At 35.4% G+C, this 57,671-nt stretch carries 59 protein-coding genes and 1 tRNA gene (2 of these 60 running past the window's edge); 18 read left to right on the forward strand and 42 right to left on the reverse strand.

All coding sequences use genetic code 11. The annotated features are described in order from the left end of the window. The 4 genes from AC27VX_RS08540 to AC27VX_RS08555 all read left to right on the forward strand — a co-directional run. Positions 1 to 558, forward strand: the 3' portion of a protein-coding gene (locus AC27VX_RS08540; protein ID WP_488695053.1) for a glycoside hydrolase family 3 protein. 1,743 nt of this gene lie to the left of the window's left edge; 558 of the gene's 2,301 nt are visible here — the last part of the coding sequence; the start codon falls outside the window, past its left edge; its stop codon occupies positions 556 to 558. A gap of 24 nt (positions 559 to 582) precedes the next feature. Then, on the forward strand, positions 583 to 1,461 hold the full coding sequence (locus tag AC27VX_RS08545) for an alpha/beta hydrolase (protein ID WP_488695055.1): 879 nt from the start codon (positions 583 to 585) through the stop codon (positions 1,459 to 1,461). A gap of 395 nt (positions 1,462 to 1,856) precedes the next feature. Next, the gene (locus tag AC27VX_RS08550; protein ID WP_236857972.1) at positions 1,857 to 3,281 is read left to right on the forward strand and encodes a sugar MFS transporter; all 1,425 of its coding nucleotides are present in this window, start codon (positions 1,857 to 1,859) and stop codon (positions 3,279 to 3,281) included. A gap of 129 nt (positions 3,282 to 3,410) precedes the next feature. Continuing rightward, a complete protein-coding gene (locus tag AC27VX_RS08555) occupies positions 3,411 to 3,770 on the forward strand; it encodes a DUF4260 domain-containing protein (protein ID WP_488695058.1) in 360 nt (119 codons plus the stop codon). Positions 3,771 to 3,954: 184 nt separating this feature from the next. Here the strand turns inward: AC27VX_RS08555 and rpsO are convergent, their stop codons facing one another. Next, positions 3,955 to 4,224 carry a 30S ribosomal protein S15 gene (rpsO, locus tag AC27VX_RS08560; protein ID WP_034692246.1) on the reverse strand — a complete coding sequence of 90 codons (270 nt, stop codon included), beginning with the start codon at positions 4,222 to 4,224 and terminating at the stop codon, positions 3,955 to 3,957. Between the two features lie 173 nt (positions 4,225 to 4,397). Here rpsO and AC27VX_RS08565 point away from each other — a divergent pair, with 173 nt between their 5' ends. From AC27VX_RS08565 to AC27VX_RS08585, 5 genes are all read left to right on the forward strand, one after another. After that, a complete protein-coding gene (locus AC27VX_RS08565; protein WP_488695062.1) occupies positions 4,398 to 4,946 on the forward strand; it encodes a pyruvate decarboxylase in 549 nt (182 codons plus the stop codon). A 426-nt stretch (positions 4,947 to 5,372) separates the two neighbouring features. After that, complete coding sequence (locus tag AC27VX_RS08570) at positions 5,373 to 5,513, forward strand: bacteriocin-like protein (RefSeq protein WP_236857969.1); 141 nt, start codon at positions 5,373 to 5,375, stop codon at positions 5,511 to 5,513. Between the two features lie 341 nt (positions 5,514 to 5,854). After that, a complete protein-coding gene (locus AC27VX_RS08575; RefSeq protein WP_236857968.1) occupies positions 5,855 to 6,004 on the forward strand; it encodes a hypothetical protein in 150 nt (49 codons plus the stop codon). A gap of 343 nt (positions 6,005 to 6,347) precedes the next feature. Beyond that, the gene (gene mgtE / locus AC27VX_RS08580; RefSeq protein WP_236857967.1) at positions 6,348 to 7,670 is read left to right on the forward strand and encodes a magnesium transporter; all 1,323 of its coding nucleotides are present in this window, start codon (positions 6,348 to 6,350) and stop codon (positions 7,668 to 7,670) included. 26 nt (positions 7,671 to 7,696) lie between these two features. Then, positions 7,697 to 8,434 carry an ABC transporter substrate-binding protein gene (locus AC27VX_RS08585; RefSeq protein WP_488695065.1) on the forward strand — a complete coding sequence of 246 codons (738 nt, stop codon included), beginning with the start codon at positions 7,697 to 7,699 and terminating at the stop codon, positions 8,432 to 8,434. Positions 8,435 to 8,664: 230 nt separating this feature from the next. On the opposite strand, the gene AC27VX_RS08590 is transcribed toward AC27VX_RS08585, so the two are convergent. Continuing rightward, a complete protein-coding gene (locus AC27VX_RS08590; RefSeq protein ID WP_236857965.1) occupies positions 8,665 to 9,114 on the reverse strand; it encodes a GAF domain-containing protein in 450 nt (149 codons plus the stop codon). A 12-nt stretch (positions 9,115 to 9,126) separates the two neighbouring features. Then, entirely contained in the window at positions 9,127 to 10,554 is a 1,428-nt protein-coding gene (locus tag AC27VX_RS08595) for a TonB-dependent receptor (protein ID WP_236857964.1), read from the reverse strand. Positions 10,555 to 10,608: 54 nt separating this feature from the next. Here AC27VX_RS08595 and AC27VX_RS08600 point away from each other — a divergent pair, with 54 nt between their 5' ends. Then, complete coding sequence (locus AC27VX_RS08600) at positions 10,609 to 11,376, forward strand: MBL fold metallo-hydrolase (RefSeq protein ID WP_236857963.1); 768 nt, start codon at positions 10,609 to 10,611, stop codon at positions 11,374 to 11,376. A gap of 93 nt (positions 11,377 to 11,469) precedes the next feature. Then, positions 11,470 to 11,549 (forward strand) — tRNA-Leu (locus tag AC27VX_RS08605). Positions 11,550 to 11,644: 95 nt separating this feature from the next. On the opposite strand, the gene AC27VX_RS08610 is transcribed toward AC27VX_RS08605, so the two are convergent. The 8 genes from AC27VX_RS08610 to AC27VX_RS08645 all read right to left on the reverse strand — a co-directional run bounded on the left by AC27VX_RS08610 (position 11,645) and on the right by AC27VX_RS08645 (position 17,969). Next, complete coding sequence (locus AC27VX_RS08610; protein WP_488695068.1) at positions 11,645 to 12,178, reverse strand: transposase; 534 nt, start codon at positions 12,176 to 12,178, stop codon at positions 11,645 to 11,647. A 214-nt stretch (positions 12,179 to 12,392) separates the two neighbouring features. Further along, positions 12,393 to 13,376 (reverse strand): hypothetical protein, encoded by a 984-nt coding sequence (locus AC27VX_RS08615; protein ID WP_488695070.1) that lies wholly within the window; start codon positions 13,374 to 13,376, stop codon positions 12,393 to 12,395. 184 nt (positions 13,377 to 13,560) lie between these two features. Next, entirely contained in the window at positions 13,561 to 14,031 is a 471-nt protein-coding gene (locus AC27VX_RS08620; protein WP_488695072.1) for a hypothetical protein, read from the reverse strand. A 341-nt stretch (positions 14,032 to 14,372) separates the two neighbouring features. Then, positions 14,373 to 14,591: a hypothetical protein gene (locus tag AC27VX_RS08625; RefSeq protein WP_488695074.1), complete on the reverse strand. Its 219-nt coding sequence runs from the start codon at positions 14,589 to 14,591 to the stop codon at positions 14,373 to 14,375. 177 nt (positions 14,592 to 14,768) lie between these two features. Next, positions 14,769 to 15,536, reverse strand: coding sequence for a GLPGLI family protein (locus tag AC27VX_RS08630; RefSeq protein ID WP_488695076.1), 768 nt, complete (start codon positions 15,534 to 15,536; stop codon positions 14,769 to 14,771). Between the two features lie 6 nt (positions 15,537 to 15,542). Continuing rightward, the gene (locus tag AC27VX_RS08635; protein WP_236857958.1) at positions 15,543 to 15,821 is read right to left on the reverse strand and encodes a hypothetical protein; all 279 of its coding nucleotides are present in this window, start codon (positions 15,819 to 15,821) and stop codon (positions 15,543 to 15,545) included. Positions 15,822 to 16,964: 1,143 nt separating this feature from the next. Further along, the gene (locus AC27VX_RS08640; RefSeq protein WP_236857957.1) at positions 16,965 to 17,564 is read right to left on the reverse strand and encodes an HAD family hydrolase; all 600 of its coding nucleotides are present in this window, start codon (positions 17,562 to 17,564) and stop codon (positions 16,965 to 16,967) included. 15 nt (positions 17,565 to 17,579) lie between these two features. Then, positions 17,580 to 17,969 (reverse strand): VOC family protein, encoded by a 390-nt coding sequence (locus AC27VX_RS08645; RefSeq protein ID WP_236857956.1) that lies wholly within the window; start codon positions 17,967 to 17,969, stop codon positions 17,580 to 17,582. A 116-nt stretch (positions 17,970 to 18,085) separates the two neighbouring features. Here AC27VX_RS08645 and AC27VX_RS08650 point away from each other — a divergent pair, with 116 nt between their 5' ends. Together AC27VX_RS08650 and AC27VX_RS08655 are read left to right on the forward strand one after the other, a co-directional pair. Beyond that, positions 18,086 to 19,255: an MFS transporter gene (locus AC27VX_RS08650; protein ID WP_488695079.1), complete on the forward strand. Its 1,170-nt coding sequence runs from the start codon at positions 18,086 to 18,088 to the stop codon at positions 19,253 to 19,255. Between the two features lie 3 nt (positions 19,256 to 19,258). Continuing rightward, a complete protein-coding gene (locus AC27VX_RS08655; protein ID WP_488695081.1) occupies positions 19,259 to 20,008 on the forward strand; it encodes a DeoR/GlpR family DNA-binding transcription regulator in 750 nt (249 codons plus the stop codon). 164 nt (positions 20,009 to 20,172) lie between these two features. On the opposite strand, the gene AC27VX_RS08660 is transcribed toward AC27VX_RS08655, so the two are convergent. The 13 genes from AC27VX_RS08660 to AC27VX_RS08720 all read right to left on the reverse strand — a co-directional run bounded on the left by AC27VX_RS08660 (position 20,173) and on the right by AC27VX_RS08720 (position 33,150). Further along, positions 20,173 to 21,117 (reverse strand): hypothetical protein, encoded by a 945-nt coding sequence (locus AC27VX_RS08660; protein ID WP_488695083.1) that lies wholly within the window; start codon positions 21,115 to 21,117, stop codon positions 20,173 to 20,175. Next, the gene (locus AC27VX_RS08665; RefSeq protein WP_300689023.1) at positions 21,117 to 21,881 is read right to left on the reverse strand and encodes a tetratricopeptide repeat protein; all 765 of its coding nucleotides are present in this window, start codon (positions 21,879 to 21,881) and stop codon (positions 21,117 to 21,119) included. Before AC27VX_RS08665 ends, AC27VX_RS08660 begins: the two co-directional genes overlap by 1 nt. A gap of 122 nt (positions 21,882 to 22,003) precedes the next feature. Continuing rightward, positions 22,004 to 22,360: a hypothetical protein gene (locus tag AC27VX_RS08670; protein WP_236857951.1), complete on the reverse strand. Its 357-nt coding sequence runs from the start codon at positions 22,358 to 22,360 to the stop codon at positions 22,004 to 22,006. 193 nt (positions 22,361 to 22,553) lie between these two features. After that, the gene (locus AC27VX_RS08675) at positions 22,554 to 23,240 is read right to left on the reverse strand and encodes a hypothetical protein (RefSeq protein WP_488695086.1); all 687 of its coding nucleotides are present in this window, start codon (positions 23,238 to 23,240) and stop codon (positions 22,554 to 22,556) included. Continuing rightward, a complete protein-coding gene (locus AC27VX_RS08680) occupies positions 23,237 to 24,598 on the reverse strand; it encodes a hypothetical protein (protein ID WP_488695088.1) in 1,362 nt (453 codons plus the stop codon). The genes AC27VX_RS08675 and AC27VX_RS08680 overlap by 4 nt, the downstream gene beginning before the upstream one ends. 185 nt (positions 24,599 to 24,783) lie before the next feature. Further along, positions 24,784 to 25,488 (reverse strand): cupredoxin domain-containing protein, encoded by a 705-nt coding sequence (locus tag AC27VX_RS08685; protein WP_488695090.1) that lies wholly within the window; start codon positions 25,486 to 25,488, stop codon positions 24,784 to 24,786. Positions 25,489 to 25,490: 2 nt separating this feature from the next. Further along, positions 25,491 to 27,290: a phospholipase effector Tle1 domain-containing protein gene (locus AC27VX_RS08690; protein ID WP_488695091.1), complete on the reverse strand. Its 1,800-nt coding sequence runs from the start codon at positions 27,288 to 27,290 to the stop codon at positions 25,491 to 25,493. Positions 27,291 to 27,300: 10 nt separating this feature from the next. After that, on the reverse strand, positions 27,301 to 28,383 hold the full coding sequence (locus AC27VX_RS08695; protein ID WP_488695093.1) for a DUF2931 family protein: 1,083 nt from the start codon (positions 28,381 to 28,383) through the stop codon (positions 27,301 to 27,303). Positions 28,384 to 28,461: 78 nt separating this feature from the next. Beyond that, positions 28,462 to 28,827 carry a hypothetical protein gene (locus tag AC27VX_RS08700; RefSeq protein ID WP_236857943.1) on the reverse strand — a complete coding sequence of 122 codons (366 nt, stop codon included), beginning with the start codon at positions 28,825 to 28,827 and terminating at the stop codon, positions 28,462 to 28,464. Between the two features lie 74 nt (positions 28,828 to 28,901). After that, complete coding sequence (locus AC27VX_RS08705) at positions 28,902 to 30,761, reverse strand: type VI secretion system Vgr family protein (protein ID WP_488695096.1); 1,860 nt, start codon at positions 30,759 to 30,761, stop codon at positions 28,902 to 28,904. A 253-nt stretch (positions 30,762 to 31,014) separates the two neighbouring features. After that, positions 31,015 to 31,422: a type VI secretion system tube protein TssD gene (gene tssD, locus AC27VX_RS08710; RefSeq protein ID WP_236857941.1), complete on the reverse strand. Its 408-nt coding sequence runs from the start codon at positions 31,420 to 31,422 to the stop codon at positions 31,015 to 31,017. Between the two features lie 202 nt (positions 31,423 to 31,624). Next, a complete protein-coding gene (locus AC27VX_RS08715; protein WP_300689045.1) occupies positions 31,625 to 32,320 on the reverse strand; it encodes a VIT1/CCC1 transporter family protein in 696 nt (231 codons plus the stop codon). 83 nt (positions 32,321 to 32,403) lie between these two features. Further along, the gene (locus AC27VX_RS08720; RefSeq protein WP_488695098.1) at positions 32,404 to 33,150 is read right to left on the reverse strand and encodes a polysaccharide deacetylase family protein; all 747 of its coding nucleotides are present in this window, start codon (positions 33,148 to 33,150) and stop codon (positions 32,404 to 32,406) included. A gap of 239 nt (positions 33,151 to 33,389) precedes the next feature. On the opposite strand from AC27VX_RS08720, the gene lgt reads away from it, so the two are divergent. Continuing rightward, a complete protein-coding gene (gene lgt, locus AC27VX_RS08725) occupies positions 33,390 to 34,226 on the forward strand; it encodes a prolipoprotein diacylglyceryl transferase (RefSeq protein WP_236857938.1) in 837 nt (278 codons plus the stop codon). A gap of 79 nt (positions 34,227 to 34,305) precedes the next feature. On the opposite strand, the gene AC27VX_RS08730 is transcribed toward lgt, so the two are convergent. Next, entirely contained in the window at positions 34,306 to 35,061 is a 756-nt protein-coding gene (locus AC27VX_RS08730; protein WP_236857937.1) for an SDR family oxidoreductase, read from the reverse strand. Between the two features lie 726 nt (positions 35,062 to 35,787). On the opposite strand from AC27VX_RS08730, the gene AC27VX_RS08735 reads away from it, so the two are divergent. After that, entirely contained in the window at positions 35,788 to 36,210 is a 423-nt protein-coding gene (locus tag AC27VX_RS08735) for a cold shock domain-containing protein (RefSeq protein ID WP_236857936.1), read from the forward strand. Between the two features lie 100 nt (positions 36,211 to 36,310). Here the strand turns inward: AC27VX_RS08735 and AC27VX_RS08740 are convergent, their stop codons facing one another. The 7 genes from AC27VX_RS08740 to queG form a co-directional block, all read right to left on the reverse strand. Then, positions 36,311 to 37,753 carry a TolC family protein gene (locus tag AC27VX_RS08740; RefSeq protein WP_300689052.1) on the reverse strand — a complete coding sequence of 481 codons (1,443 nt, stop codon included), beginning with the start codon at positions 37,751 to 37,753 and terminating at the stop codon, positions 36,311 to 36,313. Then, complete coding sequence (locus AC27VX_RS08745; RefSeq protein ID WP_488695102.1) at positions 37,734 to 40,856, reverse strand: efflux RND transporter permease subunit; 3,123 nt, start codon at positions 40,854 to 40,856, stop codon at positions 37,734 to 37,736. Before AC27VX_RS08745 ends, AC27VX_RS08740 begins: the two co-directional genes overlap by 20 nt. A gap of 28 nt (positions 40,857 to 40,884) precedes the next feature. Further along, complete coding sequence (locus AC27VX_RS08750; RefSeq protein WP_236857930.1) at positions 40,885 to 41,973, reverse strand: efflux RND transporter periplasmic adaptor subunit; 1,089 nt, start codon at positions 41,971 to 41,973, stop codon at positions 40,885 to 40,887. A 60-nt stretch (positions 41,974 to 42,033) separates the two neighbouring features. Then, the gene (locus tag AC27VX_RS08755) at positions 42,034 to 42,366 is read right to left on the reverse strand and encodes a hypothetical protein (protein WP_236857928.1); all 333 of its coding nucleotides are present in this window, start codon (positions 42,364 to 42,366) and stop codon (positions 42,034 to 42,036) included. Positions 42,367 to 42,477: 111 nt separating this feature from the next. Beyond that, positions 42,478 to 42,930 (reverse strand): SRPBCC family protein, encoded by a 453-nt coding sequence (locus AC27VX_RS08760; protein ID WP_488695105.1) that lies wholly within the window; start codon positions 42,928 to 42,930, stop codon positions 42,478 to 42,480. 256 nt (positions 42,931 to 43,186) lie between these two features. Beyond that, positions 43,187 to 43,870, reverse strand: coding sequence for a TIGR02117 family protein (locus AC27VX_RS08765; protein WP_488695107.1), 684 nt, complete (start codon positions 43,868 to 43,870; stop codon positions 43,187 to 43,189). Positions 43,871 to 44,229: 359 nt separating this feature from the next. Beyond that, a complete protein-coding gene (gene queG, locus AC27VX_RS08770; protein WP_300689061.1) occupies positions 44,230 to 45,168 on the reverse strand; it encodes a tRNA epoxyqueuosine(34) reductase QueG in 939 nt (312 codons plus the stop codon). A gap of 159 nt (positions 45,169 to 45,327) precedes the next feature. Here queG and AC27VX_RS08775 point away from each other — a divergent pair, with 159 nt between their 5' ends. Together AC27VX_RS08775 and AC27VX_RS08780 are read left to right on the forward strand one after the other, a co-directional pair. After that, a complete protein-coding gene (locus AC27VX_RS08775; protein WP_300689063.1) occupies positions 45,328 to 45,627 on the forward strand; it encodes a rhodanese-like domain-containing protein in 300 nt (99 codons plus the stop codon). 24 nt (positions 45,628 to 45,651) lie between these two features. Continuing rightward, positions 45,652 to 46,272, forward strand: a complete 621-nt coding sequence (locus AC27VX_RS08780) for an HD domain-containing protein (protein WP_236857918.1) — start codon at positions 45,652 to 45,654, stop codon at positions 46,270 to 46,272. Positions 46,273 to 46,392: 120 nt separating this feature from the next. On the opposite strand, the gene AC27VX_RS08785 is transcribed toward AC27VX_RS08780, so the two are convergent. From AC27VX_RS08785 to AC27VX_RS08825, 9 genes are all read right to left on the reverse strand, one after another. Further along, the gene (locus tag AC27VX_RS08785) at positions 46,393 to 47,163 is read right to left on the reverse strand and encodes an alpha/beta fold hydrolase (RefSeq protein WP_488695110.1); all 771 of its coding nucleotides are present in this window, start codon (positions 47,161 to 47,163) and stop codon (positions 46,393 to 46,395) included. A 14-nt stretch (positions 47,164 to 47,177) separates the two neighbouring features. Next, on the reverse strand, positions 47,178 to 48,167 hold the full coding sequence (locus AC27VX_RS08790) for an NAD(P)H-dependent flavin oxidoreductase (protein ID WP_236857916.1): 990 nt from the start codon (positions 48,165 to 48,167) through the stop codon (positions 47,178 to 47,180). Positions 48,168 to 48,421: 254 nt separating this feature from the next. Next, positions 48,422 to 49,789, reverse strand: coding sequence for a peptidylprolyl isomerase (locus AC27VX_RS08795; RefSeq protein ID WP_236857915.1), 1,368 nt, complete (start codon positions 49,787 to 49,789; stop codon positions 48,422 to 48,424). Positions 49,790 to 49,875: 86 nt separating this feature from the next. After that, the gene (locus AC27VX_RS08800; RefSeq protein WP_236857914.1) at positions 49,876 to 50,799 is read right to left on the reverse strand and encodes a PfkB family carbohydrate kinase; all 924 of its coding nucleotides are present in this window, start codon (positions 50,797 to 50,799) and stop codon (positions 49,876 to 49,878) included. Between the two features lie 28 nt (positions 50,800 to 50,827). Next, the gene (gene gldD, locus AC27VX_RS08805) at positions 50,828 to 51,385 is read right to left on the reverse strand and encodes a gliding motility lipoprotein GldD (RefSeq protein ID WP_236857913.1); all 558 of its coding nucleotides are present in this window, start codon (positions 51,383 to 51,385) and stop codon (positions 50,828 to 50,830) included. 44 nt (positions 51,386 to 51,429) lie between these two features. Further along, on the reverse strand, positions 51,430 to 52,464 hold the full coding sequence (mutY, locus tag AC27VX_RS08810) for an A/G-specific adenine glycosylase (protein WP_236857912.1): 1,035 nt from the start codon (positions 52,462 to 52,464) through the stop codon (positions 51,430 to 51,432). An 84-nt stretch (positions 52,465 to 52,548) separates the two neighbouring features. Continuing rightward, positions 52,549 to 53,007, reverse strand: a complete 459-nt coding sequence (locus AC27VX_RS08815) for a hypothetical protein (protein ID WP_236857911.1) — start codon at positions 53,005 to 53,007, stop codon at positions 52,549 to 52,551. A 77-nt stretch (positions 53,008 to 53,084) separates the two neighbouring features. Next, on the reverse strand, positions 53,085 to 54,446 hold the full coding sequence (locus AC27VX_RS08820) for a DUF5458 family protein (protein ID WP_236857910.1): 1,362 nt from the start codon (positions 54,444 to 54,446) through the stop codon (positions 53,085 to 53,087). Between the two features lie 22 nt (positions 54,447 to 54,468). Continuing rightward, on the reverse strand, positions 54,469 to 54,915 hold the full coding sequence (locus tag AC27VX_RS08825; RefSeq protein ID WP_236857909.1) for a type VI secretion system contractile sheath small subunit: 447 nt from the start codon (positions 54,913 to 54,915) through the stop codon (positions 54,469 to 54,471). Positions 54,916 to 55,269: 354 nt separating this feature from the next. Here AC27VX_RS08825 and AC27VX_RS08830 point away from each other — a divergent pair, with 354 nt between their 5' ends. After that, positions 55,270 to 56,316 carry a hypothetical protein gene (locus AC27VX_RS08830; protein ID WP_488695115.1) on the forward strand — a complete coding sequence of 349 codons (1,047 nt, stop codon included), beginning with the start codon at positions 55,270 to 55,272 and terminating at the stop codon, positions 56,314 to 56,316. 61 nt (positions 56,317 to 56,377) lie between these two features. On the opposite strand, the gene AC27VX_RS08835 is transcribed toward AC27VX_RS08830, so the two are convergent. After that, positions 56,378 to 57,671 carry the 3' portion of a M13 family metallopeptidase gene (locus tag AC27VX_RS08835; protein ID WP_300689142.1) on the reverse strand. Its footprint extends 803 nt past the window's final position, so 1,294 of the gene's 2,097 nt are visible here — the last part of the coding sequence; its start codon lies off the right edge, out of view; the stop codon is at positions 56,378 to 56,380.

Raw genomic sequence — 57,671 nt, forward strand, 5'->3', positions numbered from 1 at the left:
TATAGTGAAGAAGCGGGTTACAGCGATGTGGATGTTAAAGACGGAGGAAACGGATATCTGCCAATTTCACTTCAATATGAAACGTATACCGCTACAGATGCCCGGGAGAAAAGTATTGCTGCCGGAGATCCGGTTGTTGCTCCTAATATAAAGGATAGAAGCTATAAAAATAAAACGACAACAGCGAGTAACTTTACGGATCTTCAAACTATCCAGAATACTCAAAAAGCAATGAATGGCAAACCTGTAATCGTTTCTGTGACTGCATCAAAGCCTATGATTTTCTCTGAGTTTGAAAAACATTCGGATGCTATTTTAGTCAATTTTAATGTATCTAATCAGGCTGTAGTAGATATTATAGCAGGAAAATATGAGCCTTCGGGATTATTGCCGCTTCAGATGCCAAAAGATATGAAAACCGTAGAAACTCAAAAAGAAGATGTTCCTTTTGACATGGTTCCTTATACAGATTCTGAAGGGCATGCTTATGATTTCGGATATGGCCTGAACTGGTCAGGCGTGATCAAAGATGCGAGAACTATGAAGTATACCCGATAATTTATTAAAACAATACTATATAGCATGAAAAACCTAATTACAGCTGGATTATTCCTTATAGGAATCACTACTATGCAGGCACAAAAAAGCATTCCATTATACAATGAAAAAGCACCGGGAACGGAAAAATGGAAACAGAAAGAAGCCCATACGTATTCAGATCTGTTTAAAACCGAAGTGGTATATAATGTAACCAGCCCTTCTATGCTGGTATTTGAAGCTCCAAAAGACAAAGCGAACGGAACAGTAATCGTTATTGCTCCGGGAGGTGGCTTTCAAAGCCTTTCTATCAATAGAGAAGGGATTGATTTAGCAAAAAAGCTTGCTGAAAAAGGAATCACCGCAGTTGTTTTAAAATATCGGCTTCTGGAAACAAAATCTAATGATCCTGCCCGTGAAATGATGGAAAACATTAAAAACCCCACTGCATTTGAGACTAAAACAGCTCCTATAAAAATGATGGCCGGAGAAGATGTGAAAACAGCTATTACGTACCTTCGATCTCATGCAAAGGAACTGAATATCAGAACAGATCATTTAGGAGTTATTGGATTTTCTGCAGGGGCAAATGTTGTTTTAGAGAGTATTTTACACAGCACCAATGCTTCTACTGTTCCTAATTTTGCAGCCGCTATTTACGGAGCACCTGATGAAAACCTTTTAAATGCACTAATTCCCGAAGGATCATTGCCTATGTTTATCTGCGCTGCCAGTGACGACCAGCTCAAATTAGCACCGAAAAGTATTTTATTGTATACTAAATGGCTGGAAGCAGGCCAGCCCGCTGAGCTCCATATGTATGAAAAAGGCGGCCATGGTTTTGGAATGGGAGTTCAAAATTTACCTGTAGACCACTGGATAGACGTGTACATCCAGTGGCTGAAATATCATCGATATCTGTAGAATTTAAACAAAGAAAATATAAAAAAGAGTCATCCGGTTATTATACGATTTGTCCGGAAGAATAAATATTCAGGAATAATTTTATTTTCATGACTACTCTGAAAAATATAAATATCAATAGAAAGTAAAATTCATGAGATGAACCTTTTTTTAACAAAAGAAGAAAATGACATTTTTTTAATGATATTGTATTGAAAAATCCTGTTCTTTTTGTATTATTGTCTCAAAAAATGAAAATAATATTTTAAGTCAATAAAAAGTATACATTTCGCTGTAAAAAACGTTAAAATAATTGCAAAAATATGGGTTCATCCCTATATTTGCCCTACTTCACAAAATATAATGCTGTAGGCAAAATCTAAGGACCTTTCCTTACCACAGATAAATAAATGTTTATGAATAATAAAGAAGTACAACCGCAAAGCAGGAATTATACCATTCCGCTGATTACCATTACCCTCTTGTTTTTTATGTGGGGATTCATCACTTGTATGAATGACATTCTTATCCCCTATCTGAAACAGCTTTTCAAACTTACTTTTTTTGAATCTATGCTTGTACAGTTCTGCTTTTTCGGAGCTTACTTTATAGGTTCATTGATTTATTTCTTCATCTCAATCTCTAAAGGAGATCCCATTAATAAAGTAGGCTATAAAAAGGGAATTCTCTTTGGAATTTTCCTTGCTTCTTTAGGCTGTATTCTATTCTATCCGGCCGCCACATTTTCCTATTATCCTTTATTTCTAGGTGCGTTGTTTATTCTTGGTTTAGGATTTACAGTACTTCAGATTACAGCTAATGCTTATGTATCCTTATTAGGATCGGAAGACTCAGCTTCCAGCCGCTTAAACATGACTCAGGCTTTCAATGCGCTGGGAACTACTATTGCACCGGTTTTAGGGGGACATTTGATTTTTGAATTATTTTCCTCAGAAGACGGTTCTTTCAGTGCTGTAGCAACAAGAATCCCTTATCTGATCTTTGCAGCCATCCTTTTATTGGTAGCTTTACTGATTTCCAGAGTTAAACTTCCTTCTTTTCAAACCAATGATACAGAAGAAATTGTAAAAGGCTGGGGTGCTTTAAAGTTTAATCACTTAAAATTCGGAGTCTTTGCTATGTTTTGTTATGTAGGCGGTGAAGTTGCAGTGGGAAGTTTTATTATAAGTTTTCTGGAGCAGCCTCAGATCATGGGCTTTGATGAAATAATCAGTAAAAATTATCTTTCTTTATATTGGGGAGGTGCTATGATTGGGAGGTTCTTAGGTGCTATTTCTCTAAACCACTCTATCAGTCAGGGTAAAAAAGCGATTTATATGCTAGGTGCAGCAGCCCTTGTATTTTTAGTCATTTTCAGTATTGTTAATCTGACCTTTGCCCAAATCAGTTTCTTCCTTGTATTTATTGCACTTAATTTTGTTGCTTTCTTTATTGGTAAAGCAGCTCCGGCAAGAACATTATCTATTTTTGCCGCTGTCAATGTAGTATTATTGATTTCTGCGATGGTAAATAGTGGTGAACTGGCGATGTACAGTATTCTGGGAATCGGAATTTTCAATTCTATTATGTTCTCTAATATTTATACGCTTGCCATCTCAGGATTAGGGAAATATACCAGTCAGGGATCCTCTTTGGTCGTAATGGCAATTTTAGGAGGTGCCATTGTACCCATTTTCCAGGGCTATCTTGCAGATCAGTTTGGGGTACAGCATTCATTTATTATTCCTGTATTCTGCTATCTGGTGATCCTGATCTTTGGTGCTTATTGTACAAAATATCTTGGCCACGTGGAAAGTACGGAAGCCAAGTCAGGCCATTAAAATTATTTAAATCTAAATGTATAGAAGCGGAATATTAAAATATTCCGCTTTATTTTTTTCTTATCTTAAAGGTGTAACTTTCTATTAAAATAAAGGACTTATTCATAGATAATTTAAAGCCGGATTACAATGAAATTACAGTTACAATTCGAATATGCAGCTTTTCTTCTTTTAGGAATATATGCGTTTGCACAAACAGGATATTCCTGGTGGTGGTTCGCCGGACTGTTTTTTGCTCCAGACATTTCGATGTTGGGATATACGGTGAACAGTAAAGCGGGTGCCTTTTCCTATAATCTTTTCCATCATCTGGGACTAGCTATTCTTGTTTATCTGGCCGGAACATTCCTCTCTTTACCTTATCTGCAGGCGGCTGGGGCCCTATTATTTTCGCATTCTTCCTTTGACAGAATATTAGGTTATGGATTAAAATATCCGGACAGCTTTCAGAACACGCATTTGGGGAAAATTGGAAAAAAACCGAACTAATATACTCCGTTAAACCTTAAATTCAGCATTCAGGGATTCTCTCCTTCAACTGTACTATTTATTATGGTACTTATTTTATTCAAAATAAAAATTGTTGCGCCGTCTATGATTACATTTCACAGTCATACAAAACAAAAAAGCAACCTCTTTCGAAGTTGCTTTTTATTTTGAAAATCTTTATAGATTATTTTCTTAAACCTAGTTCAGCAATAATTGCTCTATATCTTGCGATATCCTTATTTTTAAGGTAATCTAATAAACTTTTTCTCTTACCTACCAATTTCACTAGAGATCTCTCTGTGTTGAAATCGTGACGGTTAGCCTTTAGGTGTTGAGATAAGTGGTTGATTCTGAAAGTGAAAAGAGCGATTTGTCCTTCAGCACTCCCTGTGTCTTGTGCAGATTTCCCGTGTTTTGCGAAAATTTCCTGCTTTTTGTCTGTTGTTAAGTACATTCCAATATTGTTTAATGATTATTATGTAACGGGTGCAAAATTACAACTATTTTTTGATCCTGCAAACATTATTGATTTCATAAATCAATTTTAATAGAAAAAAATGTTAAAAAAATCATAATAAATTTCATGTAATCCAACGAAAAGGCAGTAATTTTGCATTCGAATTACAAATGAAAAAAATTATATCCTTTACAGCAGTTATTATTTTTTTAGCCATTGGTTTTACTTCTGTAAAAGCACAGAAAAATACTGATGACAAAATAAGAAAAGTCCTGTACTTCAATCCCGAAGTAGAGCCTGATATTGATGAAATAAAGGATCCTACGAATAATGCTTTTTTTGATGCTGTGTCTGATAATTTCAGTGGAAAAAGAAATAAAATGCTTCGCGCAGAAGTTCAGATTTCCTACGATAGTATAGACCGACAGACCATTATGGATTACTGTGTGAATAATGATGCTGATTTTGCCATTGTTTCCAAAGTAAGGTATTTCAAAGTAGGTTTTGGAAAATATGTGTTCTCGAATCAGGTTGTGGTAAGCATGAAACTTTTTGACGCTGACGGAAACTTTGTTACAGAAAGTGATCATGACACCTACCGCAAAAATATGCGTTTGCTTGGTTCTACCGTAAATTCTGTTAAGATGGGAACAGAAGGGGCAATAAAAGGGATTATAAAAAAACTGAGAAAACTGAAACCAACAGAAACAGAACTCTGAGCTGGAAGTTTATCGTTTTAAACTTCTCGCAGGTAACAGATTTTCTATCGTAAGCTCTCCCCTATCTCTTTATTTAAATCTAATAATTATCGATTTTTTACCGGCTGATTCACAATGGGCAGATACTTTTCAGCCTATATATCCGAACTTATAAAAATTTCAGATTTCTTCTGATTTTAGTTTCTCCAATACCATTTTCTTTTGAAAGTCGGGATGGATCATACTGCAATTGGAATATTCATGAATGATCTCTATCCTTATTTATAAAAATATAAGCCTGAAATACAAAGCATTTATACCCATTAAAAAATACACATTTTATTCAAAAACATCACAAGATACTGATTAACAGTTTAATATTTTCACCAAATGATGAATAATTAAAAAATATTTACTATTTTAGTGATACATTAAAACCTTAATCATATGAAAAATTTAAAGAAACTCAGCAGAGAGAAAGCCAAGCAGATTAAAGGCGGAGCATCAGCAAGATGCAGTAAAATGAATCCATGCACTATTGGATGGTGTTGCAATGGTATTTGCAGTCCGTTCATTTGTATGGAATAAAAAACAAGGTAAACTAAACTTTAAAATCAAATCCTATGAAAAATCCAAATCTTAAAAGACTTAGCAGACAAGAGCAAAAAGAAATTAAAGGAAACGGAATTATTAAAGGATGTACAGAACATTCTCAATGCCAAGGTGGATCATGCTGCCACAACACATGCGTTTTATACCCATGCCCCTTGGAATAATGATAATAATATGATCATTACGCACACCTGCAAATGCAGGTGTTTTTATTTAAAATATTAAACAAAACATTTATTCATTGTAAAATATTTTCACCAACAAATGAATAATATAGAAATATTTACTATTTTAGTACTACATTAAATCTAAATTATATGAAAAATCTAAAGAAACTTACCAGACAGGCTTCAAAAGAGATTAACGGAGGTATCGGACCATTCAGATGCAGTATAAACAGACCTTGTTCCGTTGGATATTGCTGCAATGGAGAGTGTCTTGATCATGACTGTATGATAGAGCCTTAATTTTAAATTATTAATAATCATGAGTAATTTAAATCTTAAGAAGCTCAACAGGCTGGAGCAAAAAAACATTAAAGGAAGTGGAATAAAAAAGTGTGGCAGCAACTCAGATTGCGGGCCATACCAATGCTGTACAAACGCTGTCTGTACTTACATTCCTACTTCAGAATGCGAACCAATTTAAAGAATATTGGAATTTAAAATTTAATTTTTCAACATCCGTCCCGGCGGATGTTTTTTGTTCTTATTATGAAGCACTAAACTTTAATTAATCCTTAATTTTCCCAGTTTATTACGCAGTCTTAAAAATTTGAATTATTTTTGCATATCCAAAAAATTTCAGCCTTTGAATTCTAGAGACGAACTTATCTTCAATCCTGCCGACATTGCCGAAACACTCAGCGAACTTCCTGCTGATGAAAGGCTGCTCGCATTCCTGAAGGTACCGAAAGAATACAAAGCAGAAGTGTTTTCCCACCTCGACCCTGACTTCCAGGAAGATACCATCAGAAGTATCGGAAGCGATGAAGTATCCGAGATCCTGAATGCGATGACTCCGGATGACAGAACCTCTCTTTTTGAGGACTTCCCGGATGAGCTTATCAAGTACTCTATCAATCATCTTAATCCGCAGGAAAGGAGAATTGCTTTAAAACTTTTAGGGTACAATTCTGACTCTATCGCCCGTCTGATGACCCCTTATTATATCCAGATCCGTAAGGAATGGACGGTAAAAAGATGTCTTCAGCAGATCAAAAAGGTAGGGCGAAGAGTGGAAACTATGAATTATCTTTATGTGGTGGATGAAAGAAACCGCCTGATTGATGACCTTGCCATCGGGACCTTGCTTCTTGAGGAAGAAGATACACTGGTTTCTGATATTACAGATAATCATTTCGTCGCGATCACCACTACTACTTCAAAAGAAGATGCGGTAACTTATTTCGAAAAATACGACCGTGGTGCTCTTCCTATTATTACAGAAGCGGGTGTTTTGGTAGGTATTGTAACAATTGATGATATCCTCGACCAAATTGAACAGCAGAACACGGAAGACATCCAGAAATTCGGGGGATTGGAAGCGTTAGACCTTCCGTATACCCAAACATCATGGAATGAGATGATCAAGAAAAGAGCTACCTGGCTTATTATTCTTTTTGTTTCAGAAATGCTGACTGCTTCTGCAATGGGATATTTTGATAAGGAAATTGAAAAAGCAGTTGTTCTTGCTTTATTTGTTCCTCTTATTATTTCCAGTGGAGGAAATTCAGGATCACAGGCCGCCACTTTGATCATCCGTGCTATGGCACTTCAGGAGATCAATCTTAAAGACTGGTGGTACGTCATGAAGAAGGAAATTATCTCCGGAATATGTCTGGGAGCTATTCTAGGAGCCATCGGGTTTATCAGAATTATGCTTTGGCAGCAGATTGGCTTTTTCAACTATGGTCCATATTGGGTGTATGTAGGACTGAGTGTCTCCGTTTCTCTTATTGCTATCGTATTATGGGGAACTTTATCTGGTTCTATGATTCCTTTTGTTTTAAAGAAATTAAAACTTGACCCTGCTACTTCTTCTGCTCCGTTTGTGGCAACATTGGTGGATGTAACGGGACTTATCATTTATTTTACAGTCGCGGGACTTTTCTTAACCGGAAAACTTTTGTAATTTTAGGCATCATCTAATATGCCAATATGAAAATCGTTTCACTTGTACCCTCTATTACTGAGGCTTTATTTGACCTGGGACTGACCGAACATGAGGTTATCGGCCGGACAAAGTTCTGTATTCATCCTCATGATAAAGTAAAAAACGTAGCCATTATAGGAGGCACAAAAAACATTAATATTCAGAAAATAAAAGACTTACATCCGGATCTCATCATCGCCAATAAAGAAGAAAATGTCAAAGATCAGGTAGAAGTTTTAATGAGTGACTTTAAAGTAATGGTAACCAATGTAGAAACGATTGAAGACAATTATTATCTTCTTAAAAACCTTGGAAACCTTTTCAAAAAAGAAGAAAAAGCACAGCTTTTCAACCTTAAAATTTACGATATTCTTAATCTGTCAAAACTTGAAACACCGGTAAAAGCAGCATATCTGATCTGGAAAAATCCTTATATGACTATTGGTTCAGACACTTTTATTCATAAAATTCTGGCAGAAATAGGATTTGAAAATATTTTTAAAGACAAAACCCGCTACCCTGTGATTACCACAGAAGATCTTTCGGATGCTGATGTAATCATGCTTTCCTCTGAGCCTTTTCCTTTTAAAGAGAAACATATTGAAGAACTGCAGGTCTTTTATCCTGACAAAAAAATCATGATTGTAGATGGTGAAGCATTCTCCTGGTACGGAACTCATATTGCCAAATGTGAGCATTATTTTAAAGGATTACTCACAGAAATAAATTTAATGCGGATCTGACCTTTCAAAGATCTCAAAATTTCAGATGCTTAAAATGTAGAAGTGAAAATATTGCCTGCATCCAATCTAAAAGCTATTAATATTTACCTGAAAGGCTTTTCAATGCTATTTTTAAGAAACTACTATTTCTTATTTTTCACTAAAAATCAGCTCCTCTGTTCAGCAAATCAACATAAAAAAACTCCAGCCTAATAAGCTGGAGTTTCTATTATATTCTTATTGAAATTCAATTACAATACTTTGGAAACTTCATTACAAAGCCATTCCAATAATTCACGGTCTTCTGCTGTGAATGGATCTACGGTGTGAGAATCAATATCAATCTGACCAATATTTTGTCCGTCTTTGAAAATAGGAACCACAATTTCAGCCTTGGTATCAATTGAACAGCTCAAATAGTTACTTTCTTCATGTACATCCGGCACAACAAATGTTTCATTGGAAACGGCAACCTGACCGCAAATTCCTTTTCCGTACGGAATAATAGTATGATCGGTAGGTGCTCCTACGTAAGGGCCTAAGATCAGTTCTTCTTTATCTCCATTTTTGAAATAGAAACCTGTCCAGTTGAAATAAGAAATCTCCTGATCCAACAAGTGACATACTTTTTCAAGTTTTTCTTCTGTATTATGTTTAGGACTTTCAAGAATTGAGGAAAGTCTTTTCTTTAATTCTGACATTGTATTTATTTTTTAAGAGAATTGTTTTAAGGATAGTTCTTCTTTATAACCGAACATTCCACGCTCTTTAATCATTTCTGCCACGCCATCCGGAACCTGGGTTTCCCAGCCCTTGGCACAACAAGCAATTTTTCTCAATATTTCTCTTGAGTAAATTTCTAAAAATTCCGGATTATAATTGGTAATATCTACAATACGGTTATTGCGTTTGAAATATTTGTATAATTCTTTAAGGTTTTCTTCTACTTTAAGGTTTGAAGAATCCAGTAACTGATGTGTTTCCGGATCTTTGTAAGGATACAGATACACTCGCATTCCATTTCTGAAAAACTTACCGAATGCTTCCAGAATTCCTCCGGACATATCTTTGTAGTATTTCTCGTCAAATACCATCAACAGGTTATTTACCCCCATTGCAACTCCAATATTCCCGCTAGTATAAGAAGCAAAATAATCGATCAGCCTATAATATTCCGAGAAGTTTGAAATAATAACAGTATACCCCAGTTTACCTAAAATATCTACTCTATCCAGGAAATCCCTCTCATCAATGTCACCATCCGCTCTAAGATTGGAAATGGTAATTTCAATAAGGACCTCTGTGTCTTCGTGGCTGCAGATAGCATCTTTAACGAACATATCCAGTCCATTTTGAAGCATATCAATATTTACTTTCGTAACTGGTCTGAAGCTTCCTCTTACTGCAAAGATATTTTTCTTGTACAAGACATCTGCCGGAAGCATATTGCTCCCCTGAGAATTGAAAATTACAGCATCCGTCATTCCGTTTTTCACAAGCTGTAAAGACATCAGCCTGTTATCAACATATGAAAAAGCAGGTCCGCTGAAATCGATCATGTCAATTTCCAGATTGTCTTTTGCGATATCATCGTATAAAGATTCAACAAGTGTTCTTGGGTTATCAAAGTAATTGAAGGCTCCGAAGATCAGGTTCACGCCAAGGTTACCCAGTGTTTCCTGCTGTAAGGTAGCATCATTTTCTTTGAATTTTACGTGGATAACGATCTCATTGTAGTCTTCGTTTTCTTTGGTCTGAAAACGGATTCCTACCCATCCGTGACCTTTAACGGTCTTATCGAAATTAATAGTTGTTACAGTATTCGCGTATGAGAAGAATTTTCTGTCAGGATTATTATCCCTGGAAATTCTTTCTTCAATCAATGCAACCTCATAGCGGAGCATCTTGCGAAGTCTGTTTTGGGTTACATATCTATTTTTTACTTCTTTTCCGTAGATGGCATCACTAAAATCTTTGTCGTAAGCAGACATTGCCTTAGCAATTGTACCGGAAGCTCCCCCTGCTCTAAAAAAGTGGCGAACAGTCTCCTGCCCGGCTCCAATTTCTGCGAAAGTACCATAAATAGTAGGATCTAGATTAATTGTTAATGCTTTTTGCTTAGGAGTTAGTTTCTGATACATTAGGACGTGAAATTTTTTGTAAATTTACCAAAATTAAACCAACCTCAAAACAAAATGAAGTTGAAATTTTTAGGAACTGGTACTTCCCAGGGTGTACCCGTTATAGGCTGTACATGTGAAGTGTGTACCTCCGAAAATCCGAAAGACAAACGTTTACGCTCTTCCGCTATGGTAACTACGGAGGAAAATAAGAAAATACTCATTGACTGCGGTCCGGATTTCAGGCAGCAAATGCTTACAAACCATGAGCACAACGTAGATATTGCGCTGATTACGCATGAGCATAATGATCATGTGATTGGTCTGGATGATATGCGCCCATTAATTTTCAAAAGCGGAAAAGATGTTCCCTTATACTGTTACTCACGGGTAGCATATGAGATTAAAAACCGTTTTCCATATGCATTTGCTGACGTACGATATCCGGGAGCTCCGGCTTTTGAACTTCATGAAATTGAAAATAAACCGTTTCACGTTCTGGATACGGAAATTACCCCTGTTGAAGTAATTCACTATAAAATTTCAGTTTTCGGATATAAGTTCAAAAATCTTGCATACATCACTGATGCCGGTTTTATTTCTGAGAAAGAAAAAGAAAAATTAAAGGATCTGGATGTCCTGATATTAAACTGTATCAGAAAATTTGATCCCCATCCTGCCCATTTTATACTGCCGGATGTTATCAAACTGTTTGAAGAGTTAAAACCTAAAAAATTATTTTTAACTCATATCAGTCATCATTTAGGTCTGCATGATATTGAAGATAAACAACTTCCGGACGGAATGCACCTTGCCTACGATGGTTTGGAAATATTTTTTTAATTTTTTTTCTTCAAAAAGCTTTTGAACATTGAAAAAAGTTCTTATATTTGCACACCAATTTGAAACAAACAACATGTTTGGACTCAACATCAAGCCCAGGTGGCGGAATTGGTAGACGCGCTGGTCTCAAACACCAGTTCTTAGGAGTACCGGTTCGATCCCGGTCCTGGGTACAAAAAACCTCTGAAATCATTTGATTTTCAGAGGTTTTTACTTTTTAGGGTGGTCAAAAGGGGGACTATTTTGGATCAGGTGCAAAAGTTGGGGGCTACGCAAAAAGTTTGGTTAATCTGAATAAAAAAAACGATCTGTCCTTCACCCCTCTGAGCTGCATCCTGAAGTTTTTGATTTTAGCATTGAAAGATTCAGCCGCTGCGTTAGTTCTCCTTTCAGATAAAATTCTTTTCTTTGCTTGTTTTATAATGTCAAGTATATCTTTGAATTCAATTTCCAATTCAGGAAAATCATTCCTAATTTTCTTGTGTGTTGGATTTAGCTTATCTAAAGCTATTTTAGTCTTATAAATGACTAATAGACCTCTTTTCGTAATGTGTTTTTCTTCCCATTCATTTTCTGCGAAGTATAAGGATTTTAAAACTAAAGATATCTCTAATTGTGCCAAAGTAATTATACAATGAAGATTTTCTATCTCAGTCTCAAAATGCTTAGCGATTTCTGGTTTTTCCTTGAAAAGATCTTTTAGATCATCATAAGAATTAATAACACTTTGCATAAAACTCAAATGTTCAGTCGATTCTCTAATATATTTTTCTATCATTTCGATTTTAGTAATTGTTTTCATAAATTATCTAAAGGGGTTACAATATTCAAAATTATATTTTTACTACGCTATCTATTTGCGTATGCTATTATTTTCTATTTGACATCGTTTTTTGAGATTTAATTTATTTATCTAATATCAACGTTTTTGAGGTTTGTGATGGTGGGAAAATCGAAGAACTAACGTTTAACTTTGCTATTTCTCCCACTATTGCAGAACCTTTGCTGTACGTCCATTATTTTAATCGTTCTATATTTGCTAAATATTTTTTACAAAGTCTTTTTTCTCTTGTATCAAAAAGAGCTCTTTTTACAGCGTAAGTTCCACCAAGTCCAATACCTAATGCTCCCAAGATTTCTTTTGAATATTCAGCAGATAAAGCTTGAGGATTATTTATAAGCATATATGTTGCAAATGGTATTGAAGCAAGTCCAATTCCCATTAGTACGATTTCTCTTGTTAACTCAGAATAAATACCATTAAAGCTATTGACAAATTGCCTTTCAGTAACGCCATTTCCAATTGAATCTTCTAAGAGGTTAATTTGATTATTAAAAGCTTTAATTCTTTCTCTGTTTCTATTTCTAAATTCAATTAATGTGTCAAGGCTAATTTCAGAAATATTAGCAGGAACAAGTAAACTTATAATTCCTTTCATAAACTTATTTTTGTTAACCGTACCAAGATTATGAACTCTTGAAAAATTTGAATAATTGTCAAATTCTACGTTATCGGTTATAATTGATCCATTTCTTTCATATGAAATTTCCTGTGCTAAATGGGTCATAAATAGAAAAGCTAATTCTTTCGGTAAAATTAATCCATCGCCATTTCTACGTCCAATATTTTCTCTTTCACAAAACTCGCCAAATTGGTATGAAAATTTTTCTGAATAAATTTGATATGTCCAATTTCGGTCATCTCGCCAGCTTCTTTCAATATTTATTTGATTCATTAGCGGTGCTCTCCTATAAGGATTTTGTAAGAATCTTTCAGCTTCTTCGATTGATTTAATTGAAGCACGTTCTCCTTGAAGGTATTCAGGTGAATACATTTCAACTAAATCAGTTTCATTTAATAATTTTCTATAATCGTCAGAAATCAAATGTTGTCTACCATCTGGAACAATACTTTCAAATTTTTCTAGATAAAGGACAGAAAATTTCAACCATTCTGTATTTGGTGGTTCTAAATTTGGATAGTATATAAATTTTTTCATAGTACTTTTTTATAATAACGCAAAACATTCAAATTTACGATCTACGTCTTGATTCATGCGTTTTGTGAGATTTATGTTACCATTTTAAAGTTCTAAAGCTTCCCTTTCGAGAGGAAGTTTTAATTATTAAACTCAACCCAGCTGTTGCAAACCTATTTTTAGACATTATGATATACCAGGGTTTTTACTGTTTAGACAACTCAGTTTTACTACTCAATAAGTTGTAAATTTTTTTTGTATTTTCTGATACTTTATCCCATTCACCAACAGAATAATATTTACAACTCAACGTAGTGTTTCTGTTAATGTAATTTAATTCTACATTTCCTACATAATCAGTAGCAGCTAAAGTTGTAAATTTGGGTTTAAGAATTGAAGATTTAATCCAACTTTTTAAGCTGTCTTTTTCACTTTTGTCAAGATAAATTTTTGTTTTTACAGTGTCTTCAATAATGTATTTAGGGGGAATATTATAAATCTGTTTATTCCAGACAATATTTTCAACTTCTGAACTGTCAGAGTGATTTTCAATTGTAATTTTCTGAAAAAGGGTGATAACCTCTAATTTTTCCCAAGTGTCATTATCTATTTTATTTTCAGGTTGTTTTGCACAAGAAAACAAAAGACCTAGAATAAATATTGATTGTATTCGCATCGTTTTTTTGAGATTTATTATTAATTTTTAGTCTTTAAAATTATGTCTTAAAAATTAAACTTTACAATAAACTATATTTATTTTATCGTTTTTTGAGGCTATTTCGAATAGGTTAATTTCAGATCCATTTGTATACTATAAATTTTTATAGTTTATCTATATAGTTCTTCATTACGTTTCTCCCAATATTCATGCAACTCATGCCGGGTTGTAATAATTGAAGACTTCCCGTTTTTCAAATAGTTAATAAATATAAAATATACTCTAATTTGACCTTACCGCAAGATGATTTTAGCGAAAAAAAAGCCCCTACAATAATCTGTAGGAGCTAAAATATAAAGTTAGTTATTTTTACTTTTTTGAAGTGAGTGATAATGATTTGCTATATTAACCGCTAAAGAAATTACAAGACCTCTTATAAATGACCAAAGTATTATTTCATTTAATTCAGCTTTAGTAAAGTTAATATTGTCATGGTGTATATTAACTTCAATAACAAGTATAATTGATGTTAATGCTAAAGCTGCTAAGAATATATATCCTATCCTTTTTAAATTCATTTTATTTTAATTATTTTCAAATTCAACTTAATATATTAAGATTACAAAAATTAAATTATCTATTAAAAATCTGTTTTTTGACTAGTCCTGAATAGACATGCCTTAAAAAAGCTTCCCAGAAAAGGCTGGGAATATGACAAAGGTAAACTTCCCTGTTTTGTTTAAAAGGTGCTTTTTTTAGTGAGCATACATTTGTTCAAACTCAAATTTTTTTTCCAAGCCTGCTCTGCCTTTTGAGTCGCTTTGGACTTTTGTGCCGGCTGGCATCCTGCTTAATAGATCCTTCATTTCATTGTTTTGAGTTCCATCCTTCAAATCAATAAACTCTTTCATTGTTATTTTAGGATAGCTGCTTAATTTGGGGGTAAAATTTATATTGGGATCAACACTTAATTCCACTTTTTCAGCTTTCCAGATGTTAAAATTTTTATTATCTTCTCTTATATCTAATATTATTCCCGGCAAGCCAAAGAATTTAAAAGGTCCGGCGGAATATGGCAATTCTTTTGTAAAATAGGCAGTGACCTCCGAGCCTCTAAAATTAGTAGTTGCTTTTATACAATTATAACCCAGAATTTTTTTTGTTTTCGTCTCGTCAATTTTCCAAACCGGTTTAGTTAAATTATCGTGAATAAAATATTTTGTATTTCTGTCAAGTCCAGTAAAGAAAAAATCTTTTGTTTTTCCTTTGTCCTGAAGCTTTGAAATAAAATAATTCTTGCTTAAAAGTCTGCCACTTGGTTTTACTGCAGACATTGTACCATTACTATTGAAGTTAACTATTGAATCCTGAATTGATATGACATCATTATCTTTTATGTATAGGTCTTCATATAGGGTCGCAATAGGAGATCTTACATGATAATATTTTACATGAATCTGTGCAAGTCCACGCAAGAAAAACATTACGAAAAATATCGTAAAATATTTTTTTTTGAAATTCATAATAATTTAGTTTGCAGAAAGACTAAATCCGGCTTTAGCAAGATTCCATTTTACCATAGCCTGAAAAGCCTGACAAGATGAAAGCGTAGGAGCATCGGTAACGTACCATTGAGAACCAGTTACATTTCCTTCACTGTCATAAAATGTAACATTCACGCCACAGAGGTCAAAAGCTTTCTTGATTTCTGTCTTCTCAGTTTTAATTGAGGAAATTTTAAAATCTTCGGATTTCGCGCTTACAAGTCCAGCAACTCCAAAAGCTGCTAATAAAATTAGTTTTTTCATAAATGTTTATTTTTTTAATTAATAATATAATTGTGATTGCAATCTGAGATAATTATAACAATTATTTTATTAATCCACATTACGGAAATCCGGATTTACTAAAACTTTATTATTATGCAGAATACATGTAAGGTGAAAAGGGTTTTAGCGTCATAAAATTCTTTAATTTTATTTAAATGCTTTTCAACTGAGCTTAAACTGTTTGGCTTAATACCTTCATTTTTTAATCGTTCGGGTATTTCATTCTGACCAAAACCTTCTTGAAGATACTTAATAATCAATTTTTCTATTTCATATATGTAGTAAAATTACAATCTATGCTATTTTTCACCTTACAGAATCCCGTATGGATAGATCTGTATTGTATAGTAGTTTTACAATAAAAATAAAAGAATTTATCAATGGCTGTTTACTCTTAAAAAGTAAGGATAAACCAACTAAAGGATGATATTCTTCATAATTTGAAACAAACAGAAAAAAGGAACGCAGGTAAACAAAGTGAAGGAAGACTTATTGATGAACTAACTTTACTTCCTGCCTTTCAATATATATTTCCTATACCTGAATAGACACGCCTTAAAAAAGCTTCCCAGAAAAGGCTGGGAATATGACAAACAGGACAGAACGTTAGCTAACCGGGATGCTGAACTGGAAGCAAAAGTCTCAATAAGATACTCTCCATCTTGATAAGATCTCTTTCTTTATTTTAGATAGTTTTAATTCAATTTCTACTGCAATTCAATCTGCTTTTTCCTGATCGGTAAGCATTGTATAAGTCTCCAACTCATCTATCTGATGATTCAGTTCGGAATTTTCTTCTATTCCAATGTCTATTTTTCACGGATGGCTTCCCCTCGCTGCTGTACGATTGCATCGTGTGCTGAAGTAATAATAAACAACCACTGCTATTTTTGCAGTGGTTTTGTGTTTACTACTGAATACTACAATATTGCATTTTTTGTATTTATGGTAGAATATAAAATCATGATGGAAATATTAAGTAGTTTAATAAATCCTGACAACTCATCGCCCGTTGGGAAATTCAATGGGAATATTACAGAAATAGACTTGAATAAACAAAATAGGAGGTGTTCAAAAGCAGGAAAAGTTTACCTACCGACTTGGTATGGTTTCAATCACAATCTACAATACCCCTTTCAGTTTTAAAACTGAACTTAGCTGATTTGCACTGCTAAAATGTATACTTTCAAAGCCAAGTTCTGAAGCAGATTGAATGTTATCCTTATTATCATCAATAAAAAGGCAATCTTCAGCTTTAAGATTGTAGCGGTCTAATAATACCCGGAATATTTCTTTATCCGGTTTTATCATTTTCTCTGTTCCTGAAACGACAATACCATCCAATAATTTAAAAAAATCAAATCTATTATAAGCGATGGGAAATGTTTCCTCTGACCAATTGGTCAGCCCATATATAGCATATTTTTTCTTCAGCTCTTTCAAAACATGTACGGTTCCCGGTATTTCTCCGATGAGCATCTTCTCCCATTGTGAAAAATAGAATTGAATATTTACAGAATGCTGGGGATATTTTCTTTTCAAAATTGAAATACCTTCTTCAAAAGTTCTCCCCCTATCCTGCTCTAAATTCCAGTCGTCTGTACAGATGTTGCTGAGAAACCACTCCATCTCAGCGGGATCTTTAAATATATTTCTATAAAAATATCTGGGATTCCAGTCTAGCAGAACACCGCCAAGGTCAAATATTATTGTTTTAGTCATAAAAGATTTTATTGATTACGCTGATATTTCGACATAATTTCCTTCAGGATCAAGCACTACGCTTTCATAGTAACCGTCTCCTGTTGTTCTTGGTTCACTTTCAATAGTGTAATGATCTGCACGTAGCCTTTCTGTGAGCTTGTTTACAGCATTTTTTCCTCCTACAGAAATGGCAAAGTGAGCAATTCCCTTACTGAATCCTCTTTTTTCAGGCTCTTCATGAATATCCAACCTATTCATGATTTCTAAACGGGTATTACTTTCTCCAAATGTCAGAAAATAGGAAGTAAAACCTTTCCTTTCGTTGGTATATTTCTCTCCACTCACTGTATCAAAATACTTTAAATAAAATTCACGCATCTTTTCCAGGTCATCTGCCCAGATTGCTAAGTGTTCAATTTTCATAATGAAAAATTTTTAGGTGTTTGTCATTTTAAATAATCTATCAATTAAAATAATTAATTGTTTTTTTTTTGCAAATTTATACAAATTTGCATAATATTGCAAAATATAAATTTAATATGTTAGACAAAAAAATAAGTGAAGCTAAAAGAGCCACCCAATTTATATTTTTAGTTTGCGGACTTGCATTGTCAAGCTGGGCACCTATGGTGCCTTTAGCCAAAGACAGACTTCTCCTGAACGAAGCTGAACTAGGATTTTTACTTCTTTTACTCGGAGGCGGAGCTTTAGTAATGATGCCGCTATCCGGATTTTTTATCAGTAAAAAAGGTACCAGAAAAGTTATTTTAACTTCTGTTTTATCAGCTGCCTTACTCCTTCCTTTTCTGCTCATTGTTTCAGATATCTATCTGATGGGAATAGTCCTTTTTGCATTTGGCTGTTGTATCGGGACCATTGATGTCGCCATGAATTCACACGGTGTACAGGTCCAGAATGCCTTTGGAAGGCCTATCATGTCATCATTACATGGACTGTTCAGTGTAGGAGGATTATTAGGGGCAATGGGATTAGGATTTTTAATTAAATTTGGGCTTAATCCCATCTATGCAGCCATCACAATTTCTGCTTTATTGATTGGATTATTGGTTTTCCAGTTTCGTCACTTATTAAACTATCCGGAAGAAAAAGAGATCATTCAAAAATTTTCTCACGTTGATGAAGCCCAAGTAGTGACCAGCCGTTTTCAGTGGCTAAATGGAACAGTATTTATATTAGGCTTCATGTGCTTTATCGTTTTTCTTTCTGAAGGCGCTATGCTAGATTGGAGTGCTATTTTCTTAAGAGATAATAAGGGAGTAGAATCTGAATTTTCAGGAATTGGATATGCTGCATTTTCTGTAGCCATGGCAGTAATGAGATTAACAGGCGATTCTTTAATCAGCAAATTGAACAGCAAAATTGTTGTCATTGGTGGAAGTGTTTTAGCTGCTTTAGGAGTCTTAATCCTGATATTCAGTCCGTGGCTGGCATTATCACTCGCAGGCTTTGTTCTGCTGGGAGTAGGTGCAGCTAATATTGTTCCCGTATTTTTCAGTGAAGGCGGAAAAATTCCGGGCTTATCGCCAACTGTTACTATACCTGTTATTTCCACTATGGGATATGCCGGCCAGCTGGCGGGTCCTGCACTACTGGGGTTCATTGCACATCATTTTTCTTTGATGGTTGCTTTTGAAAGCATAGCTTTGTTGTTTATAATCGTTGGTGTAATCTATAAATTCAGAAAGTAATATATGTTAAAGGAAGAACGCTTTGAAATAATTCTTAATGAACTTCAAAACAAGAAAAAGGTTAAGTTCGAAGATTTAGCGGTACAGATTAATGTCTCTGAAGATACTATAAGAAGAGATATTGATCTTCTTCATCGTAACGGCCTTCTCTCAAAAGCAAGAGGTGGTGCCATTGTAAGGGAAAAAGATCCGCTTACTTTTCATGACAGACAATCTTTCCTGACCAAAGAGAAAGATATTATCGCTCTAAAGACACAGCAATTCCTCAAAAACGGAATGACCGTTTTCATGGATGGAGGTACAACGATATGGGCTGTCGTAAATTATATGCCTTTAGATATTAAAATCCGGATTATCACCAATAATCTTTCTATAGTTCCAATCATTGAAAAGTTTAAAAATGTAGAATTAATACTTCTTGGCGGAAACTATGAGCAAGATCTGGCTGTCACCTCGGGAATGACCACTTGTTATGAAGTTTCAAAATATATTGCTGATCTTTTTATTATGGGAACATGTGCCGTTGATTCTTCGTTTGGAGTTTCTTCTGTTTCAATCTCTGATGGGGAAACAAAAAAAATGATGGTACAGTCTTCCAAAAAGACAATAGCCCTTGCCAGTCAGAATAAGCTTAATCAAAGCGAATCTTTCAAAGTATGTGATTTACGCCAGGTCAGCACCTTGATAACTGATCTTGATTCTGATGATTCTGTACTGAATGCTTACAGAAAACCGGAACTTCAGATCGTATAATCCATCATGTTTTGGTTGATTGTCAAATAGCGCATGTTAAGACATTTGATATCTCATAGTCACCATCAATCCTCTACCTTTACTTGAGGAGACTCCTTTTTTTAGATTCTTATCGAATGATAAGCACAGTATGAAGGTTGTTATTGATGATTTCTTGTGCTGCTTTATTTTAATAATGTCATTTTTGAAATATTGCCTGCTGTTAAGATAAATTCTCTGGAAGGAATAATTGTATTGGAAATCTGTTTAGTTTCATATCTGGTTTCTTTTCCTAATCCCACCTGAAGTGATATTACCTTTTCATCATAACTTTTCTTGTTACTGTCTATCAGAATTTCCCGATCAGTAATAAGTCTGCTTTCAGCATTGGTATGCGTTGTATATTTAAACACTCCTTTATTGGAAGATATCAGCTTCTTCTCTATTTGCTGATCTCCTTCTGTAGAGTCTTTTAAAATATATTTGGGTATACCTGCTTCATTATATGAAAACTTCACATTCCATTTATCCAGATAGTCACTTGCCTGGGTTCTGTAAGATTCCATATAGCCTTTTAATATTTTAAAATCTTTATGTTTATATTTTTCATATGATGAAATATATTTTAAATCATCAAGATTATAATCTGCTAAAAAATCCTCCAGGAAATCAATCAGATCAGTAATATTTAAATGATCTCCAATACTTTTACGGAGATATTTATAATAAGAATCATTTAAGTAAAAAATGTCTTTATCACCAATCGAAACTGTTTTTTGCTTATCGTCGAATGCGATAATAAGTTTTGTGCTATAGCTTTCATTTTTATAATTTAATAAAAGGCTACTTTGATTTTTTGTTAAAGTACATAGATTAGGAACTTTATTTTCCGATATTGGAGAGTCGTTAAATTCATAAAAAGCGACACTATCTTTTTTTGAATTGAATATATAAATCAAGTTATTGATACTTATTCTGTCTTTTTTATCCATTCTCCGATCCTCTACATACTCTCCTTTATCAATAGTTTTGTTAATGATATGAGTTAAAATATATGATTTTGGTGCCTGTGCAAACGCGTTTATATGAAAGGCCAGCAGAAGAAATAATATATATGTTATCTTTTTCATTACTTCGCCCTTTTTTCTGCATACTTAGGAATTTTTTTCAAATCTTTTTTTTGATACTTCATCAAAGAAAGATACTTCTTATAATTTACTTTTGCTTTTTCCTTTTCCCCTATATTCCAATAACTATCTGCGATATTTAAATAGGCAACCGCTCTAGTAGGAAATTTATTAATGATTTGCTGTAAGAGTTCAATTGCTCCTTTTTGATTTCCATTTTCAGCAAGCCTGTATGCTACATTATTATAATCATCTAAATTAGAAAGAGATAACGCAAATTTTTTCTTGAAATCAGATATTACTGATTCATTAAAACTATTTGCCAATAAAGGATAGCTCGACACATCCGCATATAATTTTTTGAGATCTTTATAGGGTTTTACAACACCCTGTTGATCAAAAAATGTAAGTGATTTAAATCCTTTTGAATCGATGTCAAGCATTTCAGAATCAATGTTTTTGACAGGAATATTCATGCTTTTGGTTAATATTTTAAAATTCTGTTCTTGACATTCCTGACAAGGGTTATAAAAATTAACGTTTCTTATATACCAACCTTTCTTATAAAAAATAGTAATTGTGCTATACAATCCCCTGTCTCCAATATAATACACAGTTATCTCATAAGGATTAGAATATCCAATTTTTGTATTAATGAGTGCCGTTATTTCCGGTAGTTCAAAATTATCCGAAGTTTTATTCCCAAAATGAATATTTAAGAGACCTTTTTTCAGTACAACAGCATCCTGAAGATTATCACGATCCAAATCATAATAATTTGACTGGGCTGAAATAAAATTCACACAAAATAAACAGAACGCCAGTGTTAATTTCGATATGTTATTTTTTAATTTTATCACTATCCATAGTATATTGTATATAGATCATCTTATCTAGGATTTCTTTTCTTAGCCAGATGAATATACATTTCTTTACATTCTTTAAAACTAGTATATGGATTGATCGAATTCCCTGAATTCTGAATATAAATAGTATCATTGTCAAAAATCGCATTGATATTATTATTAAAATCCAGATAAGTCGTTTTGCCTTCTCTAAGTAACTTGACAACTCCCTCAATTCTTTTTCGTTTGTCTAATTCAAAAGCAAAATAAAAATTATTCTTAATTTTCAATTGAATTTTGCATTTAGAATCAAAGGATAGATAATTCCCGGAAATACTTTGGGAATATGAAAAATGTGGAATCAATAAAATAATGAGACTTGTGATTATATCTTTTTTCATTTATTTAAAATATTACTTTTCCCATCATTAACCCAACTGTTCTCTCTATTCCGGTTTCTTCCACAGTTTGTTTATAACTCTTTCATTACTCTAATTTTTTATACATCAACAATTACACCCTGTTTATTATACATTCTGACTCACCTTAAAATATAAATTCATCCTATTTCCTATAATATATTGCATTGATCCATTATTGAGATAATCTCCGTCTATACTGCGGTACAATAAAGTTCTCAATTTCCTTCCACGTAAAAAAAATTGGATATTTTAGATAACCACTATTTGTTCTATTTTTCTCATCATAAAAAATAAAACTAATACCTTCTACCTTGCCCACATTGTTCGTCTTTATTTTATATTGAGTCAGATTATTTATAAAAAAAGAACCCCCTTCTTCAACCTTTAATTTTATAAGACACAGTTTTAAAAGCTGTTCCTTATTTAGAAACAATTTTTCTCCAACTTCTATATTATTTTTATTATCAAAGAGATAATATTTTGCATCTTCCCAAGGCGAACCATAGGACTGAATATTTACGGACAAATTCAGCAAACCGTTTTTATCAAAAAATATTTTATATTTTTCAAATCCAAATTGAGAATCTCGTAAAGAATTTGTTGAAATTAACCTTTTTAAAGTATCTTTCTTTGCATTTAATCTTTTTTCGGGATCATCAAATAAAATACCATCAAAAATATCATAACTCTTTTGGATTTTTTTATAAACATTAATATTTATGGGGCTCATTTTCATTTCCTGCAGCTCAAGACATTCATTGGAAGTACATATAGAATCTTTTATAATAGAGATATTTTGGGCATAAGCAAAATAGCTAAGCAAAAAAACAAATAATATATTTAATACTGATTTCGTCATTTTTTTTCTTTTTTTATAAATTCATAATGTTCTTTAATTTCGAAAGCGATCTTAGCTCTTTCGTAATTTTTTGCTCTTTTAGGTAATGCCTTTGTATCATATCTATTAATAGCTTTTGAAACAGAATCCACATCATCATTATCAGCATGTTGTTTTGCCGACTTTTTATTATACTTTGTACCTTCATTCCAAAACCATATTGCAGATTGAGTAGCATACATTGGGTCTTCGGATAATTTTAAATATTTTCCTTTTAAAGAATCTCCCTGTTTTTCTTCTGTAAAATCTATTGCTCCAGTAGTATCATCAATAAAATTATTTTTCTTTCTATATTTTGAAAAACTTTCATAATTTGCCCGTCCTGTTACTTGTTTTAGCCCTCTACCCTTAAATTTCCACCCATCTCTAGTCAACTCATTCCCATTTCCAAGTCCTCTGGTATCACCTTGATAAGGAGCATAAGCTCTTGACATTAATGGAACGCCAAAATAAGTATGAGGTTTTAATATTATTCCGTAATCTAAAGACTTATCTGGCTTAAAAACTTGTTTAATTACTTTCCCTATCCTTTTTTTAGGGCTTTTAGGGTCCTTTACCCCTTGATATTTACCATACAATTCTCCATCTACAATAAGCGGATTTTCACTTAATAGTAATGATTTAAGTTCATCATTTGTTTTTGAAACTTCATTTCCTTTAGCATCCACTATACTGAAAATCGAAGTTAAATTATCTTTCAGAGATTCAACAATAGTAATATTAATCGGAATACTAGAAGAACTAAAAACGCCTAAGCTTATACTGGATGAATATTCTTCTCCTTCTTCAAAAGTTGTAAACCCAGCAGACTCAAGGGCTATTTGTGCTATAAAGTGAGCTTTTCTTAAACATGTGTCTAAACCAAAATCCTTTCTGTATTTATTTAAATAAGGTAATATTGAATTTATAATTCGCTGTTGTTTTGCACTTAAATTTTTTACACCAATCGTTTCTTTAATCAATTCAGAGGTCAGTTCTGCTGAACAATTTGGACACTTATCATCTTTCTGCTCCGGTACAGGAGCCCCTTTTGAATCAACACTCTCCGGTACGTTGATCTGTCCGGAAGTTACAAACTCTATCTTTCCGGTTTCAGGTGGTATATTACCCGGCATTTTGCCCGTCCCCGGTAATGTTGATTTTTTTAATAACACATAATGATCCTGTACTTTAGCGGTCCCAAAATCCTGCCATTCTGTGAGGGATAGCATCTGAAAACCATCATAAAAGATAAAGTTGGGAATCTGTTTTTCTACAATGGTTCCGGTAAGTTTACCCTGTGTTGTGGGTACATCATTTAAAACTTTAAATTCACCCAAATGAGCATTGAATTTTATTTTTGCCCCATGTATTGCTAATAGCAACCCATCTTCAACTTTATCTTTTTCCTCATTTTCTGCACGTTTCTCCTCCATTTTTTGACTATTGGCAGCCTTTATCTGATCACTATCCTGCGCAGTAACCTGACTTTGAGTTTCTGGAATGGGAGCTTTCGTATCTTTATCTAACCTATCCATAATAATGAATGTTTTAAATGCATATTATCTTTTTTGATTTCCATAAATCCTTCCTCATAATGATCTCCTTTGAATACAAATAATCCTCTGAAGTGATCAATCTGTGTTGGGTCCGTATTTTCAGGAGTAATTGTTAAAGTCATTGTATCTCCGTCTTTTACAGGAGTCATTATTTCCGTAAATCCATCAGGAGATTCTCTCTTTCTCTTAGTATCAAATGACTGTAATAAGCCATTAAAAAGCAATCCGAACATATTATAACCTCCCAGAAAATCGATAAGCCTGTTTTCATCTTCAAGTACATTACTGATTTGACTGAAATAGTTATCTATGACCTCTCCTTTATGGGTTTCTGAAAGTCTTGCAGCGATCTTCATCCATCTTAAGCGAAGGAACTGAAGATTATTAACGTCAAGAATATTTCCATCTTTATCAACGGTTAATTCCAGCTCATCAAACAAATAACTGATCTGTTTTAAAAATTTCCCCATTGCATTATCATCGTTTGAAAAATTGAAATCAACGACTAAAACATGATATTTAAAATGTCCTTTTTCATTTCCTAAATAATAGATCTCAGCTATTCTTACATATTTTTTTTCGGTAAGATAAAACAGATTTTTCTGTTCTGTAACAATCGTTTCCAGCCTATATGTTTTCTGATGAAGGTTCTTTAATATCTCCGGTACCATTCTTAATATATTCTTCTCTGATAATCATCGTTGGGGTCCATTCCCATCCAGTCTCTATTGGCAGACCAATGAAGATATTCATTTCTTATCGTTCTTAATAAACTTTGCCATCTATTGCCGTATATATTGACAGCGGGAATATTCATCACCTGATTGCCATCTTTATCAGCTGTCACACTAGGATATTCAACGGGAGCTTCCGCCCTCATTTTATCATATTCCTTTTCTAAATCTTCATCACTTCTGAATGCCCATGAGTCTTTACTGTCAAAAACATATTCGTGTAACCTTCTTTTAGCAGCCGGCAGGTGCTCATCATGCTCTATAGAATAGGTAGCTTCTGTTTTTGTTATAATCTTATGATCATAAAGCCTCAGCCCTTGTTCTTCCATAAAATGCAGTGGAATATAGCTGTACTCTTTTCGCAAAAATCGGGTTCCGGTAATTTTACGATATACATTTCCGAACGTTAAAATATTGAGAACTGTATTGTTGATTTCAATCTGATCATCATTAAACCAATGTTGATCAATTAAATCCTTCATTCGTTTTTTTAAAGCCCACAGTGGCTTGTGGTTGGAAGTTTCAATTTCATCTACTATTTCCATTCCATTTTCATAAGCTCCTCCGATGTCACAGTGAACCCCCGGAAATTCTTTTTCAATACTTCCCGGAAATCTGGTCAGCGAAAAGTTTTCACGATGTTCATCTGTTGCAGTAAAATGAACCGCTTTAAAATAAGAACCAGGATTTTTTAACTGCAGTTGTTCCACATCATCACCAAAATTGTGCTTAGGTCCTAATGCAGAATGCACCATCCCTCTATATCCTACTCTTTCCAGGGTTCCCATATCTCCGAATTCTTCATAAGATGAAACAGTTTCATAAACTCCTATAAAACGGACATCCAGCATCAGGTTTTCAAGTTGTTCCGGAGATAAGATTTTCTTACTTAAAAGATAATATCCCAAAAAGCCGAATTTTGGCAGCTTACCATTTATAAGATATTTGGGGTCTACTTCAATTTTGTCTTTATCTATCCAGATATCTCCATATTCAGGAACCATAACCGGGCCTTCATGAGCGTAGGATCCTACTTCTTTATACCCTACAATTTTCCTTGTTTTTTTTATTTCAACATCTTGGGCTCTCTTGTTGCCATTGATTTCATACACAAAATTTCTGGCAGCCGCCGCACCACGGCTGAACCCAAAAGCATCTATGGTGATTTTTGTTAATTTCTTTTTTGAACCAGCCTGCTTTATAAGTACCTTAATTCTATCTGCTATTTTTTCGCAACCTTTTCTCACTTTCCCACGTACTCCTGATTCACCGGACCCATACTGAAAACCATCATCAACATCCCTGCTGTTATTTAATGTACCAATCCCCTCTATATAAACTCCGTAATTGATCTGTTCACAACATTGATACATCCTTGCTACGTTGGTATAATCATTACTGAAACTATTATCAACTCCCTGACTATCTAACCACCCTCTATGGCTTCCTTTGAGATAACGGTCATATTCTGAATCTTTTTCAGAGATGTCACTGCTTTTCAAATCATCAAACTCTTCTTCCTGCTTTTCTCTTGTTTTTTTTATCGCTTCTTCTTTTGCCAGTATCTGATCTTTGGTATCCGTACTTTTTATTTTATTTTTGCCATCCCTGTATTTTTCTCTCAACGCTGTGTTTGTGAGATTATTTAAGGTACCATCGAAAAAAACGCCTATTTCCAGATTCAGTTCATCTATAGGAGGAACAGCATTACCTGTATTATACACCAATGTTTTTCCCATAATTTCCGTTTTAGAAAATTTCTACTTTATCTGCTTTTATAAAAGCTGTTTTACCATTCTCACCTTTCAGCTGTACCGTAAAATAACTGTTTGCTTCGTTTACCTTAATCACAATATAAGCTTTAGCTGAATCAGTATTTTCTCCAAATACAGTTTTAAAGGCATCAAAACTTGACTTTTCATTGAGATCAAAATTGGCTCCATATTCTTTATTATCACTGCCAATAAAATCAAAAACTATTCTTGTAGGCATTGCTCTTTCTGCATTTTGAGCCACAGAAATTTCTGAAGCATCAAGTTGTTCTATTTCTCCATTAATCATATTGATCCCAACATCTGTTAAAGGGTTGAGCTTTGCTTTTTCCGGAAGTTCAAAAACAGGCTTCCAGCTATACCGTATTCTATAGGTATCCCAAATCCCAAATGGAATAGGTTTTCCTTTATTTTCTTCCCGTATTTTTTCAGGAATCACTTTGCCATTGTTAAATACCTCATCGAGATAATCTTTTCGCCAAAAACGGTTTTCATGGCTGTCCAGTTTGGCAATTTCTGATTCCGGAATCGTTATTTTCTTTCCCTGATACCTCCCTACTTCTTTCTGAACGCCAACACCGGCGACCCAGATCACAACAACTCCACCGGGAGCCATTCCTACGCCAATTTTATCATAATTTAAATGTTCAGTTTCCCCACTTCCGTTAGTAACTTTTACATCATATCCTTTGCTGAAATATGCTCTTAATTTATTGGTATCCACAGGGGTATCAATCAAATAAAACTGGTTTTCGATGTAAGACATCCAGATAAAATCCAAACGGCTAGGAAGGCTTTTAAAACCATTACCCATTCCATTATTTATAGCTCCCCAGGTATTTCCGCCGGGAATGATCCCAAAAGCCAGTCCAACCCACTCTCCTCCTTCACATTCCATTCCTCCCTTATATACTTCCATCGGATATCCTGAAGGAGCAGAAGTTCCCTCAGTCCATTCATATTTTGTCATTGTTTTTATTTTTTGATGGTCTTTCTTTTCCTGACACGAGATCTGAACAAAGAATAATAAGCTTAATAAATATTGTATTGATCGGTTCATTGTTTAAAAAAATTATTCTTTAATATCTTACTATAGCTGAGCTTGTTTTTTAATTTATTTTCCTTTTTCTTACAAGTACTAAGCGTCTGATTGCTTATGCCGCCTTTTAATTAGATTAACCGCAATTAAAATGATCAGAAAGGACAAAATCAATGAAATCAGCAGATATAAATCATTGTTTATACCGGATTTTTCTTTTCCTGAGACATTCAAACCCATAGTTAACAAAGCAAAAAAATAGACCATATTATAAATGTATATTGACGTTCTAACTTTAAGCTTTTTAAATTTATCTATTACTAAAAACACTACCAAGGACACTATTATCGATGCCACAGACGGTATTAAAATTTCTATTGGGATCATTCCAAAATCTGCTCCGTCCTCATTTAAAACTTTTGCCATCAGCATCATGATCAATACATTCAAAATTGTATTACTCATAAAAATACCTAAACATATTATATACTTCATTGGCAGCGAAGGTTAATTTTAATTTCTGAATTCATACTACCATTTTACCCTTTGTTCACTTTAGCATCTATTTTACCAAGCATTTTGGCAACGCCGGAACTCTGTAATAAAATATCACCATTTTTTGCCTTATGGGTTGTTGTAGAAGTTGTCTCTTTAAGATCTCCTGTAATATTGATCGTTTTATTTTCATTCACTGTCTGCGTATAGTTCTTTGAATTAAACCGATGATTATTGATAATATCAATGGAATTATCATTCCCTACACTGGTCTTCATATCCTTACCTACGTTAATTGAAAGATTTTCTCCCGCATTAAAGGTCATATTTTTAGGGGCTGTAACTATAATATTACCCGATCCATCCATAAAATAGTTATTACCGCTTGGGTCTATAATATTGACACTGCCTTCTGTATCATTCATTAAGATACGGATTCCGCTGCGGGTCTGTATGGATTTCAGGTGATTATCCACTCCACCGCCCAGGCCGGTTCCTCCATGAAACATTCCGCCCATTACAAAGGGACGGTCGGGATGGTTGTGTACAAAACCTACCATCACCTGATCTCCCACTTCGGGTATTGCTACATATCCTCTGTTTTGAGTGATCTGATCTGTTCCTCCTGCATCAGGAGACATCATCCGGATGAAATTTGTGGTATCATGTAACTGCCAGTCAAATCTTACAGTCACTCTTCCCTGCCCCAGCGGATCGGTATTGGATATTACGGTTGCAATTTGGGGCTGTGCAATAGGCAAGGTAAAATCCGGGGTCGGAATGTATCCTGTATCCGAAGCAATAGCTTCAAATCTTCCCGAATAACGTCCCAGAGCATCTACCTCGTGAATAACTTCCGTCATCATCAGTTTGGTAAAATAAGACGTTTTATTGGTATCTGTTTTCCGCATATTGATGTCAGCAACGCATCCTGGATATAAAAAAGGAATCGTAGTTCCTCCCGAAACGGTAAAAACCTCCACAGCTTTACTTCCCGCTGTACTCGTCTGAGAAATGACCACGTCCATATCAGTGGCAGCTTTTATTGGAGCTACCTGCAGTGATGGGGTTTTAAATATTCCGTCATTATTTTTATAAGCAGTTTGTGCAAGGTTTCCTACATGTTTTATAGGGGTTTCTCCGGAAGTAAGTTTAGCATTAGAACTGCTGTTATATCCATAGAACTGAGGTTTTATGTGTACAGCTTTTAATTCGACAGTGATATCAGTAACATTACTTCCGTAGACCAGTTCCAGTGATTTATTCTGAGGAGGCATATTCCCGAAGTGAAGCACTTCCCCATCATAATAAAACTGTTCACCATAAGCTTCTGCCATTCTGCAGAGATAGTTGTAATGGGTTTCGTTATACTGTGCACTGTAAAGGATCTGAGAGGAAGCTTTCGCGTTGATTTTAACATCAAACTTACTGTTTTCTATTCCTTGCTTAATAACATTGGTGGCAATAATCCCCATATTCACGGGCTGATCTCCACCAAAACTTTGTGTATGCGGGGCTGCATCCAATAAAATGGTAGGGCTGTATCCCTTTAAAACAATATTTCCAAGGCTGTGATTTTCCTGGCTGAATCCTACTTTTGTAATGACTCCAACAAAAGTTCTTTCCGGGCTACCTTCTACATCTTTATATTTAAATACTACTGTTAAACGTTTTCCCAAAAACTGCTGAGCCTCTTCCAGGTCATGATTTTGTACACCGTCGAGGGTATCATGTGCCAATGTAAGTTCAAAATCATGATGTTTTTTTACACTCTGATGCAGGCGGAAGTATTTGAAGTGCTTTATCATTTTGCCCTCAATCACGATATCCATCTTCACCACACGGTTAATTCCCGGAATATGATTCTCCGAAATCTTTTCGGAATTCGAGATATTTTTATTCATATTATGCAAGGTGTTTGGTAAGATCTTTATTTTCCTTAAAAAACTAAAAATAACAGACCTTTCTATAAAGTTATAAATTTTTCACAACATATAATTCACTTTCATTAGCTTTATTTCAAAAATAACATTGATTTAATAAAGAGAATTATTCTACCTGGAACGGTATGATCAGAGACAAAAAAACAGAACAGCATCCCAATACCGGATGTACCATTCTGTTTTGATGTTATTTGATTTTCTAAGGAATCAGATCTTATACTGAAGGCCATCCTCCGTCGTAAGCAGAGTTTCCAAGATCAATTTGTTCCGCACTTACAACAAAACTGATGTACATACTGTTTTCATCTACGGCATCGAAATCTACTTCGTGCTGGATGACATAACCGTTTTGCCATTTTAATGTTGTTAAAGTTCCTTCTTCGTGAGACTTGTTGAAGGTAACCTCACCTACTGTTGGTTTGTATTTTCCATTTAGAAGGCTTTCCAGAATATCTGATTTTTCTGTAGCTTCTACGGTTATTTTGATAAGAGCATTGGAAGGATCTGATGCTACACGTCCTGAAACATCTGTAGATCTTGCTACGCTATAATTCAGCTTTAATAATTTCTGCCCTTCACCGTTGTTGAATTTTAAGATTCCTCTTGAATTTCTTTCTGCCATGATCGTAAATTTTAATCGTTAATATCTTGTGATTTGTTGTTGGTTATGTCACCAAATTTAGAAGTATTTACGATACTAAAATGATAATCAGGCATAAAAATGAAAAAGTGTAGTAATTCTACTACTAACACCTGTTAGGATAATTATTATTTGTAAATCAAAAACTTAGCATAAAAAAAAGAATATATAACCAATAAAAAAGTCACCCGACATTTACTCCAAAAACATGTCCTACAAAGGCAGTAATTCCCATAGCCACGGTTCCCCAGAAACATATCCTTAATACTGCAATCTTAATGCTGGACCCTCCGGTTTTTGCTGAAATGGCTCCCAGAAGCATTAGGAAAATGATAGAAAAACCATACTGAAAGTAAACCATCTGTTGGATAGGCGCCAAAAGTGAAACGGTAAACGGCAGCAAAGCTCCGACTGCAAATGAGCCAAATGAAGCTATAGCAGCCTGTAAGGGTTTTGCCTGTGTTATTTCATTAATGCCTAGTTCGTCCCGTGCATGGGCTCCCAATGCATCATGTTCTGTAAGTTCAACAGCAACCTGCATTGCGGTTTCTTTGCTGCATCCTCTTTTCTCATAAATTTTGGCAAGTTCTCTGAGCTCTATTTCAGGCATCTCTTCAAGTTCACGTTTTTCACGTGACAAATCTGCCTTTTCTGTATCTTCCTGTGAACTTACAGAAACGTATTCCCCTGCTGCCATAGACATGGCCCCGGCAATCATTCCGGCTAAGGCAGCAAGAATAATAATATCACGTTCCGGCTGTGCAGCGGCTACTCCTATTACAATGCTTGTTGTGGATAATAAGCCGTCGTTCGCTCCCAATACCGCTGCCCGAAGCCATCCTACTCTGTTTACATAATGTTTTTCCAGCTTATGATGCATAATGAGAATTGTATTTTGATTCCTAAACTCATGTTAAAGTTATCAAATCTTTTTTCAAGAATCATTTTAAATTACCCTCAGTCTTATTGCGGATAAAACCTCATCTGTTCAAAAATATAGTTGAGATTTGCTCTCAGCAGATCAATCAGCTGCTTAAGTTCAGATTCTTCCCAGGCTTTCTGAAACATTTCATCATGGATGAGCATCACCACATTATTTTTGGTAAATGTTTTATCAGAAGTACACAGTTTCTGCACTGCGGTATACATCTCATTGACAGTTTGTACAGGAGTTCCATCTGAAGGACGGTGCTGCCATTCCACATCCCAGCCTATCACTTTAAAACCAAGATCTGCCAACTGATCTGCGGTCTTGATCCCATTGGTAACATCATTTTTTGATCTTCCTCCCAGACGCCATATATTTCGTCCCGGAAGACGTACAATTTTATAGGGTAATTTTAATATCGTCTGATTATACAGAATATCTTTTACCGATTTATCTGCATCATTATAAAAGGCTTCATAATGGTCATTAGCGTGGGTAAAACTATGGTTATATTCATCTATATAAGGATTCTGATCATAGTATTTAGCATAAGTATCCATCTGTTTATCTTTTACAACATGCTCGCCTACCATAAAAACACTGATCTTGATTTTTTCTTTTAAAATGATATCATTGATATTCTCGCTTCCATTAAGCGGGCCATCATCAAAAGTAAGATAGATATAGCATTTATCTGATGGTATTGCATTCACTTTCTGTGAATACAAAGCATTATTCATTATTAAAAAAATTCCGGTAATGGTTCTAATAAACTTATTCATAATGTGTGATCTACTTACAAATATAATAAGGATTTCAGAATCTGGAATGTTAAACATCTGTTTCCCCTGTCACTTTTTCTGATAATGACTTTAAGATAAATTGCAGAGTATATTTCATGCTGCTGAATTTTGACTGTATGATTAGAAAAACAAATTCATAACACACTATTAACCAGTATTTAAAAACTCTAACCTGAGTTGTCCTACCTGGAAATTCCTATTTTCTTATCTTTGCAGCAATGAATTTATTATACATCAATTGGGACATCAATCCCGAAATCGTCAATATTTTAGGAATTCCATTAAAATATTACGGACTATTATTCCTTGCAGGTCTTGTTTTATGTTTAAATATTTTAAAGAAGATTTACAAAAAGGAAAATCTAAGCTCACAGGCACATGAAGCTCTGTTTTCTTATGCACTTATAGGGATTCTAGTGGGAGCCAGACTGGGACACTGTATTTTCTACGACTTTGATTATTATTCCCAACATCCTGTTGAAATACTTCTACCTATTCAGAAAGGGCTGGACGGAGCGTATCATTTTACTGGTTTTGCAGGACTGGCAAGCCATGGCGGCGGTATAGGGCTTGTGATCATGCTTCTTTTGTATTCCAGAAAATTTTCTATCCCATTCATGACAGTCCTGGATGCCATTGCTATTGTACTTCCTTTAGGCGGTACTTTTATAAGGCTGGCCAACCTGATGAATTCGGAAATCATAGGGGTTCCTACCAATGTTCCATGGGCATTTGTATTCCGGCAGGTCGATGATCTTCCGAGACATCCTGCCCAGCTTTATGAGGCAATTTCCTATATTATTATCTTCTTCCTTATTTATTTTATGTACAGGAAGAATATTTTCAAAATTGGGAAAGGGTTTTATTTTGGGATCAGTATTCTTTTGATTTTCATCATGCGGATTCTGATTGAATTTATCAAAGTAGATCAGGCTGACTTTGAACGCGGAATGAGCCTGAACATGGGACAACTTCTAAGTATTCCTTTTGTTCTTCTCGGATTGTTCTTTATCATTAAAAATATATTGGAAAAAGGAAAAATGAAGACTTCATAATCCCCTTTTATCTTTTCATTATAACAAACTCACTGAAAATTATTTCAGTGAGTTTGTTTTTAATAGGGTTATTTAAAAATTATCTTGTCGTATATCCTCCGTTGGCAAAAATAGTCTGTCCGGTTATCCACCAGCCGTCAGTAACCAAAAATTCGACCAGTGGAGCAATGTCTTTGATGTCTGTAAGACCTCCCAACGCTGAGGCTGATTTGTGGTAAGCTACTGCATCTTCCGTTTCCTGTCCATAGAAGAACGGAGTATCCATTGGACCCGGTGCCACAGCTGTTACAGAAATTCCTCTCGCCCCAAATTCTTTGGAAGCAGCTCTTGTGAAATGCTCCACCGGTGCTTTTGCTCCTGCATAGGTGGAATACAAACCTGTATAAGCAGCTAATAATGAAGTAACAATTGTACAGATCTTCCCATTGTCATTCAGTTTTTTACCGGCTTCCTGCAAAAAGAAGTAAGCTGACTTTGAGTTCACATTGAACATGGTGTCATATTCAGCTTCTGTAGTTTCAGCAAACGGCTTTTTCAATACCATTCCTACGGTGTTGATGGCAATATCGATTCCTCCAAAACGGGAGACTGTTTCATCAAAAAACTTCGTAAGATTTTCAACTTTTGTAAGGTCACCCTGAAATAAAAACGCTTCTGCTCCCAATGCCTTAACTTCTTCCAGGGTTTTTTCACTCTCAGTTTTTGAACTTTCGCTATTATAGTGTACTGCCAATTTTGCTCCTTTTGCTGCAAAACTCCTGCTTAATAATCCACCCAGATTTTTACCGCCTCCGGCAATTAAAACAACTTTTCCCTTTACATTTTGTGCTGACATTATATTTATTTTTAAATGTTAATAGAGCAAAGATGGATAATAAAAGCCTCCTCAACATGGTGAAATTTTCGGAAGTTATCCTAAAATTTAAGATGATACGTCAGAAATATTATAGTTTATCTCTCAATTCGACATGACTCATCTAAAATTTATATAAACACGCATTCTTCAATATACTCCTATTTACCAACCAGATACGGGATGCAGGATAATTTTACTATTAAACATATTATAAATTATCCAACTTTAGGCACAACATTTGATACTTTCACACCCGTATGATACACCACTTCATTCTATAATATATTTTTTTTCATAATCCCCAGCATGCTGGGGATTTTTTATGGAGTTTTCAAAAAAGCTTTATGCTCGCTACATTCGGCTGGCAGAGTGTTTTTCTAAATCTATGCAAAAAAACTATTTCTGATAATCAATCATTTAAATGGGCATTATTCATTTTATTGTTGTATATTTGTACGTTAGTAACAGTAGTCACTACTTTTTGTTTTCTGTAACGACCAGAATATCTTTTTATTCAGTCTTTGCTTTTTGAGCAGGCATATTTTTAACTTTTATTCTTCTATTAAGAACAATACTTATCGGAATTTTAAAGGTCTGTATGATTGAGAAAATCCAAAACAGAAAACATAGGTGGGCTTTATAAGGTCTAGAATAGACCAGATTGAACTAATATAATTTATAGAAACTAAATACTAAAAATAATTTATGGCAGATTCTTTTTCTAAAAAGGAAAATTTCAAGAAAAAAATTCAAAAGCAAAAAGAAAAAGCGCTAAGACGCGAAGAACGTAAAACGAACAACAACAAGGGAATGGATGACGTGTTCATGTATGTAGATGAATTCGGAAGATTAACATCTACTCCACCTGAACAAAGACAGGAAGTGAACATTGAAGAAATTCAGTTGGGCGCAGCTCCAATCATTGACGAAGATCCGAGAAAACTGGGAATCATAACTTTCCACAGTGAAAAAGGATACGGCTTCATTACTGAAGATGTCACGAAAGAGAATATCTTCTTCCACAATAACAACTGTGCAGAAATGGTAAAAAAAGGAAACAAAGTATCTTTTGAAAAAGAAAAGTCTCCTAAAGGATTCTCTGCAGTTAACATCCAGATTGTTAAATAATACTTTGATCTATAAACACATTCTGTAGCATACAGATGCGTTTTAAACAATACAAAAAGCCACCTTTTCAGGTGGCTTTTATCATTCTAAAAAGTAAGAATCAGTCCAGTTTTCCGCCCAGTGCCTTAAACAGCAGAACGTTATTTCTAGTATTCTGATGCCGGAATTGCAGTAAATCCAATTCGGCAGTCAGCTTGCTCTTCTGAGAATTGATCAGCTCAAAATAATTCGCATATCCTGTCAGATAAAGATCATTGGAAACTTCAACACCGCGATCCAGAAAACCTACTTCCTCAGATTTCAGTTTCAAAACCTTTTCGTAGATCCTGGTCTGTTTTAAAATAGACTGCAATTCATTAAAAGCAGTAGTAATGCTCTTCTGATAATTTAAAAAGGCAATTTCCTGTTCTTTATCCGCCACTTTGAACTCATGCTTCAATTGTCCTTTGTTGAAAACTGGAACCATTAATCCACCCAATAACTGGCCTGCCAATGAACTTGGTCTGAATAATGTTTCAACGGAGAAAGCATTCAGCCCAATACCGGCACCCAGATCAATTTTTGGATAGAAAGCCGCTCTTGCAGCCTTTGCATCCGCCTGGGAAGCTTCCAAAACATAATAGTTAGATGCTACATCAGGTCTGGAATGAATAACGGCTTCTATATTAATGGTTTTATTTAAAACATCCATATTAGTAGGCATCAGTATTTTCCCACGCTTTACATCTCCGCCATAGCTTCCTGTGAGCGTCATTATTGCCTGCTCCACGGTAACAATCTCGACTTTGATATGTTCAATTTCTGCCAGCCAGTTATTGTTCTGAGCTTTAAACTGCTGTACCGCAAGTTCAGTCGCTTTTCCTACTTCGCGCTGTGCCAGGACAATTTCAAATGCCCTCTGCTGAAGATTATAATTTTTCTGATAAATGGCCAGACGGTTGTCTAAAGCGACCAGCTGATAATACAAATTGGCAATATCTGTGAAAAGTTCTACCTGAAGCAGCCTCAGCCCTTCTGTAGAAGCCAGAAATTTCTTTTGTGCAGCGATCTTTTTATTTTTCAGCTTACCCCAGGCATCAATTTCCCAACTGCTTCTTGCTCCCACCCAGTAATTGGGTGTAAAATCTCTGTTGATCTTCTGTTGTTCTGTAATATTGGGAGAAAGATTGGTATCATAGTTTCCCACTCCTTCCATGGTATATTTACCATATCGGTTACCGGATATCTCAGTCCCTACTTCCAGTGAAGGCAAAAGGTCCATTTTGGAGCGCTGCAGGAAACTGTTGGCAATATCTACTCTTTGCTGTGCAATCTGAAAATCCGGATTAGCCTGTATCACTTTATCAAAAAGTTCAAGTAAATAGGCGTCTGTAAAATAAGCTTTCAGATTAAGCTGCCGGAATTCTTCTGAACCCACATTTTTAACAGGAGTTTCTGGCAAAGTCTGGGCTTTTTTCAAATCTGCAACCTGTGGAACAGCGCATGAGACTAAGCTCAATGCTGCAATTCCGTATATTATATTTCTATGATTTAATCTTTTCATCTTTCTTCTTATTTTCAAGTTTCGCAAAGAATATATACAGTCCCGGAATAACGATCAATCCGAAGATTGTACCTATCAGCATTCCTCCTGCAGCGGCTGTACCGATGGAACGGTTTCCTACCGCTCCTGCCCCCGATGCAATACACAGGGGAATAAGTCCTGCAACGAATGCAAAAGAAGTCATCAGAATAGGTCTCAGACGCTGTCTTGCTCCTTCAATAGCTGCCTGAACGATATCAAACCCCTGTTTGTTTCTGGCTACTGCAAATTCTACGATAAGAATGGCATTTTTAGCCAATAGCCCGATCAGCATGACCAGGGCAACCTGTGCATAAATATTATTATCAAGTCCTGCGAGCACCAAAGCGATATAAGAGCCGAAGATTCCCGTAGGAAGGCTTAATAATACAGGCATTGGAAGAAGGAAACTTTCATATTGAGCTGCCAGTAAAAGATATACAAACAACAGACAGATCAGGAAAATGTAAACAGTCTGATTTCCTGACAGGATTTCTTCTCTGGTCATCCCCGACCATTCAATATCAAAACCCCGCGGAAGTACTTCCTTTGACACTCGCTCCACTGCTGCAATGGCATCTCCTGAACTGTATCCGTCCGCAGGTTCCCCATTGATCATGGCAGACATATACATATTATATCTGGTTAATACTTCAGGGCCATATACTTTTTCAATGGTAATAAATGTAGAGAACGGAACCATTTCTCCTTTATCGTTTTTTAAATATAAATTAAGAATACTTTCCGGGGTATCTCTATGCTCCGGACTTGCCTGAACCATTACTTTATACATCTGGCTGAAACGGATGAAATTGGTAGCGTAATAAGAACCCAGCATGGTTTGTAAAGTAGACATAGCATTATCTACAGATATTCCTTTCTTCGCTGCCATATCGTAATCTACATTGATCATGTATTGCGGGAAAGTGGCATCAAAACTGGTAAAGTTATTTTTTAACTCAGGGGCCTCATTCAGCTTTTTCACAAAATCCTTAGTGATCTTATCTGTATTCTCAATAGTTCCTCCGGTTCTGTCCAGCAAACGCAGTTCAAAACCACTTGTGTTTCCGAATCCGGGAACAGTTGGAGGGGCAAAGATTTCAATCTGGGCATCTGAAATACCTTTTGTCTTTTCTGTAAGTTCTGCAATCAGATCATTGACTGAAATATCTCTTTCTTTCCAGTTTTTAAGGTTGATCATAGCCATTCCGTAAGATGATCCAGCGATTTCTGTTACAATGCTGTATCCGGCAAGTGTGGTTACATTTTCTACACCTTTTATTTTATTTGCAATTACAGTAACTTCATCCAGTACCTTTTCTGTTCTTTCAACAGTAGCTCCCTGCGGAGTTGTAACGCTCACATACACCATCCCCTGGTCTTCCATCGGGATAAATCCGGTGGGAAGAAACTTACTGGTCAGAAACGTTAACGCAACAAATAAAAACAAAAGACCAAAGGTAACGGTAGTTCTGGTTGCAAATTTTGATAAAATGCCAACATAACCATTTGTTAACCGGTCAAAACCTATATTAAAACTTTTGAAGAACCTGTCTACAATTGTTTTCTTTTTATGATGATTATGAGGTTTTAAAATAATAGCACAAAGTGCGGGAGTGAGCGTCAATGCATTTACTCCTGAAATAACAATACTTATTGCCAGTGTTAATGAAAACTGGCGGTAAAAGACCCCCACAGGACCATCAAGAAAGGCTACCGGAATAAATACGGCAGACATAACAATGGTAATAGCCACTACTGCGCCTGCAATTTCTTTAGTAGCACTGATGGTAGCATCCATTGCATTCATTCCTTCTTCCATTTTAACATGAACTGCTTCTACGACGACAATGGCATTATCTACTACAATTCCGATGGCGAGAACCAAAGCAAAAAGCGTTAACAGGTTTACTGAGAAGTCCAGCATATTCATGAAGGTGAAAGTTCCTATAAGTGCTACGGGGACTGCCAAAACAGGAATTAACGTGGACCGCCAGTCCTGAAGGAATAGAAATACTACAATCCCTACCAGAATAAAGGCTTCAATAAGGGTTGTCAATACAGCACTGATGGATGCATCCAGAAATCGTGAAACATCATAGGCCATATTATATTCCATTCCCGGAGGAAAAGAAGATCCTTTCAGTTCTTCCATTTTTGTTTTTACACTTTCGATAACTTCGGACGCATTGGAACCCGGGCGCTGTTTCATCATAATAGATGCAGAAGGTCTTCCGTCTGTTTTGGAAACCATTCCGTAGTTCATGGCTCCGAATTCTACTTTAGCAATATCTTTAAGCTTTAAGATCGTTCCGTCTACATCAGACCTGATGGGAATTTCTTCGTATTGCTTTGGTTCAAAAAACTTTCCTTTATACTTGATTACATACTGGAGCTGGCTTGAAGTTTTTCCTGAGGTTTCGCCTACTTTTCCGGGAGCTGCTGAAATATTCTGCTTTTGCAGGGAGGCAATCACTTCATCTGCTGAAATATTGTAGGCAGCCATCTTCTGCGGGTCCAGCCATACTCTCATAGAATATTCTTTCTGCCCCATGATTTCGGCACGTCCTACTCCATCAATACGTTTCAGCTCCTGAAGGACATTGATATCTGTAAAGTTGTAGATAAACTGCTCATCCTGGCTTGGATCCGTACTGGTGATGTTAAGATACATCAGCATACTGTTGACCTCCTTTTCTGTTGTTACCCCTGCACGAATGACCTCTTCCGGAAGTTCATCAAGAATTGTTGTCACTCTGTTCTGAACGTTTACTGCTGCTACATCCGGGTCTGTTCCCACTTCAAAGAAAACCTGAATAAGGGTAAGTCCGTCATTAGAAGTTACTGTAGACATATACGTCATTCCGGGAACTCCATTAATTGCCCTTTCCAGAGGAAGCGCCACCGCATTGGCAGACACTTCCGCATTGGCTCCTGTATATTTTGCCGTAACAGTTACAGAAGGCGGTACGATGTCCGGAAACTGTGTGATAGGCATTTTCAGGAGTGCCATAATTCCCAGGAGTACAAATACTATGGAAATAACCAACGAAAGAACCTTTCGTCTTATAAACATTTCTACCATTGTAAATTGATTTAAAGATTATGAAAGGTTAATATTTCTTTTTGATTTTGACCATATCTCCGTCTTTCAGAGACTGAGTCCCTTCATACACGATTAAATCACCTTTTTTAAGCCCGCTTTCCACCATATAAGAATCTCTTAAGGTTGTTCCGATCTTAATACTGGTCATTTTTACTTTATTCTTTTTATCAACTACAAAAACATAGGTTTTATCCTGAATGGAAAATGTAGATTTTTGCGGGATAAGAACTGCATTATTCTGCTGTTCGGAAATAATAAGTTTTCCGGACGTCCCATGCTTGATTAGATGATCAGGGTTTGGAAAAAGCACTTTATACCGGATAGAGCCTGTTGCTCTGTCAATTTCACCTTCTGCCGTTTTTAATGCTCCATTAAACTGATAATTCACTCCGTTAGGCAGCGTCAGTTCAATTTTTTGATGATTCCCGATCTTATCGTTGGCCAAAAGCTCAAAGTATAGGTTTTCCGGAATTGAGAAGTAGGCATACACTTCATTAAGCTGGGATAATGTGGTCAGTAATGTTCCGTTTTCTACCAGACTTCCTTCTTTATGAGGAATAACATCAATCACTCCATCAAAAGGTGCGGTAATTCTTGTAAAACTTATTTTCTGAAGGACTGTTCTTTTTTCGGCATCGGCAAAAGAGTGCTTTGCCTGGGCAGAGGAAAGTTTTGCTTTTACCAGTTCCAGTTCATTATTGGCTACAAATTTTTTAGCATGAAGACTCTGGATCTGTTTCAGTTCTACTTCTGCAATCCTTACATCAGCCTGTGTTTGCTTCAGCGCAGCATTAGCTTTAAGAAGTTCCATTTGCAGCTCGGCATCATTGATTTTAAATAAGGCTTGCCCCTGATGTACAAACTGCCCCTCGTTCACATAAATATGGTGTATGATACCTCCTATTCTGGAACGCATTTCTACATTCTTTTTAGCTTGAATATCAGTAACAAACTGGTTACTCACCAGAGTATCTTTTTCTTTGATTTCAAGGACGGGAACTTCTTTATCTTTCTGATTGTTTTCTTTCTTGTCTTTACTGCATGACGCAGCGAATAATATTGCAAGAATGCAAATTATTACGTTTTTATAATACATTTTTAAATGTTTAAGTTATAAGATTTCCGTTAAAGCGATTTGGTTTTCAGAAACTTAAACTTAATACAGCTGAAGAAGATGGAGAAAAGATTTGACCCCGCAAATAATAGACAGGGCAATGACAGGAAGCTTAATTTTAGGAATATGATTTAAAATTCCTGAGAAATTCCCGGCAGCAAGATCGTCTTTGCGAAATGAATGTTTCACAATTTTAGAAGCCGCAGGCAATGCATGCGTATTCATATCCGCTTCCTCATAAACATCCAGCAGATGAATATTATTGACATGGGGTACATGAGGTATATCCTGCAATGATGCTTCTGCCCAATTCGAATTGAATAGGGAAAAAACCAGGATGATATAAAATAAGAAAAATGACCTCAGACTTGTCATGTCAATCAGAACGCGTTAGTTTTTTAGTAAAAACAATAGTTCTGCAAAAGTAAGGATTTTTAGCCGGGATCCTATGCCACGATTGTTAAAAAAACTTAAAAGATAAGTGTCTTAAAATAATTTTCTCAACACCTTGAAACGATAATCAAAAATATGCTCTAATTTCTTTCTCACAAAAAGACGATGCGCAATTTCGCCCAGAAACCCCATAGGAAGTTCATAATCAATTGTATCTTTCATTAATACTCCATCCTTATTGGCAATAAATTCATGGTGGTGGTTCCATAGTTTATAGGGGCCCTTTTTCTGGAAATCAATGAAACTTTTCTGAAAATCTACATGGGTAATTTCTGTCTGCCACTTCATTTTAATACCGAATAACGGAGAAACGTAATAATCAATAAGCATCCCTTTATAGATCTCATCTTCTTTCATTTCTGTCAAAACAATAAATCCCATATCTTTCGGTGTAATCTCTGAAAGATTGTTGGCTGAGGAGAAAAATTTCCAGGCAGTTTCTATATCACAGTTGAGCTGCTGTTCTCTTACAAGACGGTGTTTCATAAAAATGCTTTTTATATTAAAAAAAGAGGTATCGATCTTTCATATAATAATTCTGAAAATCGGGTACTGCAAAATAGCGATTATATATTAAGATACCCAATTATGTCACTACCGTAAATGACAGATTCTTTCGTTTTTTTAAGTACCGGAAAAAAATGATTGCCTCCTCAATGAAGTCTCATCCTTTTAATTGGGACAGATCAGTTGCGTGTTCCTTTTCACTATTTCAGCAAAAGAAACTTTTCTTCTTTCACTGTTATTTATAATGCTGGAAAATTCCAAAATCTGAAGGGGTCCAGAGTGCTGCTTTCTGCCCTGCTGCTTTTAAAGCGTTATTGGACCAGGTATTACAGGTGTAAAGAAAACTATAGGTGCCCTTAGCGTCGTAAAAGGCATCATTATCACTATAAACAGCATTGGTGGGAATAAGTATAAAATTTCCGTTCTGATCTCTGTCAAATTTATCTTCTACATACTTTACAAGACTCTCATATTGTCCTCTGCTGATCATGATCATCTTACAGTCTTCTCCTTCTTTCATCGTTTTATAATAAGTACAGTGCATAGCCGAATCACTCATCCAGAACGCTGCTTTTACAGCGGTAGAGAATTTCAGGTCAGCCCACGTTGGGGTATCCAGATAAAATCCTTTATCACCCCATCCGATTCCTATGTAATTATAGTCTGTTTTTTTAGATGCTGTATTGGCAAAAGGTATCTTCAGACTCCAGTCGTGAAGGTCATTTTTCACGGGCATTACAATGTCCGTATGCACCCCGTTGGTATAAATATAGATTGGAATTTCTTTCTTCTGTCCGTCATCTTTGGCAGAGACCGTGATGAAAGGAAGCCCGAGCCCGAGCAAAACATAAATCAGCACTATTCCCAGGATGATTCCCAAGCCTTTCAGGATATATATCAGTATTATTTTCACAGTCATGTTTTTTAATAAAATTTAATCTTCATTTTTTTGTAAAAGTATTTGTTTTAATCGAAAAAATGGCTAAATTTATTTACGAAATATTCACAAATATGCGTAAAAACATCAAATCCCAAAAAAGATTTAAAGTAAGAGTAAAAACTGCTCCAAAAAGAATACAAAAAAAACGTTGATTTTCGGTGAGATCTAATCTCCTGAAGGTCAATTTTTCTTTTTAGGAAAGGCTTTTAAGAAACTTATCAGGAAAAAATCTTTACCTCCTTAAAACAAAAAACTTAAGGAATGGTCGATTGTCAGCTTTAGTTTGGAAGTCATAGAAATTCCAAAAAGGGAATCGTCACCAAAATTGTAAGCTAAAATCATTCTAAAGACTTCTCCAAAAACTCAATATTCCTTTTTAAGCCTGCAAATTTTGTTCTTTTCACGGGGGATTTTCTAAAGATTTCAGAGAAAATTTCCTGAGTCAGTTCTTTCCATTCTCCTTTTTTGAAGTTTTTGAGCGCTTCATTCGGGGTAAAGCGGCTTTCTTTGTTAGGTGAAGAAAAGCGGTTCCAAGGGCATACATCCTGGCAAATATCACAACCGAACATCCAGTCTTCCATTTTATCTTTAAAATGATCCGGAATTTCGTTCTTCAATTCTATCGTAGCATATGAAATGCAGCGGCTTCCATCAATTATTTTTTCAGAAACGATAGCATCTGTAGGGCACGCATCAATGCATTTTCTGCACGTTCCGCAATGGTCAGTTGTTTCATGATCAGGAATCAGTTCTAGCTCACAGATAATTTCAGCCAGAAAATAAAATGATCCATTCTGTTTTGTAATAAGGTTGGCATTTTTTCCTACCCATCCTATTCCTGATTTTTTTGCCCATGCGCGTTCCAGAACCGGAGCAGAGTCTACAAAAACCCTGAAACCAAACTCCCCTATTTCCTCCTGCAGCTCAGCTACCATCTCACGGAGAATTTCTTTAATCACTTCGTGATAATCCTCTGCGTAAGCATATTTTGAGATTTTAAAATTCTCCAGTATTGATATTTTTTCTTCAGGGAAATAGTTGTACGACAATGAAATAACAGACCTGGACCCTTCTACCAAAAGCCTCGGATCAAGTCTTTTATCAAAATGATTCTCCATATACTTCATTTCACCATTGAAGTTATTCTTAAGCCATTTTTCAAGACGGGGCGCCTCTTCTTCCAAAAAATCAGCCTTGGAAATACCACAACTTTGAAAGCCAAAACTTTTTGCTTTAGATTTTATGAGTTGAGAATATTTTTCGGCATTTGTATTCATAATTTCAGATTGCAAAATTAAGATTATTTTATCAATCTTCCGATTTTCAGCAGGTGTTCTATGCTTCTTCTTTTCTTAAAAATTATATTTTAATTAAGATTTTTTTCAAAAAAAAATTGCGTAATTTCGTTCATAATTTAATTATCAAAATAAACCACTATGTCTTTAATAGAAGTAATACAATCTGGAAACTATGAATTAATCGACGTTCGTGAGCCAATGGAGCTTGAAATGGACGGAAATATAGAAGGTGCTAAGAATATTCCACTTGGTGAAGTAGAAGACAGACAGGATGAAATTCTCTCTATCGAAAAACCGGTAATCTTATTCTGCAGAAGTGGAAACAGAAGTGGCAAAGCTTTAGAATACCTTACTTCTCAAGGATTAAAAGATGGCTATAACGGCGGCGGATGGGCTGAGCTGAAGGCTACTCTTGAAGCAAACAGAGGAACTTTTTAAAAGTTCCTTTTTTTATATCTTTTGATGATGAATCTGAGTAACCGATTTGAGGAGCTTTGTTTTCCATTGACAAAAAATCAGGAGTTCATAAGCCGTTTATGGAAAGAGATTGAGAAAAAATATACCGAAAAAGGCAGGCATTATCATAATCTTCTCCATCTTGAAAATATGTTTCGGGAACTGGAAAAAGTGAAAGACAATATTTCAGATTTTACAGCACTTTCCTTCGCTGTATTTTATCATGACATTGTTTATGACACTTCTTCTAAATCCAATGAGGAGAAAAGTGCGGTAAGAGCAGAGAAAAGACTTACAGAATTGGGGTTACATCAAAATGAAACCGCATTGGTTTCAACTGAAATTCTCGCTACAAAATCCCACCAGAAATCCGAAAGTATGGATATCAATTACCTTCTGGATGCTGATCTCTCTGTCCTGGGAAAAGATTGGGAAATTTATCACAATTACACTCAAAATATCCGAAAGGAATATTCTGTTTACCCCGATTTTCTTTATAAACCGGGACGAAAAAAAGTACTTAACTACTTCCTTGAACTTGAAAGCATTTTTAAAACAGACTATTTTAAGGAAAGGTACGAGCTTCAGGCAAAGGAAAATATAACGGCTGAACTTCGTTTGCTGTAACTGAATGCGAAACTGCCGGTATTGTATTATGATATTAATTCTCATAATATTATCCGAAAAATAAAAGAGCGATCTGACGTGAGATCGCTCTTTGCTTTATTTTAAAATATAATTTTTGTACTATGAATTTTTCCTGATAAACTCTGCAGATTTCTCAAGTACCAACTCAGAAGCCTCTTTGTGTGGAGTATGCCCAATATTAGGAATGATATATTTTTCAGCACTTCCGCTTACCTGCGTAATGGTTTTTTCAACCTGATCCAATGTACCGTACTCATCTGCATCTCCCTGAATAAATAACAACGGACAGGTAATATCTTTCAGAAGATATTCTATATTCCAGCTTCTGTAATCATCACGGGTCCAGGTTTCCGTCCAGACTTTAAAAAGCATTTCTACCTTATCGCCATGATATTTCTGTAAACGTTCTGGAAGATTAGTTGTTTTATAAGCTTCCCAGGCATCATATACCCCCTTTAATGTTACTTCTTCCACGAAAATATGTCCTGCTTCACAAATTACAGCAGCCATTCTTTCCGGATATTTAGCAGCAGTAATCAGCGCAATTGTTCCTCCGTCGCTGTGCCCAAAAAGAATAGCATTGTTAATATTAAGTTCCGCCAACAGATCATTCAGTACATCAGCCTCCATCTCCATATAGTTAACCGGTCTTTCATGAATAGGCATAGGATATGATTTTCCGTATCCCAGGCGGTCATAAGAAAGAACATTGCATTGTGTGGTTTCAGATAGCTTAACAGGCAAATCCCTCCAAAGCTGTACCGACCCAAGCGAATCATGCAGAAAAACAAGAGTAGGTCTGTTTTCTAATGAACTGCTGTATTCAACATATAATTTTTTACCTTTTATATCAATTATTCTTCCTTCCATCGGGTAAAATTATATTAAAAAACAGGCATTTTTATTTCTTCAAATTCTTTTAACAGTTGTTTAAAAACGGTTTCTACCGAAAGAATATCGTCTATCAGAGCCGAAACCTGTCCTATTTCCAGTTCGCCATCTTCCATATCTCCTTCAAACATTCCTTTCTTAGCTCTGGCTCTTCCCAGGGAGGTAATCAAAGCTTCTTTATCTCTTCCTGTCTGATAGATATTTTCAAGTTCGTCAAAGAATTTATTTTTAACCATTCTTACAGGAGCTAGTTCTTTTAGGGTAAGATGAGTGTCTCCTTCCTGAAGTTCTGTAATTTTCTTTTTCCAGTTTTCGTGAGCGCTGGCTTCGGTAGTAGCTGCAAAGCGGGAACCAATCTGTACACCGTCTGCTCCCAGGATCATGGCAGCTTTCATCTGTGATCCCAACGCAATTCCTCCTGCAGCAATCAGCGGCCTGGAAATATGTTTTTTGACATTGGGAATAAGACAGAATGTTGTCGTTTCATCTCTTCCATTGTGGCCCCCAGCCTCAAAACCTTCGGCAACAATAGCATCTACTCCGGCATCTTCACATTTTACAGCAAATTTGGTAGAGGAAACTACGTGGGCAACTTTGATTCCTTCTTTCTGAAGAGTTTCTGTATATGTTTTTGGATTACCGGCTGACGTAAATACAATTTTCACCCCTTCTTCCAGAATAATCTGAATTATTTCTTCAATATTCGGGTACAGCATGGGAACATTTACTCCGAAAGGCTTATCTGTTGCCTGCTTACATTTTTGGATATTTTCTCTTAGAATATCAGGATACATACTTCCTGCACCTATTAAGCCTAATCCTCCGCAATTGGATACAGCGGAAGCTAGTCTCCAGCCGGAATGCCAGATCATTCCTGCCTGAATAATTGGATATTTGATGTTAAAAAGGTGTGAAACTCTATTTTGGCTGGCCTGCATATCATGAAGTTTTTTTGCCGAATTGAAATCTATAAAATTACTCATGCGTAAAAATACTAAAAACAACCATTATCAGGACCTGCTATCGGTTAAAAAAACAGTTAAGAAAACTAAATATTATCATTTTTTATACTGCTCCAGTACCAGGTCTCTAACAGGACTGATTTTCAAAATTTTTTGAATCAGCTTCTGCGTCTTTTTGTAGATTGCCATCGTTTACTACGGAAAGTTCTGAAACTGGTATTTCCTTTTATCAGAAGGCATAAAAAAAGCCTTCAGAAATTCTGAAGGCTTTGATTTTATTTTTTTAAAGACTCTTTCTTCCAGTTAGCCTTGAAGTTACAGTTATCATAACGTCCGTCTATAGAAATGAAAGTTGTTGGCAGTTTAGAGTTAACAAACTTTTCAACCATTTCACTTTTCTTTTTATTAAGTGCCATCTGCTTGATTCTGCTAAAGTCTGTTTCCAGAGTAATCTGGTGAGCAGGGATCACATCTTCCAGCTTAATAATCTTAATAGATTTTCTTTTATTTTCTTCATCTTCAAAAGCAGTAGTGATGTCTCCTTTATTCAACCCTGCCAATTCATAGCTGATTGTTCCGGGAATACTTTCTCTTTCAATTTTATCAGAACCGTCTGCACCGGGAACAACTCCCGCGTTAAACTTTGTTCTTTTATCATCTGAAAATCTGAAAGCAGCATCTTTAAACGTCATTTTACCTGCGATAATTAAACCTCTGATGCTGTCTAATTTTGCTTTTGCAGTATTAAGCTCTTCATCTGTAGGAGTCGCTTTTAAAAGAATATGTCTTGCATCATAAACTTTACCTGATCTTTTCAGAAGCTGAATAATATGATATCCGAATTCAGATTCAATAGGTTCTGAAATTTCATTGTCCTGAAGGTTCAGGGCAGCCGCTTCAAATGGCTTTACCATCTGACCTTTATTGATATTCTTATATAAACCTCCATTGGAAGCAGATCCTTCATCTTCAGAATAGATTCTTGCCTGGCTTTCAAAGGTTTCACCACCAAGGATATCTTTTTTGATCTTTTTCAGTCTATTGATCAGATCCTGCTTATGAGCCTCTGTCAATGATGGGTAAATCATAATCTGAGCTAAAGTAACTTCATCTTTTACCTCTGGCAGCTGTGATTTATAAAGATTATAAAAGTCAGTTACCTCATTTGGAGTTACGTCTGCTTTATCAGTAATTCTTTGATATTTTGCCTGTCCGTAATATTGATCGTTATCAATTTTTTCGATAGCGTTCTTCATTTCATAGGCATTTCTGAACTTATAAGCGGCAAGCAATGTTTTTTCATCCGGAAATTGAGAAAGCAACTGACGGTATTTTGCATTAGCCTGTTCTTTGATTGCTGCAGAACGGTTTTCAATTAATGTATCTTTTTTCGCTTCATATACAAGAAGCTTATTGCTGATAAGGTTTTCAAGGAACTCACATTTATCTGTGTTTGTAGCCCCCTGCTGTTTCCCGTAATTCATCTGCTCGGTTACATCAGATTCCAACACGATCTCATTCCCAATAACAGCAGCAATACCATCCACCAAATCTCCTGGTTTTAGCTGGGCATTCATCATATTGGAAGAAAACATCATGATGAAAATCCCAAGAAGAAAAGTGATTTTTAGTTTATTTGTCATTTTACTATTTTAACAAGTTGCAAATTTAGAATTCTTAACGAATTTTACTCAATTTTTTATTATAAATATTTCTTAAAAAGACTTATTTACTGCAGGTCAACATCAAATGTTGTTAATTCTTTAAATTGTCTTAATCTGCTGAACATATCAGATTCATCTACTTCCTGAATTCTTTCAGTTCCAAATTTCTCTACGGTAAATGAAGCCATTGCAGATCCTACGATAAGGGCAGATTTCATTGTTTCGAAATCAATTTTTCCTTTTTTAGCAAGATAAGCGGCAAAACCACCTGCAAAAGTATCTCCGGCTCCGGTTGGATCGAAAACGTCTTCTAACGGAAGTGCAGGGATGGCAAATACTTTATTATCATGGAAAAGTAAAGCACCATGCTCTCCTTTTTTAATGATTACATATTCTGGTCCCATTGTATGGATTTTCTTCGCTGCTTTTACTAAAGAGTATTCTCCGGAAAGCTGTCTCGCTTCTTCATCATTGATGGTAATTAAATCTGTTTTTGAAATCATCTCCATCAAAATATCCCACGCAGAATCCATCCAGAAGTTCATGGTATCCAGAATAACAAGCTTAGGACGTTTGTTCATTTTTTCCAATACGGATAATTGAACACCAGGGTGTAGGTTTCCAAGTAACAGGATTTCAGAATCCTGCATTGAATCAGGAATTTTCGGATCAAAATTCTCCAATACGTTTACTTCTGTAGCCAAAGTATCTCTGGTATTCAAATCGTTATGGTATTTTCCTGACCAGAAGAATGTTTTTCCTTCTTTTACGATTTCAATTCCTTCGATATTTACTTCTCTATTTGTGAACATATCAAGATGTTCCTGTGGAAAGTCTCCTCCTACTACAGAAACGATACCGGATTTAACGCCTAAAATAGATGAAGTAATCCCAATATAAGTGGCTGCACCTCCTAAAATTTTGTCCGTTTTACCAAATGGTGTTTCAATTGCATCAAATGCAACACTTCCTACAACTAAAAGTTTCATATATTTTTCAATGTATATTAAAAGTAATTTATTTTTTCCATTCAAAAGAGTCCAGCAGGTGCTTCATATCATTTTTGATATAACTCACCGCAGGAGCCAGAGAATCCGGTTTCGGTCTCGAATTAAAGTATAAATAAGCAGTTACGAAATGTTTCGTACTGTCTGTAATGTAAAACTGAAGATTGGAAGCACTCTGTCCTTTCAGTTCATAGAAATTCCCATATACTTTCTTTTCAGGGTATTCAAAGGATTTTGTATCTATAGAACTTGCTTTGATGGTATGTTCGTATACCATCTTTTCTGCTTCCTTGATATGTTCTGCAAAGTCATTCTGTATCGGGTAGTAAGTAACGAAAACCTTTGCCTTCATTTGAGGATAGTTCAGATAGAACCAGCATGGTTTCTTAGCTGGTGTAATCGAAGCAAAACCCGAATATTCAAAGGTATAGGCACAATCGTTTTCAAACTTCTGGTATTTCGGTGTTGGATATTCCAGACGCAGTTCTCCGTAAGGTTTCGGAGTCGTATCTTTTCCACATGAAATTAAAAGCAGTGATACAAAAATAAAAATGACTTTTTTAATCATTTTGCAAAAGTACAAATTAGATTTCAGATTTCGGAAGACAAATTTCAGTCTTTCAGAGAGTTTTGAATGTAATTTTCCAAAGGCTTCGGAAAGGATTTTTCATGCGAGTCTTCAACGTCAGTAATCAGGTATTGATTTTCAGTTATAAAATCATTCCACATCTTCTCTGAGGACACTTCCACGCTGAATATTTCAATGCTTAAATTTTTGTGTGTCAGCTTATGGGCCACTGTTTTTGAGTTTGTAATAAACGGCTCCATCTCAGCTGGAATGGATGCAGGAAACTCAAACAATTTCTTCCAGATAAAGTCATCTTTTCTCTGGCGAATCAGAAATTCTCTGTTTCTATGTACAAAATAGTAAGTTAAAGCAAGGTCTTCTGCTTTCACTTTTTTTGTTTTAACGGGATAATCGGAAATTTTATCCATAGAAAATGCAAGGCAGCCTTCATGAATAGGGCATTCACCACAAAGAGGATTTTTCGGTTTGCAGATCTCAGACCCCATATCCATCATTGCCTGATTGAAATCACCAACATTATCCGGCATCACCAGAGCAGCAAGTTCAGAAAAATAGGTAAATGCTTTTGAATTCGAAATATCAAAATCATCGGCAAAAAAACGACTCAGAACACGGTAAAAATTACCATCAACCGCCGGAGTTCTAGCTCCAAAACAAATGCTTGAAACTGCAGCAGCTGTATATTTACCTACGCCTTTTAGCTTTAAGATCTCATCATACTGATCAGGAAATATCCCATTGTAATCATTCATGATTTGCTGTGCAGCTTTATGAATATTAATCGCTCTGGAATAATATCCCAAACCTTTCCAGTATAGTAAAACCTCATTTTCTTCAGCATTTGCCAAAGTGGTCACATCCGGAAATCTTTCAATGAAGTTATTATAGTGATTAAGTCCCTGACTGATCCTTGTCTGCTGAAATACGATTTCGCAAATCCAGATCTTATAGGGATCTTTTGTCTGTCTGAAAGGCAAATCTCTCGCATTATTTTTATACCACTCCAAAAGCCTGTTTCCTACATGAAGAAATTCTGAGGCTGTCCTATTTTTTTCCAAAAACCAATCTTATTTTAAAGTCAAGAAGAGCACGTTTTCTCTTCATTCCGGTGCATTATTTCAATATTGCAAAGATAAGGTTATTTATTTTTTCTTCACAGGATATACAGAAGCTCCTTTTAACCATTGATATTTAAGATTTCTATCCCTGGCAATAAGACGATAACCTTCCAGTTTTTTCAGATAAACGTACATTGAGTCGTTATTTTTCAGTTTTAGCTTATAAGGAGATAAGAACAGCATAGGAGTTTCTACGGTAGAATCTCTTACTGTTTTTAATACTTTTCCTGATCCTACTTTATAAAGAAAAAAAGATTTTCCACGACCTTTTGAGCTGTCTGCTAATTTTACGCTTGAGCTTGCAATAACGAGCTCACTGCCTTCAAAGCATTCATCCTCATTCATGATGTACGCTTTCCCTTCCTGATGTTCATCTGAAAAGAGATCATTTTCATAATGAGCGGGACTTTGGTATTTTTTTTCACAGCCTATAATAAGAAGCATCAGCAAGGCAGGCAGGCCCATGATCAATTTTTTGTTCATATTCAATTTCATAGATATTGGTAGAAAAAAACCGATGTAAAAATTGCATCGGTTTTCATTATTTAAAATAAGTTTTTTTATTCCTGAGAGTATTCTGCATCCCATTCGTTACCATCATCTCCTTTGTGACCATCAAGTTTAATAACGAAACTTTTGGTTGGGAAATAGGGAGTCATACGGATGTCAAGCCATACTCTGTCTTTGTTCACTCTATCCTGCTCAAAACGAACAATTTTGAATTTTTCAATCAATTTGTCCGGTCCTTTAATATTATCAAGGAAGGTAACAATCTGTCTTCTCAAATCGTCTTCGTTTTTGGCGTTCCAGTTTTCGAAAGCTCTTCTGTTCAGGAAGTCCAGTAATACTTTGGTTACGTAGTCGAATACACGAACTACGGAATACGTCTGAAGACCAATATTGTCTCCTGTAAATAAGGTCTTTGCAGAGAAAGCCATAATTTTTCCGTATTCATTTACCATTGGTACCAGACCCATTTTTTCTAACTGAGAAATTTCACTTTTCTTCAATTCGAATTTTACAGCGTCTACTTCGTTGATATTACCGTGTTTTTTACCTGCTGCCACCTGAGACATCAGTGTTTTATGGATTTTTCCGGCTAATGAAGTTGATGGTGGAAGTTCTACGTTGTCTTCTTCCCCTACTTCTTCAGCTTTTCCACGTCCTACAAGCCAGTTACACGTCATAATAACGTTACTTCTGTGAAGTTCACCTCCTGTAAGGTTTGCAGAATGAAATAAATCTACAACGTCGTCCGGTTTATCAAGATTTGCGAAATCCGTAACCATCATTACTTTGTTTTCATTACAGATTTTTGCCCACTTTTCAATTACCTTATTGGAACCTAAGTATCCTGGAATGGCAAGGATTGAATAGTTATCTCTAAGGTCTAAACGGTCGTAGTAATTTTTGAATTCGTCAGAGATGGCATCAATGAATAAAGGATTATCCAAATCTGAAACCTGATCGATGCTTGCATTCACAATACTCACGTTATCCACTTTGTCCAACTCTGTATTTTTGTAGAATTGAGCCACTGTTCTGTAGTTGGTTTCCAACATACGAACGGCATCCAGTGTATTTTTTAAGTTTGTCTTTAAGTTCTGGTCAGCCTGCTGTGCTTTAGTTTTGCACGTTTCGGCCATTTTATCTGCAGATTCGCTTCCTTCCAGAAGGCTTACCCAAAGGTTGATCTTCTGAAGAAGTTCTTTCCTTTCATCTGATTTATTACTGTCTGTAAGAAAGATTTCCTTTCTTGCTTTTCTTGTTGGGTTCATATTGGCGATACCGTCTACAACGGATTCAACAAAGCCAAAACCACCCATTTTATTGAGTTCAGCAAGCGGGTTTCCTTTCGGCTGCCCTGAGTGTTGCTGCTGCCCCTGCTGTTGGCTTTCTTGCGCCTGTAATTTGCTATCCATGATTTGATTTAAAAGTCTTTAATTATTTTTCAAGTTCTTGTGCCACTTCTTTTAATACGTCTATGAACGCCGCTCTTGTCTGATCGTTCTCCAGCATATTGCGTAAGATTTTATTTGTTTTCAGCTGACGTACAATTTTATTGTACTGCTCCTGTTCTATGCTCAGCTGCTGCAGATAGTCTGACTTTTGAGTAAGACTTTTGGGAGTAAATTCGCCAAGATGTTGAAAACGGAATTCTTCTTCAACCACTCCTCCGTCTTCTGTTTCGTGCTGTACAGACACTGAAGGCTGGAAATGTTTGAAAACGTCTTCTACTGTTTTCAATCCTGTTACAATTTCAGGGGTATAAGATTCTTCTGTTGTAAGCTGGCTTACTATCAGTGATTTATTTTCCTGTATTTCCTGAATAGCTTCATTAGCGTCTACTTTTACCTCGTTTCCGCCAACACCATAATTAAACATTGCCATATTATTATTATTTTGAGATTTACTATTTGGTTTTGGATCTGTCTTTGAGTAATTTACAGACGAATCAAATAAATTACCAATCCAATGTTTAAATTTAAAAAAAAACTGTAACATACAAAATTTTACCAAGTTTTTTCTTGGATTATTTAAATTTCCTTAAACATATTTAACATAAAATCATGATCTTACGATATCACTAAGCTATGAAAAAATAAATAAAATCGTTTAAGAAAAAATAAATAAAATTTTTGATTGGTTTACTGGTATAGAAAAACAGTAAATGAGTGTTAAAATGGGAATTCTTCAGACGCTTCAAAAAAAAAATCTTTATATTTAAGCAAAGGGAACAGTATTATGAAAGATGTAAAAATAGCGTTTAGAAAACCTATATTTCCAATTTCAGAAGCATTACATCAATATCTGGAAAAATATAACAGAACTACTAAAATTAAGTTTCTGTATGAAGACCTCCTGAGGTTCAGTGACAGTGTGAATATTCTGGATAAAGAGGGCAAAGATACATTGTGGCTCGGGGTTTTATATTCTGAATATGACTTTCTGGAAATAGAGGCTAATTTAAATAAAATCTACACCCTCCTTCATTCTGATGGAGATATTGCTACTTTACCTTATCTGAAAGTGGATACCATCGACTTTTGTACTTTTGGAAATTCTAAACCTTTTCGGATTAGGGTGAGAAATATACTTAATGATAATTATACTTATTTTTATATTAAACAGGCGGATGCTTCCCGAATATTCGGACTGGAACTTGAAGACCTGCTTTCGCCCAACCGAATTAATTATCTGGTTTATAAAAACACTTTAATTGAAGAGCATATTTTAGGAATACCCGGAGATGTTTTTATTCAGAAACATCTATTCAACTGTACGGAACTTGAAAAGGCGCAGATTTCCAAGGAATTTGTAAAATTCAATGAACGCTGTCTCATTGGGCTTCTTGGTGATATGAGGTCTTATAATTATGTTGTTATTCCAATCCACGATTTCGACCAGGTTATTTACAGAATTCGTCCCATCGATTTTGATCAGCAAACTTATGAGGGAAATCTGAAGGTCTATCTTCCGCAGTATTTCAAAGAAAATAATCAAATGGTCCATATGGTACTGGAAAAACTTAAACCCAGTTCTATAGAGCAATACCGTAAGGAAGTACGTTCTCAAATCGTAAAAAGAGTGACAAGCAGTAAAGGCAGATTTGATGAACTTATTTCTATTATGAAAAAAGACAATATCGCACCGGAGGCCAATGTTACAGAACTAAAAACTGCTTTACAAAAACTTACCTATGATGTTAATTTCAAATATTGTACAACCATGGGAGACATTATGGAAACCGGAATAAAGTTTGTTCTCCGGAATTACAAGAAAGAATATTAAAAAGAGAATCCGTCTCAATCCAAAGTGAGACGGATTCTTTTTCTAACAATTTAAGGTAAAATTACCAAATTTTTATTCTGTCCTGAGGGGCTTTGTACATTTTGTCTCCAGGTTTAATATCAAATGCCTTGATGAATGAATCCTGATTAACCAACGGGCCAAATGCTCTGAACATTCCCGGAGAGTGCGGGTCTGTTTTCACCTGATTTGTCATATACTGATCGGTAGCTTTTGTTCTCCAAACGGTTGCCCAGCTCATAAAGAATCGCTGATCCTGAGTAAATCCACTGATTTTCCCTGGGTTTCCTTTGTCTTTCAGATACATCTGAAGAGCATCGTATGCTACTGCTACTCCACCAAGGTCACCAATGTTTTCACCACTCGTGAATTTTCCGTTAACAAAACTTCCTTTTACAGGTTCATAAGCACTGTACTGAGCTGCTAACTGACCTACTTTTGCATCAAAATTTTTACGGTCAGTATCTGTCCACCAGTTATTAAGGTTACCATCACCATCGAAACGTGAACCGCTGTCATCAAATCCGTGAGAGATCTCGTGACCGATTACAGCTCCAATACCTCCGAAGTTTACAGCGGCGTCAGCTTTAGGGTTATAGAAAGGCGGCTGAAGGATTGCTGCAGGGAAAACAATTTCGTTGTTTGATCCGCTATAGTAAGCATTTACTGTCTGTGGAGACATTCCCCATTCTGTTTTATCAACAGGTTTGCCTACTTTATCCAAACTTCTCTGATATTGCCATGCTGACACATTCTGAAGATTGGAATATAATGTTGCTCCCTGTTTTGGAGATTCAACTTTCAACTGGCTGTAGTCTTTCCATTTGTCCGGATAAGCAATTTTCACTGTAAATTTGGATAGTTTTTCCTGAGCTTTTACTTTTGTTTCAGGAGACATCCAGTCCATATTGGCAATATGAGTTTTGAATGATTTTAAAATATAATCAATATAGGTTTCCATCTGCTGTTTTGCTTCCGGAGTAAAGTATTTATCGACATATAATTTACCAAAAGCTTCTCCAAGAACTCCATTTACAAGAGTAAGTCCTCTTTTGTCCATTGGGCGCTGCTCTTTCTGGCCCTGTAAATATTTAGCATAAAAATCAAATCTGATCTGCTCTAAGTTGTCATCCAGATTACTTGCATTCCCATTAATAATATGGTATTTCAAGTAATCTTTCAATAAAGGAAGATTCTTCTGCGTCACAAACTGATCCATATTCTGATAGTACTTCAGCTCTCCAATGATTACTCTGTCTGTATTTACTCCTGCATCTTTAAGATATTTTGCAAGATCTACATTTTTAACAAGACCTGATAATTCGGAAACATTTTTA

It is taken from the genome of Chryseobacterium sp. 14P4.3.2 (assembly GCF_057799275.1).

What these genes read in the sequence shown, in the direction of transcription:
- AC27VX_RS08670 (WP_236857951.1), bottom strand. Translation starts at nt 22,360, where the DNA reads ATGAAAAAAGATATAATCACAAGTCTCATTATTTTATTGATTCCACAT.
- AC27VX_RS08570 (WP_236857969.1), top strand. Translation starts at nt 5,373, where the DNA reads ATGAAAAATTTAAAGAAACTCAGCAGAGAGAAAGCCAAGCAGATTAAA.
- AC27VX_RS08645 (WP_236857956.1), bottom strand. Translation starts at nt 17,969, where the DNA reads ATGAAAATTGAACACTTAGCAATCTGGGCAGATGACCTGGAAAAGATG.
- lgt (WP_236857938.1), top strand. Translation starts at nt 33,390, where the DNA reads ATGAATTTATTATACATCAATTGGGACATCAATCCCGAAATCGTCAAT.
- AC27VX_RS08755 (WP_236857928.1), bottom strand. Translation starts at nt 42,366, where the DNA reads ATGACAAGTCTGAGGTCATTTTTCTTATTTTATATCATCCTGGTTTTT.
- AC27VX_RS08610 (WP_488695068.1), bottom strand. Translation starts at nt 12,178, where the DNA reads ATGAAAACAATTACTAAAATCGAAATGATAGAAAAATATATTAGAGAA.
- AC27VX_RS08715 (WP_300689045.1), bottom strand. Translation starts at nt 32,320, where the DNA reads ATGCATCATAAGCTGGAAAAACATTATGTAAACAGAGTAGGATGGCTT.
- gldD (WP_236857913.1), bottom strand. Translation starts at nt 51,385, where the DNA reads ATGATTAAAAAAGTCATTTTTATTTTTGTATCACTGCTTTTAATTTCA.
- AC27VX_RS08790 (WP_236857916.1), bottom strand. Translation starts at nt 48,167, where the DNA reads ATGAGTAATTTTATAGATTTCAATTCGGCAAAAAAACTTCATGATATG.
- AC27VX_RS08730 (WP_236857937.1), bottom strand. Translation starts at nt 35,061, where the DNA reads ATGTCAGCACAAAATGTAAAGGGAAAAGTTGTTTTAATTGCCGGAGGC.
- AC27VX_RS08585 (WP_488695065.1), top strand. Translation starts at nt 7,697, where the DNA reads ATGAAAATCGTTTCACTTGTACCCTCTATTACTGAGGCTTTATTTGAC.
- AC27VX_RS08740 (WP_300689052.1), bottom strand. Translation starts at nt 37,753, where the DNA reads ATGAAAAGATTAAATCATAGAAATATAATATACGGAATTGCAGCATTG.
- AC27VX_RS08765 (WP_488695107.1), bottom strand. Translation starts at nt 43,870, where the DNA reads ATGACTGTGAAAATAATACTGATATATATCCTGAAAGGCTTGGGAATC.
- AC27VX_RS08820 (WP_236857910.1), bottom strand. Translation starts at nt 54,446, where the DNA reads ATGGATAGCAAATTACAGGCGCAAGAAAGCCAACAGCAGGGGCAGCAG.
- AC27VX_RS08825 (WP_236857909.1), bottom strand. Translation starts at nt 54,915, where the DNA reads ATGGCAATGTTTAATTATGGTGTTGGCGGAAACGAGGTAAAAGTAGAC.
- AC27VX_RS08615 (WP_488695070.1), bottom strand. Translation starts at nt 13,376, where the DNA reads ATGAAAAAATTTATATACTATCCAAATTTAGAACCACCAAATACAGAA.
- AC27VX_RS08780 (WP_236857918.1), top strand. Translation starts at nt 45,652, where the DNA reads ATGATGAATCTGAGTAACCGATTTGAGGAGCTTTGTTTTCCATTGACA.
- AC27VX_RS08830 (WP_488695115.1), top strand. Translation starts at nt 55,270, where the DNA reads ATGAAAGATGTAAAAATAGCGTTTAGAAAACCTATATTTCCAATTTCA.
- AC27VX_RS08775 (WP_300689063.1), top strand. Translation starts at nt 45,328, where the DNA reads ATGTCTTTAATAGAAGTAATACAATCTGGAAACTATGAATTAATCGAC.
- AC27VX_RS08545 (WP_488695055.1), top strand. Translation starts at nt 583, where the DNA reads ATGAAAAACCTAATTACAGCTGGATTATTCCTTATAGGAATCACTACT.
- queG (WP_300689061.1), bottom strand. Translation starts at nt 45,168, where the DNA reads ATGAATACAAATGCCGAAAAATATTCTCAACTCATAAAATCTAAAGCA.
- AC27VX_RS08720 (WP_488695098.1), bottom strand. Translation starts at nt 33,150, where the DNA reads ATGAATAAGTTTATTAGAACCATTACCGGAATTTTTTTAATAATGAAT.
- AC27VX_RS08650 (WP_488695079.1), top strand. Translation starts at nt 18,086, where the DNA reads ATGTTAGACAAAAAAATAAGTGAAGCTAAAAGAGCCACCCAATTTATA.
- AC27VX_RS08625 (WP_488695074.1), bottom strand. Translation starts at nt 14,591, where the DNA reads ATGAATTTAAAAAGGATAGGATATATATTCTTAGCAGCTTTAGCATTA.
- AC27VX_RS08630 (WP_488695076.1), bottom strand. Translation starts at nt 15,536, where the DNA reads ATGAATTTCAAAAAAAAATATTTTACGATATTTTTCGTAATGTTTTTC.
- AC27VX_RS08760 (WP_488695105.1), bottom strand. Translation starts at nt 42,930, where the DNA reads ATGAAACACCGTCTTGTAAGAGAACAGCAGCTCAACTGTGATATAGAA.
- AC27VX_RS08590 (WP_236857965.1), bottom strand. Translation starts at nt 9,114, where the DNA reads ATGTCAGAATTAAAGAAAAGACTTTCCTCAATTCTTGAAAGTCCTAAA.
- AC27VX_RS08795 (WP_236857915.1), bottom strand. Translation starts at nt 49,789, where the DNA reads ATGACAAATAAACTAAAAATCACTTTTCTTCTTGGGATTTTCATCATG.
- AC27VX_RS08735 (WP_236857936.1), top strand. Translation starts at nt 35,788, where the DNA reads ATGGCAGATTCTTTTTCTAAAAAGGAAAATTTCAAGAAAAAAATTCAA.
- AC27VX_RS08750 (WP_236857930.1), bottom strand. Translation starts at nt 41,973, where the DNA reads ATGTATTATAAAAACGTAATAATTTGCATTCTTGCAATATTATTCGCT.
- AC27VX_RS08685 (WP_488695090.1), bottom strand. Translation starts at nt 25,488, where the DNA reads ATGGTACCGGAGATATTAAAGAACCTTCATCAGAAAACATATAGGCTG.
- AC27VX_RS08600 (WP_236857963.1), top strand. Translation starts at nt 10,609, where the DNA reads ATGAAGTTGAAATTTTTAGGAACTGGTACTTCCCAGGGTGTACCCGTT.
- AC27VX_RS08785 (WP_488695110.1), bottom strand. Translation starts at nt 47,163, where the DNA reads ATGGAAGGAAGAATAATTGATATAAAAGGTAAAAAATTATATGTTGAA.
- AC27VX_RS08620 (WP_488695072.1), bottom strand. Translation starts at nt 14,031, where the DNA reads ATGCGAATACAATCAATATTTATTCTAGGTCTTTTGTTTTCTTGTGCA.
- AC27VX_RS08550 (WP_236857972.1), top strand. Translation starts at nt 1,857, where the DNA reads ATGAATAATAAAGAAGTACAACCGCAAAGCAGGAATTATACCATTCCG.
- AC27VX_RS08700 (WP_236857943.1), bottom strand. Translation starts at nt 28,827, where the DNA reads ATGAGTAATACAATTTTGAATGTATTGATCATGATGCTGATGGCAAAA.
- AC27VX_RS08675 (WP_488695086.1), bottom strand. Translation starts at nt 23,240, where the DNA reads ATGACGAAATCAGTATTAAATATATTATTTGTTTTTTTGCTTAGCTAT.
- AC27VX_RS08815 (WP_236857911.1), bottom strand. Translation starts at nt 53,007, where the DNA reads ATGAACAAAAAATTGATCATGGGCCTGCCTGCCTTGCTGATGCTTCTT.
- AC27VX_RS08555 (WP_488695058.1), top strand. Translation starts at nt 3,411, where the DNA reads ATGAAATTACAGTTACAATTCGAATATGCAGCTTTTCTTCTTTTAGGA.
- AC27VX_RS08695 (WP_488695093.1), bottom strand. Translation starts at nt 28,383, where the DNA reads ATGAACCGATCAATACAATATTTATTAAGCTTATTATTCTTTGTTCAG.
- AC27VX_RS08690 (WP_488695091.1), bottom strand. Translation starts at nt 27,290, where the DNA reads ATGGGAAAAACATTGGTGTATAATACAGGTAATGCTGTTCCTCCTATA.
- AC27VX_RS08595 (WP_236857964.1), bottom strand. Translation starts at nt 10,554, where the DNA reads ATGTATCAGAAACTAACTCCTAAGCAAAAAGCATTAACAATTAATCTA.
- AC27VX_RS08660 (WP_488695083.1), bottom strand. Translation starts at nt 21,117, where the DNA reads ATGAAAAAGATAACATATATATTATTTCTTCTGCTGGCCTTTCATATA.
- AC27VX_RS08800 (WP_236857914.1), bottom strand. Translation starts at nt 50,799, where the DNA reads ATGAAACTTTTAGTTGTAGGAAGTGTTGCATTTGATGCAATTGAAACA.
- AC27VX_RS08565 (WP_488695062.1), top strand. Translation starts at nt 4,398, where the DNA reads ATGAAAAAAATTATATCCTTTACAGCAGTTATTATTTTTTTAGCCATT.
- AC27VX_RS08635 (WP_236857958.1), bottom strand. Translation starts at nt 15,821, where the DNA reads ATGAAAAAACTAATTTTATTAGCAGCTTTTGGAGTTGCTGGACTTGTA.
- AC27VX_RS08575 (WP_236857968.1), top strand. Translation starts at nt 5,855, where the DNA reads ATGAAAAATCTAAAGAAACTTACCAGACAGGCTTCAAAAGAGATTAAC.
- AC27VX_RS08745 (WP_488695102.1), bottom strand. Translation starts at nt 40,856, where the DNA reads ATGGTAGAAATGTTTATAAGACGAAAGGTTCTTTCGTTGGTTATTTCC.
- AC27VX_RS08705 (WP_488695096.1), bottom strand. Translation starts at nt 30,761, where the DNA reads ATGAATAAAAATATCTCGAATTCCGAAAAGATTTCGGAGAATCATATT.
- AC27VX_RS08655 (WP_488695081.1), top strand. Translation starts at nt 19,259, where the DNA reads ATGTTAAAGGAAGAACGCTTTGAAATAATTCTTAATGAACTTCAAAAC.
- AC27VX_RS08640 (WP_236857957.1), bottom strand. Translation starts at nt 17,564, where the DNA reads ATGACTAAAACAATAATATTTGACCTTGGCGGTGTTCTGCTAGACTGG.
- tssD (WP_236857941.1), bottom strand. Translation starts at nt 31,422, where the DNA reads ATGGCAGAAAGAAATTCAAGAGGAATCTTAAAATTCAACAACGGTGAA.
- rpsO (WP_034692246.1), bottom strand. Translation starts at nt 4,224, where the DNA reads ATGTACTTAACAACAGACAAAAAGCAGGAAATTTTCGCAAAACACGGG.